The organism is Microbacterium sp. LMC-P-041, assembly GCF_030209555.1.
GTDB lineage: Bacteria > Actinomycetota > Actinomycetes > Actinomycetales > Microbacteriaceae > Microbacterium.
Genome location: NZ_JARVRV010000008.1, coordinates 341,251 through 397,095 on the forward strand (window position 1 = coordinate 341,251; position 55,845 = coordinate 397,095).

55 protein-coding genes and 4 tRNA genes (2 of these 59 cut by a window edge) are annotated in these 55,845 nt (G+C 67.6%); 24 read left to right on the forward strand and 35 right to left on the reverse strand.

Going from position 1 to position 55,845, the window contains the following annotated elements; all coding sequences use genetic code 11:
• Positions 1–248, reverse strand: partial view of a sugar ABC transporter ATP-binding protein gene (locus QRN21_RS16265; RefSeq protein WP_053098749.1) — the beginning only. 1,282 nt of this gene lie to the left of the window's left edge; 248 of the gene's 1,530 nt are visible here — the first part of the coding sequence; the start codon lies at positions 246–248; its stop codon lies beyond the left edge, outside the window.
• Positions 249–398: 150 nt separating this feature from the next.
• On the opposite strand from QRN21_RS16265, the gene QRN21_RS16270 reads away from it, so the two are divergent.
• On the forward strand, positions 399–1,406 hold the full coding sequence (locus QRN21_RS16270) for a LacI family DNA-binding transcriptional regulator (protein ID WP_285365270.1): 1,008 nt from the start codon (positions 399–401) through the stop codon (positions 1,404–1,406).
• A 91-nt stretch (positions 1,407–1,497) separates the two neighbouring features.
• On the opposite strand, the gene QRN21_RS16275 is transcribed toward QRN21_RS16270, so the two are convergent.
• Positions 1,498–2,541, reverse strand: coding sequence for a M24 family metallopeptidase (locus QRN21_RS16275; RefSeq protein WP_230100994.1), 1,044 nt, complete (start codon positions 2,539–2,541; stop codon positions 1,498–1,500).
• Between the two features lie 74 nt (positions 2,542–2,615).
• Here QRN21_RS16275 and QRN21_RS16280 point away from each other — a divergent pair, with 74 nt between their 5' ends.
• The 4 genes from QRN21_RS16280 (at position 2,616) to QRN21_RS16295 (ending at position 7,027) form a co-directional block, all read left to right on the forward strand.
• Entirely contained in the window at positions 2,616–3,620 is a 1,005-nt protein-coding gene (locus QRN21_RS16280; RefSeq protein WP_285365273.1) for a LacI family DNA-binding transcriptional regulator, read from the forward strand.
• Positions 3,621–3,705: 85 nt separating this feature from the next.
• On the forward strand, positions 3,706–5,034 hold the full coding sequence (locus QRN21_RS16285; protein WP_285365275.1) for a Gfo/Idh/MocA family protein: 1,329 nt from the start codon (positions 3,706–3,708) through the stop codon (positions 5,032–5,034).
• Positions 5,031–5,927, forward strand: coding sequence for an NAD-dependent epimerase/dehydratase family protein (locus tag QRN21_RS16290; RefSeq protein ID WP_056276808.1), 897 nt, complete (start codon positions 5,031–5,033; stop codon positions 5,925–5,927). Before QRN21_RS16285 ends, QRN21_RS16290 begins: the two co-directional genes overlap by 4 nt.
• Positions 5,924–7,027, forward strand: a complete 1,104-nt coding sequence (locus tag QRN21_RS16295; protein ID WP_285365277.1) for a mandelate racemase/muconate lactonizing enzyme family protein — start codon at positions 5,924–5,926, stop codon at positions 7,025–7,027. Before QRN21_RS16290 ends, QRN21_RS16295 begins: the two co-directional genes overlap by 4 nt.
• Before the next feature lie 23 nt (positions 7,028–7,050).
• On the opposite strand, the gene QRN21_RS16300 is transcribed toward QRN21_RS16295, so the two are convergent.
• A complete protein-coding gene (locus QRN21_RS16300) occupies positions 7,051–9,339 on the reverse strand; it encodes a glycoside hydrolase family 3 C-terminal domain-containing protein (RefSeq protein ID WP_285365278.1) in 2,289 nt (762 codons plus the stop codon).
• A 93-nt stretch (positions 9,340–9,432) separates the two neighbouring features.
• On the opposite strand from QRN21_RS16300, the gene QRN21_RS16305 reads away from it, so the two are divergent.
• The gene (locus tag QRN21_RS16305) at positions 9,433–10,029 is read left to right on the forward strand and encodes a TetR/AcrR family transcriptional regulator (protein WP_056276797.1); all 597 of its coding nucleotides are present in this window, start codon (positions 9,433–9,435) and stop codon (positions 10,027–10,029) included.
• Between the two features lie 69 nt (positions 10,030–10,098).
• Here QRN21_RS16305 and QRN21_RS16310 read toward each other — a convergent pair whose 3' ends face one another.
• The 4 genes from QRN21_RS16310 to serS all read right to left on the reverse strand — a co-directional run bounded on the left by QRN21_RS16310 (position 10,099) and on the right by serS (position 13,631).
• Positions 10,099–11,352, reverse strand: a complete 1,254-nt coding sequence (locus tag QRN21_RS16310) for an LCP family protein (RefSeq protein ID WP_053098742.1) — start codon at positions 11,350–11,352, stop codon at positions 10,099–10,101.
• A gap of 50 nt (positions 11,353–11,402) precedes the next feature.
• Positions 11,403–11,487: transfer RNA gene (locus QRN21_RS16315), tRNA-Ser, on the reverse strand.
• 42 nt (positions 11,488–11,529) lie between these two features.
• Positions 11,530–12,351, reverse strand: coding sequence for an HAD family hydrolase (locus QRN21_RS16320; RefSeq protein ID WP_053098741.1), 822 nt, complete (start codon positions 12,349–12,351; stop codon positions 11,530–11,532).
• Positions 12,348–13,631 (reverse strand): serine--tRNA ligase, encoded by a 1,284-nt coding sequence (gene serS, locus QRN21_RS16325; protein ID WP_285365280.1) that lies wholly within the window; start codon positions 13,629–13,631, stop codon positions 12,348–12,350. Before serS ends, QRN21_RS16320 begins: the two co-directional genes overlap by 4 nt.
• Positions 13,632–13,705: 74 nt before the next feature.
• Here serS and QRN21_RS16330 point away from each other — a divergent pair, with 74 nt between their 5' ends.
• Complete coding sequence (locus tag QRN21_RS16330) at positions 13,706–14,704, forward strand: diacylglycerol/lipid kinase family protein (RefSeq protein ID WP_053098739.1); 999 nt, start codon at positions 13,706–13,708, stop codon at positions 14,702–14,704.
• A 28-nt stretch (positions 14,705–14,732) separates the two neighbouring features.
• Here QRN21_RS16330 and QRN21_RS16335 read toward each other — a convergent pair whose 3' ends face one another.
• The 3 genes from QRN21_RS16335 to QRN21_RS16345 all read right to left on the reverse strand — a co-directional run bounded on the left by QRN21_RS16335 (position 14,733) and on the right by QRN21_RS16345 (position 17,260).
• The gene (locus tag QRN21_RS16335; RefSeq protein WP_285365283.1) at positions 14,733–15,473 is read right to left on the reverse strand and encodes a hypothetical protein; all 741 of its coding nucleotides are present in this window, start codon (positions 15,471–15,473) and stop codon (positions 14,733–14,735) included.
• 52 nt (positions 15,474–15,525) lie between these two features.
• Positions 15,526–16,986: a cardiolipin synthase gene (cls, locus tag QRN21_RS16340; RefSeq protein ID WP_053098737.1), complete on the reverse strand. Its 1,461-nt coding sequence runs from the start codon at positions 16,984–16,986 to the stop codon at positions 15,526–15,528.
• A gap of 100 nt (positions 16,987–17,086) precedes the next feature.
• Positions 17,087–17,260 carry a hypothetical protein gene (locus QRN21_RS16345; RefSeq protein ID WP_171821981.1) on the reverse strand — a complete coding sequence of 58 codons (174 nt, stop codon included), beginning with the start codon at positions 17,258–17,260 and terminating at the stop codon, positions 17,087–17,089.
• Positions 17,261–17,380: 120 nt separating this feature from the next.
• Here QRN21_RS16345 and QRN21_RS16350 point away from each other — a divergent pair, with 120 nt between their 5' ends.
• Entirely contained in the window at positions 17,381–18,499 is a 1,119-nt protein-coding gene (locus QRN21_RS16350; protein ID WP_285365286.1) for a DUF4192 family protein, read from the forward strand.
• Here the strand turns inward: QRN21_RS16350 and lysS are convergent.
• Positions 18,492–20,018, reverse strand: coding sequence for a lysine--tRNA ligase (lysS, locus tag QRN21_RS16355; protein ID WP_053098735.1), 1,527 nt, complete (start codon positions 20,016–20,018; stop codon positions 18,492–18,494). The two genes, QRN21_RS16350 and lysS, sit on opposite strands and share 8 nt — an antisense overlap.
• Before the next feature lie 80 nt (positions 20,019–20,098).
• Here lysS and QRN21_RS16360 point away from each other — a divergent pair, with 80 nt between their 5' ends.
• Entirely contained in the window at positions 20,099–21,937 is a 1,839-nt protein-coding gene (locus QRN21_RS16360; RefSeq protein ID WP_285365288.1) for a DUF2207 domain-containing protein, read from the forward strand.
• A gap of 2 nt (positions 21,938–21,939) precedes the next feature.
• On the opposite strand, the gene QRN21_RS16365 is transcribed toward QRN21_RS16360, so the two are convergent.
• From QRN21_RS16365 to hpt, 10 genes are all read right to left on the reverse strand, one after another.
• A complete protein-coding gene (locus QRN21_RS16365; RefSeq protein ID WP_053098733.1) occupies positions 21,940–22,644 on the reverse strand; it encodes a DUF2520 domain-containing protein in 705 nt (234 codons plus the stop codon).
• Positions 22,637–24,520, reverse strand: coding sequence for a PH domain-containing protein (locus QRN21_RS16370; RefSeq protein ID WP_285365290.1), 1,884 nt, complete (start codon positions 24,518–24,520; stop codon positions 22,637–22,639). The genes QRN21_RS16365 and QRN21_RS16370 overlap by 8 nt, the downstream gene beginning before the upstream one ends.
• Positions 24,517–25,113, reverse strand: a complete 597-nt coding sequence (locus QRN21_RS16375; protein ID WP_053098732.1) for a PH domain-containing protein — start codon at positions 25,111–25,113, stop codon at positions 24,517–24,519. Before QRN21_RS16375 ends, QRN21_RS16370 begins: the two co-directional genes overlap by 4 nt.
• A complete protein-coding gene (locus QRN21_RS16380) occupies positions 25,049–25,546 on the reverse strand; it encodes a DUF3180 domain-containing protein (protein WP_056276778.1) in 498 nt (165 codons plus the stop codon). Before QRN21_RS16380 ends, QRN21_RS16375 begins: the two co-directional genes overlap by 65 nt.
• The gene (gene folK, locus QRN21_RS16385; RefSeq protein WP_230100981.1) at positions 25,543–26,082 is read right to left on the reverse strand and encodes a 2-amino-4-hydroxy-6-hydroxymethyldihydropteridine diphosphokinase; all 540 of its coding nucleotides are present in this window, start codon (positions 26,080–26,082) and stop codon (positions 25,543–25,545) included. The genes QRN21_RS16380 and folK overlap by 4 nt, the downstream gene beginning before the upstream one ends.
• Positions 26,079–26,471 carry a dihydroneopterin aldolase gene (folB, locus tag QRN21_RS16390; protein WP_056276771.1) on the reverse strand — a complete coding sequence of 131 codons (393 nt, stop codon included), beginning with the start codon at positions 26,469–26,471 and terminating at the stop codon, positions 26,079–26,081. Before folB ends, folK begins: the two co-directional genes overlap by 4 nt.
• A gap of 3 nt (positions 26,472–26,474) precedes the next feature.
• Positions 26,475–27,275, reverse strand: a complete 801-nt coding sequence (folP, locus tag QRN21_RS16395) for a dihydropteroate synthase (RefSeq protein ID WP_285365292.1) — start codon at positions 27,273–27,275, stop codon at positions 26,475–26,477.
• Positions 27,272–27,871 carry a GTP cyclohydrolase I gene (gene folE, locus QRN21_RS16400; protein ID WP_285365293.1) on the reverse strand — a complete coding sequence of 200 codons (600 nt, stop codon included), beginning with the start codon at positions 27,869–27,871 and terminating at the stop codon, positions 27,272–27,274. Before folE ends, folP begins: the two co-directional genes overlap by 4 nt.
• Positions 27,872–27,874: 3 nt before the next feature.
• Positions 27,875–29,875 (reverse strand): ATP-dependent zinc metalloprotease FtsH, encoded by a 2,001-nt coding sequence (gene ftsH, locus QRN21_RS16405; protein ID WP_056276765.1) that lies wholly within the window; start codon positions 29,873–29,875, stop codon positions 27,875–27,877.
• An 81-nt stretch (positions 29,876–29,956) separates the two neighbouring features.
• Complete coding sequence (gene hpt, locus QRN21_RS16410; protein ID WP_053098725.1) at positions 29,957–30,508, reverse strand: hypoxanthine phosphoribosyltransferase; 552 nt, start codon at positions 30,506–30,508, stop codon at positions 29,957–29,959.
• A gap of 137 nt (positions 30,509–30,645) precedes the next feature.
• Here hpt and QRN21_RS16415 point away from each other — a divergent pair, with 137 nt between their 5' ends.
• Positions 30,646–31,233 carry a DUF937 domain-containing protein gene (locus QRN21_RS16415; protein ID WP_056276759.1) on the forward strand — a complete coding sequence of 196 codons (588 nt, stop codon included), beginning with the start codon at positions 30,646–30,648 and terminating at the stop codon, positions 31,231–31,233.
• Between the two features lie 95 nt (positions 31,234–31,328).
• Here QRN21_RS16415 and tilS read toward each other — a convergent pair whose 3' ends face one another.
• A complete protein-coding gene (gene tilS, locus QRN21_RS16420; protein WP_053099371.1) occupies positions 31,329–32,315 on the reverse strand; it encodes a tRNA lysidine(34) synthetase TilS in 987 nt (328 codons plus the stop codon).
• A 129-nt stretch (positions 32,316–32,444) separates the two neighbouring features.
• On the opposite strand from tilS, the gene QRN21_RS16425 reads away from it, so the two are divergent.
• Positions 32,445–32,816: a hypothetical protein gene (locus tag QRN21_RS16425; RefSeq protein ID WP_285365296.1), complete on the forward strand. Its 372-nt coding sequence runs from the start codon at positions 32,445–32,447 to the stop codon at positions 32,814–32,816.
• Here QRN21_RS16425 and QRN21_RS16430 read toward each other — a convergent pair.
• The gene (locus QRN21_RS16430) at positions 32,783–33,580 is read right to left on the reverse strand and encodes a 3-hydroxybutyrate dehydrogenase (protein ID WP_285365298.1); all 798 of its coding nucleotides are present in this window, start codon (positions 33,578–33,580) and stop codon (positions 32,783–32,785) included. The two genes, QRN21_RS16425 and QRN21_RS16430, sit on opposite strands and share 34 nt — an antisense overlap.
• Positions 33,577–34,956 carry an MFS transporter gene (locus QRN21_RS16435; RefSeq protein WP_056276751.1) on the reverse strand — a complete coding sequence of 460 codons (1,380 nt, stop codon included), beginning with the start codon at positions 34,954–34,956 and terminating at the stop codon, positions 33,577–33,579. The genes QRN21_RS16430 and QRN21_RS16435 overlap by 4 nt, the downstream gene beginning before the upstream one ends.
• A gap of 111 nt (positions 34,957–35,067) precedes the next feature.
• Here QRN21_RS16435 and QRN21_RS16440 point away from each other — a divergent pair, with 111 nt between their 5' ends.
• Both QRN21_RS16440 and QRN21_RS16445 read left to right on the forward strand, forming a co-directional pair.
• Positions 35,068–36,039 (forward strand): LysR family transcriptional regulator, encoded by a 972-nt coding sequence (locus QRN21_RS16440; protein WP_285365301.1) that lies wholly within the window; start codon positions 35,068–35,070, stop codon positions 36,037–36,039.
• A 68-nt stretch (positions 36,040–36,107) separates the two neighbouring features.
• Positions 36,108–36,599, forward strand: coding sequence for an inorganic diphosphatase (locus tag QRN21_RS16445; protein WP_053098719.1), 492 nt, complete (start codon positions 36,108–36,110; stop codon positions 36,597–36,599).
• Positions 36,600–36,667: 68 nt separating this feature from the next.
• On the opposite strand, the gene QRN21_RS16450 is transcribed toward QRN21_RS16445, so the two are convergent.
• Positions 36,668–38,035 (reverse strand): peptidoglycan DD-metalloendopeptidase family protein, encoded by a 1,368-nt coding sequence (locus tag QRN21_RS16450; RefSeq protein WP_285365304.1) that lies wholly within the window; start codon positions 38,033–38,035, stop codon positions 36,668–36,670.
• Positions 38,036–38,246: 211 nt separating this feature from the next.
• Here QRN21_RS16450 and QRN21_RS16455 point away from each other — a divergent pair.
• The 4 genes from QRN21_RS16455 (at position 38,247) to QRN21_RS16470 (ending at position 39,349) form a co-directional block, all read left to right on the forward strand.
• Positions 38,247–38,319, forward strand: a tRNA-Glu gene (locus QRN21_RS16455).
• A gap of 29 nt (positions 38,320–38,348) precedes the next feature.
• Positions 38,349–38,422: transfer RNA gene (locus QRN21_RS16460), tRNA-Asp, on the forward strand.
• 70 nt (positions 38,423–38,492) lie between these two features.
• Positions 38,493–38,565: transfer RNA gene (locus QRN21_RS16465), tRNA-Phe, on the forward strand.
• A 394-nt stretch (positions 38,566–38,959) separates the two neighbouring features.
• Positions 38,960–39,349, forward strand: a complete 390-nt coding sequence (locus QRN21_RS16470; protein WP_285365305.1) for a hypothetical protein — start codon at positions 38,960–38,962, stop codon at positions 39,347–39,349.
• A 1-nt stretch (position 39,350) separates the two neighbouring features.
• Here QRN21_RS16470 and QRN21_RS16475 read toward each other — a convergent pair whose 3' ends face one another.
• Together QRN21_RS16475 and QRN21_RS16480 are read right to left on the reverse strand one after the other, a co-directional pair.
• Positions 39,351–40,595: an AlbA family DNA-binding domain-containing protein gene (locus QRN21_RS16475; protein ID WP_285365307.1), complete on the reverse strand. Its 1,245-nt coding sequence runs from the start codon at positions 40,593–40,595 to the stop codon at positions 39,351–39,353.
• Between the two features lie 203 nt (positions 40,596–40,798).
• Entirely contained in the window at positions 40,799–42,817 is a 2,019-nt protein-coding gene (locus tag QRN21_RS16480; protein ID WP_285365309.1) for an AAA family ATPase, read from the reverse strand.
• A gap of 488 nt (positions 42,818–43,305) precedes the next feature.
• On the opposite strand from QRN21_RS16480, the gene QRN21_RS16485 reads away from it, so the two are divergent.
• Positions 43,306–43,929, forward strand: coding sequence for a GntR family transcriptional regulator (locus tag QRN21_RS16485; protein WP_082586498.1), 624 nt, complete (start codon positions 43,306–43,308; stop codon positions 43,927–43,929).
• Between the two features lie 317 nt (positions 43,930–44,246).
• Entirely contained in the window at positions 44,247–45,167 is a 921-nt protein-coding gene (locus tag QRN21_RS16490; protein WP_285365312.1) for an AEC family transporter, read from the forward strand.
• On the opposite strand, the gene QRN21_RS16495 is transcribed toward QRN21_RS16490, so the two are convergent.
• The gene (locus QRN21_RS16495; RefSeq protein ID WP_285365313.1) at positions 45,148–45,882 is read right to left on the reverse strand and encodes a DUF2071 domain-containing protein; all 735 of its coding nucleotides are present in this window, start codon (positions 45,880–45,882) and stop codon (positions 45,148–45,150) included. The genes QRN21_RS16490 and QRN21_RS16495 overlap by 20 nt on opposite strands.
• Positions 45,883–45,951: 69 nt before the next feature.
• Here QRN21_RS16495 and QRN21_RS16500 point away from each other — a divergent pair, with 69 nt between their 5' ends.
• From QRN21_RS16500 to QRN21_RS16515, 4 genes are all read left to right on the forward strand, one after another.
• A complete protein-coding gene (locus QRN21_RS16500) occupies positions 45,952–46,455 on the forward strand; it encodes a hypothetical protein (protein ID WP_285365315.1) in 504 nt (167 codons plus the stop codon).
• A 163-nt stretch (positions 46,456–46,618) separates the two neighbouring features.
• Positions 46,619–48,049, forward strand: a complete 1,431-nt coding sequence (locus tag QRN21_RS16505; protein ID WP_056276732.1) for a coiled-coil domain-containing protein — start codon at positions 46,619–46,621, stop codon at positions 48,047–48,049.
• A 111-nt stretch (positions 48,050–48,160) separates the two neighbouring features.
• Positions 48,161–49,066: an ABC transporter ATP-binding protein gene (locus QRN21_RS16510; RefSeq protein ID WP_056276729.1), complete on the forward strand. Its 906-nt coding sequence runs from the start codon at positions 48,161–48,163 to the stop codon at positions 49,064–49,066.
• Positions 49,063–49,893: an ABC transporter permease gene (locus QRN21_RS16515; protein WP_053098711.1), complete on the forward strand. Its 831-nt coding sequence runs from the start codon at positions 49,063–49,065 to the stop codon at positions 49,891–49,893. Before QRN21_RS16510 ends, QRN21_RS16515 begins: the two co-directional genes overlap by 4 nt.
• Positions 49,894–49,972: 79 nt before the next feature.
• Here QRN21_RS16515 and QRN21_RS16520 read toward each other — a convergent pair whose 3' ends face one another.
• The 7 genes from QRN21_RS16520 to QRN21_RS16550 form a co-directional block, all read right to left on the reverse strand.
• The gene (locus QRN21_RS16520; RefSeq protein ID WP_053098710.1) at positions 49,973–51,091 is read right to left on the reverse strand and encodes a fatty acid desaturase family protein; all 1,119 of its coding nucleotides are present in this window, start codon (positions 51,089–51,091) and stop codon (positions 49,973–49,975) included.
• Positions 51,092–51,239: 148 nt separating this feature from the next.
• The gene (locus tag QRN21_RS16525) at positions 51,240–51,524 is read right to left on the reverse strand and encodes a hypothetical protein (protein WP_150115151.1); all 285 of its coding nucleotides are present in this window, start codon (positions 51,522–51,524) and stop codon (positions 51,240–51,242) included.
• 158 nt (positions 51,525–51,682) lie between these two features.
• A complete protein-coding gene (locus tag QRN21_RS16530) occupies positions 51,683–52,090 on the reverse strand; it encodes a Sec-independent protein translocase subunit TatA/TatB (RefSeq protein WP_285365318.1) in 408 nt (135 codons plus the stop codon).
• Entirely contained in the window at positions 52,087–52,881 is a 795-nt protein-coding gene (gene tatC / locus QRN21_RS16535) for a twin-arginine translocase subunit TatC (protein WP_350223957.1), read from the reverse strand. Before tatC ends, QRN21_RS16530 begins: the two co-directional genes overlap by 4 nt.
• A 3-nt stretch (positions 52,882–52,884) precedes the next feature.
• Positions 52,885–53,127, reverse strand: coding sequence for a twin-arginine translocase TatA/TatE family subunit (locus QRN21_RS16540; protein ID WP_285365319.1), 243 nt, complete (start codon positions 53,125–53,127; stop codon positions 52,885–52,887).
• Between the two features lie 42 nt (positions 53,128–53,169).
• Positions 53,170–54,144: an intradiol ring-cleavage dioxygenase gene (locus tag QRN21_RS16545; RefSeq protein ID WP_285365320.1), complete on the reverse strand. Its 975-nt coding sequence runs from the start codon at positions 54,142–54,144 to the stop codon at positions 53,170–53,172.
• 89 nt (positions 54,145–54,233) lie between these two features.
• The gene (locus QRN21_RS16550; protein WP_285365338.1) at positions 54,234–55,364 is read right to left on the reverse strand and encodes a low temperature requirement protein A; all 1,131 of its coding nucleotides are present in this window, start codon (positions 55,362–55,364) and stop codon (positions 54,234–54,236) included.
• Positions 55,365–55,717: 353 nt separating this feature from the next.
• On the opposite strand from QRN21_RS16550, the gene QRN21_RS16555 reads away from it, so the two are divergent.
• Positions 55,718–55,845: the 5' end (the start) of a sugar transferase gene (locus tag QRN21_RS16555; RefSeq protein WP_056276714.1), read on the forward strand. Its footprint extends 1,405 nt past the window's final position; the window shows 128 of its 1,533 coding nt (coding positions 1–128); it begins with the start codon at positions 55,718–55,720; its stop codon lies beyond the right edge, outside the window.

The following is a 55,845-nucleotide window of genomic DNA, read 5'->3' on the forward strand; positions in this document are numbered from 1 at the left end:
GTGCTGGTGAAATCGACATCGTCGCCGTGCAGACGGAAGTCGCCCGAGTCGCGGCGGTACAGACCGGCCATGATCTTCACGAGCGTGGACTTGCCCGCGCCGTTCTCGCCGATGAGGGCGTGGATCGAGCCGGGGCGGAGCGTCAGGCTGCCGGAGCGGAGTGCGACGACGGGGCCGAAGGACTTCACCACCCGATGCAGCTCGAGCGCGGTGGGGGGAGCGCTGCGGGCGGAGGCTGCGTCTACCACTGGCTTTCCTCTCCGTTGAGGGGGATGATGATCGGAATGAACTTCACCTGAATCGATTCAAGCTCGTTTCAGGCTAGTGTATGTGATGCCGGTCTCAGGTCAACCCCCGATGCCGAAGCGTGATCCGCCCGACGACGAGAGGACTGCCGAATGCCGGTCAGCATCCGCGATGTCGCCGTTCGCGCTGGCGTCTCCGTCGGCACCGTCTCGAACGTCCTGAACCGACCGGAGGAGGTCTCCAGCGAGTCGGTCGAGCGAGTGACGCAGGCGATAGAAGAGCTCGGCTACGTGCGAAACGACGCCGCCCGCAAGCTCAGAGCCGGCGTGAGCACGACCGTCGGATTCGTCGTGCTCGACGGCCAGAACCCCTTCTACAACGATGTGGTGCGCGGTGCCGAAGACGAGGCGTCCAGCCACGGCATCGCGATCCTGTACGGCAACACCGACGACGACCCGTCCCGCGAGAAGGTCTATCTCGACCTGTTTCGCGAGCAGCAGGTGCGCGGCCTGCTGATCGCCCCCTACGGCGACGTCATGACGCAGCTGCGCAAGTTCCGAGCGAGCGGGATCGCGACGGTTCTCGTCGACCGATTCAGCGCCGACAGCGGGTTCTCGTCGGTGTCGGTCGACAGCGTCGCGGGTGGGCGGCTGGCGGTCGAGCACCTCATCGAGGGCGGTCGGCGGCGGATCGCCTTCGTCGGCGGCCCCTTCGACATGCGTCAGGTCACCGACCGTCTCGCGGGCGCTCGCGCGGCGGCCGAGAACGCGGCGGTGCACGTCGAGCTCGAGGTCGTGCCGACGGCGGCGATGACGGTCGAAGAGGGCGTCGCCGCCGGAGCGCGCCTGCTCACCCGCCCTCGGCGCGAGTGGCCCGACGCGCTCTTCGCCGCCAACGATCTGCTCGCCCTCGGCCTGCTGCAGTCGCTCGTGTCGGGCGGACGCCTGCTCGTCCCCGACGAGATCGCGCTGATCGGCTTCGACGACAATCCGTTCGCGGCCGCCGCCGCGGTGCCGTTGTCATCCATCCGTCAGCCCAGCCGCATGATCGGTCGCACGGCGCTGCGGATCGTGCTCGAAGAGGCGGCCGACCCCGAGAGCATCCCCCGCCAGACCGTGTTCCCGCCCGAGCTGATCGTGCGCAGCTCGACCGGCGGCTGACCCGGGGCGGCCTTCCCCGGACATCGGCGGCTCACGTGCATCCGCAACCTGAGCCGGCATTCGGCGCCGAGCCCCGCCATCGACCCCCCGATCAGGCCCCGTACGCCCTCGAGACCGGCCGATGCAGCCCCTCGTACTCGACCGACGGCCAGCGCTCATCGACCGTGAGCACCTCCCAGTCGTCATCTGTGCGCAGCAGGGTGTCTTCGACTTTGCGGCCCGGTGCGGTCGGGTTCCAGGCGAACGCCTGATCCTCGACGATCAGATCCGCCGTGGATGCCGTGGCGCGGGGATCGCGACCGGCATACCCGGTCGGTCCGCCCTGGTGGTGGCGCTGCCATTCGTCGGCGTCGAACCCATAGCGGGCGTACGCCGCGATGCCCGCCGTGAACGCGTCGTTCAGACGGGCTCCCGGCACTGACGCATCGAGGAGAGCCCGCTCCACGCCCCAGATCGGCTCGTCATCGACGGATGCGCCGACCCAGCGTGTCGCGTTGGCGATGAGCCCGTTCCGACGCCCGCACACGACGATCATCGCCCGCTCTCCGAGCAGCCCGGCGGTCGGAAGCGGATGCCGGAACGCAGTCCGATCGGAACCGGCGACCAGCACGACGAGCGGATCGATCCCTCGGGCGAGGAGCTCGGCGGAGACGATCGCGGCGACCATCCGCTCGCTCTGCTCCGGACCGACGCGGGCGAGCGCATCCGTCAGCGCCTCGGCCGTCTCCCGTCCGAGAAGTCGATATCTGGCACGCTCGGCCGGCAGCAGGCGCGCGCGAGCCGCGCGCAGTTCAGCCGCCACGTGCGATTCGGCGACGCCGGCCTCCTCAGCCGCGGCGGCAGCGGGTGGGATCCACCACGGCACGCGCACCACGCGCGCGGCATCCTCCGGCAGCAGCTCCTCGGCGATCAGCCGATCGGCCTCGTTCTCGGCGATGAAGAGCACATCGCCCTGCGCCTCCGCCCGCACCGCGAGCACCGGAGGACCCGCGAGCGACACATGCGTGCGCACGCCCTCGAGGTACCACGACAGCGATTCGTGAGAGACGAGCACCACGGGCGCCCCGTCGACCTCTCGGCGCACGCGCGCCAGCCGATCCTGCTTCTCGGCGCGGTCCTCGGATGCTCCAGCCATGAGACCCTCCCTGAAGAACGTTTTCTCGTAGTATGACGACAGCCGCGACCTCTCGCGGACACGAAGGGATGCCGATGGCACGCGAATCGACACGCCCCGGCATCACCGACGTCGCGAAACTCGCCGGCGTCTCGCTGTCGACGGTGTCGCGCGCGATGAACGGCAACCCGACGGTCGATCCGGCGCTCGCCGAGCGCGTGCAGGCAGCCGCTGCGCAGCTCGGCTACACGGCGAACCCCGTGGCACGGAGCCTGGTGCTCGGCCGCACCCAGACCATCGCCGTCGTGATCCCCGACCTCGAGAACCCGACGTTCCAGGCGATCCTGCGTGGCCTCAGCCGCGCGGCCACGGCCGACGGATATCACGTGCTGGTCGCCGACTCGCGTGAGGACCTGGATGAAGAGCAGGCGCTCGCCCGAGCGACCAGGCTGCGCACCGACGGCGTGATCCTCTGCGCCCCTCGAATGCCCGAGGAGGACCTCGGCCGACTGCTGCCGATGCTCTCCCCCGCCGTCGTGATCAACCGCGGCCCGCAGACGAGCACTCCCGTGGTCGGCGCCGACTACAGATCCGGCATGCGCGAGATCGTCGGCCACCTCACCTCGCTCGGCCACCGCCGGCTCGTCTATCTCGCCGGCGCCACCCGCAGCGTGACGCACAGGGCGCGGCAGGATGCGATCGCGGCGGAGCTCTCCCGGACCGACGGGCTCGAAGTCGAGGAGATCACCGCAGGCGTCGACTTCGACAGCGGCACCGCGGTCGCCGACCAGGTTCTCGCGAGCGGAGCCACCGCAGTGATCGCCTACAACGACCTCGTCGCCATGGGGCTGCTCTCGGCCCTGACCGTGCGCGGCGTCGACGTGCCGGAGCAGCTGTCGATCACGGGTTTCGACGACATCCCCTTCGCCGCCTACACCTCACCCCCGCTCACGACCGTGGCCGTTCCCGCGGTCGAGATCGGCGCAGCCGCATGGGCTGCGATGCACGACCAGCTCACCGGCGGCGATCCCACGGCAGCGCTCACCTTCACGCCGACCCTGATCGTGCGCGGCAGCACCGCCACCGTGCACACGCCCTGAACCGCCGGCGGTCCCGGGGCCTGACACCTCTCCTGTGCTATCGTCGAGAAAACGTTTCCTGACCGGAGATCGAAGAGAGATCACGATGACGAAGACCCGCTACGCCCTCGCCGGTGCCGGAGCCCGCGCGCAGATGTACGTCGAGGGGATCATCGGCACGCACCGTGACCGCGCCGAGCTCGTGGCGATCATCGAGCCGAACCCGGTGCGGGCCGGGCACTACGCCGACCGCATCGCGGAGGTCGGCGCGCCGGCGCCCCGCCTCGCCACCCCCGGCGAGCTCGAGCAGGTGATCAGCGACGAGCGGGTCGACCGGGTCATCATCTGCTCCCGCGACGACCTCCACGCCGAGCTGATCGTCCGGTCGCTCGAAGCGGGCGCCGACGTCGTCGTCGAGAAGCCGCTCACGATCGACGCGGCGAGCGCCGTCCGGATCGAAGACGCCGTCGAGCGCACCGGTCGCCAGGTCGTGCTGACGTTCAACTACCGCTACTCGCCCCGCAACAGCGCACTGCGCCAGGTGATCCAGGACGGCACGATCGGCGACGTCACGTCCGTGGACTTCTCGTGGATGCTCGACACGAACCACGGCGCCGACTACTTCCGCCGCTGGCACCGCGAGAAGAAGAACTCGGGCGGTCTGCTCGTGCACAAGTCGAGCCACCACTTCGACCTCGTCAACTGGTGGATCCGTTCGCAGCCGACCCGCGTCTTCGCGTCCGGCGGCCTGCGTTTCTACGGCGCCGACAACGCTCAGAGCCGCGGCCTGGGCGTGCGCCCCGCCCGCGGCACGCACGACGACGGCGACCTGTTCGAACTCGATCTGCGCACCGATGAGCGTCTCACCGCGCTCTACCTCGACGCCGAGGAGCACGACGGGTACCGGCGCGATCTCGACGTGTTCAGCGAGGGCATCACGATCGAGGACAACCTCGCACTCGTCGTCGACTATGCGTCCGGCGCGACGATGTCGTACTCGTTGAACGCGCACTCCCCCTGGGAGGGCTACCGCGTCGCCGTCAACGGCACCCTCGGCCGGGTCGAGCTCGAGGTGGTCGAGCGCGGCGCCGTGCTCGCGGGCGAGGGACTGCACCCGCACATCGACCCCAGCCTCTCCGGCGGCCACGGCACGACCGCACTGCGCCCTGAGAGCGAGCGTCTGATCGTGCAGCGCCACTGGGAAGAGGCCTACGAGGTCCCGATCGACGGCGGCGACGGAGGCCACGGCGGTGGAGACGAGCTGCTGCTGTCCGATGTCTTCGAGGGCCCCGGGGACGACCCCCTCGCGCGTCCGGCCGACTGGACCGACGGCATCCGCTCGATCGCGGTGGGCATCGCGGGCAACCGCTCACTCGAGACGGGCCTTCCGGTGAAGGTCGACGAGCTCGGGATCGCTCTGCTGGCGCGGCCATGAGGATCATCGTCACCGGCGGTTCGGGCAGACTCGGACGCACCCTGGTGACGGGCCTCGCAGATGCCGGGCACGAGATCGTCTCGATCGACCGGGAGCCGAGCGCGGCCCTCGACCGGGACGGGATCACGCAGGCGTCCCTCGACCTGACGGACGCGGATGCCACGGCATCCGCTCTCGCCGCGACGTCGGCGGATGCACTGATCCATCTCGCGGCGATCGCGGTGCCCTTCAGCGCACCCGAGGACGTGATCATCCGCACGAACGCGGCTCTCGCCCAGTCGGTGCTGGGCGGAGCCGTACGGGCCGGCATCCACCGCGTCGTCGCGGCGTCGAGTCCCACCGTGGTCGGCTATGGCGCACCTCGCGGCTGGACCCCTGAGCGCCTCCCCCTCGACGAGACGTCGCCGACCGAGCCCTGGAACGCCTACGCCCTGTCGAAGCTGCTCATCGAGCAGACCGTCGACATGCTGCGGCGTCAGGCCGGCGACGACGTGCGCTTCGCCTCCTTCCGCCCCTGCTACGTGATCGCCCCAGAGGAGTGGGCCGGCGCTCTCACCCAGCAGGGCCACACCGTTCTCGATCGTCTCGACGATCCGGCGCTCTCCGCGCCGGCGCTCTTCAACTATGTCGACGCCCGCGACGTCGCAGCCTTCACCGACACCCTCCTCGCCGCGCTCGACCACATCCCGAACGGCGAGAGATTCTTCGTGGGAGCCGACGATGCCCTCGCCCGCCGCCCGCTGAGCGAGCTGCTGCCCGAGTTCCACCCCGGCACCGAGCACGCGGCCGCGGCGCTGACCGGCACTTCCCCCGCCTTCTCGTCCGACAAGGCCGCCCGACTCCTCGGCTGGCGCCCGTCCCGCACCTGGCGTGCAGAGCTGGCACTGCTGTGACCACGATCCGGAGCCTGTCGACTCGTCTGCAGACGGTGCCGCTGACTCGTCCGTGGGCTGCCGACGTCACCTCCGTCGGCGTGATCGCGACTCATGTCGTGCGCTCCGACGGTGGCGAGGGATGGGGCTTCTCGTGGAGTCCGCAGATCGGTGCGCCCGCCGTGCAGGCGCTGCTCGAGCATGACATCGCTCCCGCCGCGGTCGGCCGCTCCGCCACGCCCGCCGAGAGCTGGCAGGGGATGTGGGAGCACCTGCACGAAGCCGGAGGCGGGGGGATCACGACGATCGCACTCGCCGGTCTGGACCTGGCGCTGTGGGATGCGGAGGCGCGGTCGACCGGCGTCTCGGTGTCGGAGTCGATCGGCCGCCGCCGCGAACGGGTGCGCGCCTACGGCTCAGGCGTGAACCTGCACTACTCGCTCGACGAACTGCTCGCCCAGGTGCAGCGCTGGATCGATGCGGGGTTCGAGGCGGTCAAGATCAAGGTCGGAAAGCCCGACATGGCCGAGGACGCCGATCGGGTCGCCGCCGTCCGCGAGCTGCTCGGCCCTGATCGGGGGCTGATGATCGACGCGAACCAGCGGTGGGATCTGGCGCGGGCGACCGCATCCGTCGAGGTCCTGTCGCGCTTCGACCTCGCCTGGATCGAAGAGCCCCTGCGCGCCGACGACCTCGACGGACACACGGAACTCGCACGGCGCATCGACGTGCCTATCGCGCTCGGCGAGAATCTGCACACCGCGCACCGTTTCGGCGACTTCCTGCGCGCGGGTGCGGCGCAGATCCTGCAGCCCAACATCGTGCGGGTCGGCGGGATCACGCCGTTCCTCCGCATCGCCGAGCTGGTCGCCGCGCACGGTGCGACCCTGCACCCGCACCTTCTGCCCGAGCTCTCGGGTCAGCTCGCGCTGACTCTGCCAGACACCCGCCACGAGGTCCTGGTCGAAGACGTCGAAGACGCCGGCTTCGGTGCGCTGGGAGCTCTCGCCGACCCCTCGCCGGTGACGATCGCCGACGGCCACCTCACCGAGAACCCGCACCACGGCCTCGGGCTCCGCTTCGCTCCCCTGCTCGACGACGGGGCCCGCCTCGGCGCCTGAGTTCTCGGCGCCGAGGCGTGCGGTCAGGCCTGCGGCAGCGCGCCGGCGTTCGCTCCGGCGAGCAGCTCCTCGACCTGCTCGTGCGTCACGTCCACCCCCGGGAATCCGATGAGGCGGCCGATCGGGAACGACGCCATCATCTTCTCCATGGCCTCGTCGTTGGGCATCATCGATGCCGCCGACGAATCGGCGCCGCTCAGTTCGCCCAGGAAGCCGCCGAGCGCGCCCATCATGATCGGCCCCGCGACGGGGTGCGCCATCACATCGCCGATCGAGGAGTTCATGGTGAGGGGCAGCGAGACCACATCACCCGCCACCTCGACGGTCGCGGTGGAGCGGATGTCGCGGCTCGATGCCGCGACATCGATGCGGTACTCGCCGGGCTCGACCATCCAGCGGTCGACGCGGACGTCCCAGTAGGCGAGGTCCTCGCGACGGATGACCAGCTCGACCGTCCGGGTCTCGCCCGCGTCGATCGCCACCGAGGCGAAGGCCTTGAGCTCGCGAGGCGCGCGCTGGACGACCGAGGACACCGGAGCGGCGTACACCTGCACGATCTCGCGGCCGTCGCGGGTTCCGGTGTTGGTCACGTCGACGCGCACGGCGATGTCACCGTTCTCGGCCGCTTCGACCGTTGCCTCGCCGTACGAGAAGGCCGTGTACGAGAGCCCGTGGCCGAACGGGAACCTGACATCGAGTCCCTTCGCGTCGTACCAGCGGTAGCCGACCAGCACTCCCTCGCCGTAGCGGACATGACCGAACTCGCCGGGGAAGCTGCCGAACGACGGGTTGTCCTCCACACGCACCGGCACCGTCTCGGTGAGCTTGCCCGACGGGTTCACGGCGCCGTAGAGCACGTCGGCGACCGCTCCGCCGCCCGCCTGTCCGAGCAGCCAGGTCTCGACGATCGCGGGCACCCGGTCGGCGAAGGGCAGCGCGACGACGCCGCCGTTCGAGAGCACGACGACCGTCGCGGGATTCGCCTCGATCACGGCGTCGAGCACCGCCAGCTGAGCCGCCGGAAGGTCGATGTGCTCGCGGTCGAAGCCCTCCGACTCCTCTGCGGCGGGGAGGCCGAGGAACACGACCGCGACATCCGCTGCGGACGCGGCGGCGACCGCCTCCGCGCGCAGGTCGTCAGCGGAGCGACCGGATGCGGCGGTGTCGCCGCCTTCCACGGCGAAGCCCGGCGCATATGCGACGTGGTCCCCACCGATCGCGCGCAGCTCGTCCAGCGCCTTGTCGACCCTGGTCGGGTTGATGAGCGACGATCCTGCTCCCTGGAATCGCGGCTCGGTGGCGAAGGCGCCGATGACCGCGATGCGCTGCTCGGGGGCGAGCGGCAGCAGGTCTCCGTCGTTCTTGAGCAGCACGATCGAGCGACCGGCCGCCTCCCTGGCGAGCGCATGGTGCGCGTCGACGTCGAGCGGGCCGGAGACGGCCGGACGCCGCTGCGCCTTGCGGACCAGATCGATCGCGCGGTCGGCCGCTGTGTCCAGCACGCTCTCAGCGAGCTCGCCGGCGCGCACGGCAGCGACGAGCTGCGCATCCGTCCGACCTCCCGACGACGGCATCTCGAGATCGAGGCCGGCGGCGACGCCCGCCACACGATCGTTCACGGCACCCCAGTCCGACACGACGAGACCGTCGAAGCCCCAGTCGTCGCGGAGCACCTGGGTGAGCAGCCAGGGGTCCTCCGATGCGTAGACGCCGTTGATGCGGTTGTACGAGCACATGACCGTCCATGGCTGAGCGTCCTTGACCACGCGCTCGAAGCCACGCAGGTAGATCTCGTGCAGCGGTCGCGGGTCGACGTCGGAGCTCGCCCGCATCCGGTCGAACTCCTGGTTGTTCGCGGCGAAGTGCTTCAGCGACGTGCCGACGCCCTGCGACTGCACACCGCGCACCGAGGCGGCACCCAGGGTTCCCGAGACGATCGGGTCTTCGGAGAAGTACTCGAAGTTGCGGCCGCACAGCGGCGACCGCTTGATGTTGATGCCGGGGCCCAGCACGATCGCGACGTCTTCGATGGCCGCCTCGACTCCGATGGCGGCGCCGACCCGCTCGATGAGCTCGGGGTCGAACGACGATCCGATGCCGACGGCCGGTGGGAAGCACGTCGCCGGCACGCTGCTCGAGAGGCCGAGGTGGTCGGTTCCCCCCGACTGCTTGCGCAGGCCGTGCGGCCCGTCGGTCATCATGATCGACGGCAGACCGACGCGATCGATGGCCTTCGTGGTCCAGAAGTCCGCGCCGCTCGTGAGCGACGCCTTCTCCTCGAGGGTGAGATCGGATGCCGAGGTGTCGGTCATGGTCTTCCTTTCGCGCGCGACAACGGTGTCTTGCGAAAACTATATGCCAGTAAGTATTGGATCTCAAACGTTGTTCAGGATTACTCTCGAGGAATGGCACGACGAGGTTCATACGCGAAGGGCGTCGCCAGGCGCGAGGAGATCCTCGAGAGCGCTCTCGATGTGATCGGCCGCAAGGGGTATCAGAACGCCTCACTCAAGCAGATAGCCGAACTCGTCGGCGTCACCCCGGCCGCCCTGCTGCACTACTTCGGCAGCAAGGAGGAGCTGTTCACCGAGGTGCTGCGCACGCGCGACGAACACGACGGGATGGCGCCGCAGACCTCGAACCCCGCAGACGCGAAGTCCGCGTTCGTCGACGTCATCCGCCACAACACCGAGGTCCCGGGCGTCGTGGAGCTGTTCTCCCGACTCTCCGTCGATGCCGTCGACCCCGCGCATCCCGCGCATCAGTACTTCCTCGAGCGCAGCGAGCGGCTCCGTGAGAGCATCACCGACGCCTTCGCCCACGATGCCGGCCGTCGAGCCACTCTCGATCCGGACACCATGGCGCGCGTGATCCAGGCGGTCGCCGACGGACTCCAACTGCAGTGGATGATCGATCGCTCGGTCGACATGCCCGGCATCATCAGCGCTCTGATGGATGTGCTCTACCCGCCGACCGATCAGCCCGACGCGCAAGAGGGCTGAATGCGGAGAACCGCCCCTCGCGCTGTAGGCGAGGGGCGGTTCTTCGTGACGGAGAGTGCAGTCGGCGCGTCAGCGCACGTTCCCGTTCGAGCAGGTCTGCTGTGCGGCCGAGTTGCCCTTGATCGTGTCGGGCAGCGCCACCACGTTCTCGGGTGCGGCCGAGGGGTCCGGCGTCGCCGCCTCCGCTCCCGGCTCCGCCGGTGCCTGCGTTCCCGGGTCCGTGACGACGACGCCGTCGTTCTCGGTGTTCTGATGCGTGACCTGCAGTTGAGCGTTCTGGTTGATCGCGTCCCACATGGCCTCTGCTGACGTCTTGTCCGGCACGACGCGGTTGGGGTCGTCCGGGTCCGTGAAGGTCGGGTACTGCAGGAAGACGATGTCCTCGAAGGGCACGGACTTCACCGCGAGCGCGATCTGCACGATCTTCATCGGGTCGGCCAGCGACGTGCTCGCCTCGACGTTGTCGAGACCGGTCGTCGCGAGCTTCAGCATCATCGGCACGTTGCCGAGCGTCTCGCCGCTGATGAGCGTGCGCGCGAGGCTCGACATGTACTGCTGCTGGTTGCCGATGCGGCCGAGGTCGCTTCCGTCGCCGACTCCGTGTCGGGTCCGCAGGAACTGCAGCGCGGTGATGCCCTCGATCACATGGTTTCCGGCTGCGAGGTCGAGGCCCGTGTACCGGTCCTTGATCGGGGAGGCGAGGCACACCTCGACGCCGCCGATCGCGTTGGTGATCTCGATCACGCCGCCGAAGGTGACCGAGGCCGCGAACTGGATGTCCTGACCGGAGAGGTCGGAGACCGTCTTCGCGACGCAGTTGAGTCCTCCGTCGGTGTAGGCGACGTTGATCTGCTGCTTGTTCATCGCGGAGTGCACCTCGCCCTCTGCGTCCTCGCACTCGGGGATCGGGACCATCATGTCGCGCGGAAGGCTGACGACGGTGATCCGGCGCGGCTCCTCCGACACATGCATGAGGAGGTTCACGTCGTTGAGGGTGCCTTCGGAGTCCGCGCCCGTGCAGCGGTCGCCGAAGTACTGCGCGTACGCCTCTTCGCACGTGTCGACACCGGTGAGCAGCAGATTGAATCCGCCCTTGTACTCACTGATGTCGGGCGGCAGCTCCTCGGTGCTGTCGAGTTCGACAGCGTTGGCCGAGACGGTGCTCGAGAGGTCGTAGACGATGTAGGAGACGACGCCGAAGCCGCTCACCAGGACGACGGCGAGACCGATCGCGATGAACTTGAGCAGTTGGCTGAGGGGGCCCGGCGTGTGGAGCTGACCGTGGCGCGCGATGGTGCGGCGGCGTCGCGTGGTGGGACTCACTCGGGGCCTTTCGGTTCAGCGTACGGCGCGGAGGCACCGTCCCTGGAATGCGGAGGGTGTGGGATTCGAACCCACGAGACATCTCTGCCCACTGGTTTTCAAGACCAGCTCCATCGGCCACTCGGACAACCCTCCCGACAGACGAATCTGCCGACAAGCCGTGAGTCTAGCCGAGTTCTATTCTCCCGCGCTGACCTGGGCGGCCGCTGGAAGCGTGTTCAGCGCCATCGCGAGACCGCCGTCCTCGACATCGCCGGTCACCTCGCCCGCGGCATCCTTCACCTCTGTCGGCGCCTGCCCCATGGCGACCGCCCGGCCGTCGAGACCCAGCGCCCAGCCGAACATGCCGATGTCGTTGCGCCCGTCGCCGGCCACGAAGACGTGCCCGCGCTCGAAGCCGAGCTCGGTGCGCACGCGCTCCAGCGCCGTGCCCTTGTCCACTCCCTGCGGTGCGATGTCGAGCCAGGCCGTCCAGCCGATCGCGTAGGAGACCTCATTCAGCCCGGCGTCCGCCACGAGGCGGTGGAAGTCCTCCTCGTCGTGCCCGGGAGAGACGACGACGACACGGGACACCGGTTCGGCGACGAGCTCTTCGAAGCCGACCTGCCGTCCGCCGTCGAGCGTCCAGTCGTCCAGGTGCTCGGTGTAGAGCCGCAGCCCTGACCCGAGCTCGACCATGTAGCGGGCTTCCGGGAGCCGCTCGCGCAGCAGAGCGAGCACGGGAGACGGATCGAACGTCTCGATGTGCCACCGCTCCCAGTCGTCTCCCACACGGCGCATGGTCACCGCACCGTTCGAGCACACCACGAAATCGGCGGTCAGCTCGAGCTGCTCGACATAGCGACGCGTCGCCATCCAGCTGCGTCCGGTGGCGATCGTGACCACATGGCCGGCGTCTCGCAGGCGCGCGACCGCCTCGGGAACACCGGGACTCATCGTCTCGTCCTGCAGGATGATCGTGCCGTCGACGTCGAGCCCGACGAGCCAGGGAGCTGTCACGCGGTCGGCTCCAGAACCTCGAGCCCGCCGAGGTACGGGCGCAGCACCTCCGGCACGCGGACCGATCCGTCGGCCTGCTGGTGCGTCTCGAGCAGCGCGACGATCCATCGGGTCGTCGCGAGGGTGCCGTTGAGGGTGGCGACCGGCTGCGTCTTCGCGGTCTGCCCCTCCTGAGCCTCGGGTCGGTGGCGGATGTCGAGACGGCGCGCCTGATACGTCGTGCAGTTCGAGGTGGAGGTGAGCTCGCGGAACGCGCCCTGCGTCGGGACCCACGCCTCGATGTCGTACTTGCGTGCGGCGCTGGAGCCCAGGTCGCCGGCGGCCACGTCGATCACGCGGTAGGCGAGACCGAGCGAGGTCAGCATCTCCTCCTGCAGCGCGACGAGGCGCAGGTGCTCGGCCTCCGCGTCCTCCGGGTTCGTGTAGACGAACATCTCGAGCTTGTTGAACTGGTGCACCCGGATGATGCCGCGGGTGTCCTTGCCATGGGAGCCCGCCTCACGGCGGTAGCAGGTCGACCATCCGGCGTACCGCAGCGCGCCCTTGCCGAGGTCGAGGATCTCGTCCTTGTGGTATCCGGCGAGTGCGACCTCGCTGGTGCCGACGAGGTAGAGGTCGTCGTCCTTGTCCAGGTGGTACACCTCGTCGGCGTGCTCGCCGAGGAATCCGGTGCCCTGCATGACCTCGGGCCGCACCAGGGTGGGCGTGATCAGCGGGATGAAGTCGTTCTGCAGCGCCTTGTCGAGGGCGAGGTTCATGAGCGCGATCTCGAGCCGCGCTCCGATCCCGCGCAGGAAGTAGAAGCGGGCGCCCGACACCTTCGCGCCGCGCTCCATGTCGATCGCGCCGAGGATCTCGCCGAGCTCGAGGTGGTCTCGCGGCTCGAAGTCGAATGCGGGGACCTCGCCCACGCGTCGCAGCTCGACGAAGTCCGCCTCGCCGCCCGCGGGGACGCCGTCGACGACGACGTTCTCGATGCGTGCGAGAGCCACCGCCAGGGCGTCTGCCGCCTCGTTCGCGGCCTGCTGCGCCTGCTTGACGCGCTCGGCGAGGTCTTTGACCTGAGCGACGAGCGCCGCCTTCTCCTCCTTGGGAGCCTTCGCCACCAGCTTGCCGAAGGCGTTCTGCTCGGCGCGCAGCTCTTCGAACGCGGCGAGCGCCGCTCGGCGCGATCTGTCAGCCTCGAGCGCGGTGTCGACGGTGCCCTGGTCATTGCCACGGGCGGCCTGAGAGCGGCGGACGATCTCCGGATTTTCGCGGAGGAGTGCGAGGTCGATCATCCATCAAGTCTATGGTGCGGCCCGGGCGCGTCCGCCGCGTCCGGGCGGGCCGACGCCCGGGCTAGAGTAGCGCCATGACCACGAGCGCCACCGGCCGACGCCAGGCAGCGCTCGTCTACAACCCGATCAAGGTCGACGGGAAGCAGCTGCGGGCGCGAGTCCGCGCTCTCTCGCACGAGGCCGGGTGGGAGCATCCGGCCTTCTATCCGACCACGATCGAGGATCCCGGTCAGGGTGCGACGGCCGAGGCCCTCGCACGCGGCGTGGATGTCGTGCTGGTGGCCGGCGGAGACGGCACGGTACGCGCTGTCTCCGAGGCCATCGCCAACACCGGGGTGCCGCTCGCGATCCTGCCGAGTGGCACGGGCAACCTGCTGGCGCGCAATCTCGGACTCCCGCTGGCCGACCCCGACGAGATGATCCGCGCGGCGCTGGGCGAATTCCGCCACGCGATCGACATCGGCTGGGCGCGTCTGACGAGAGAGAGCGGGGAAGACGAGGAGCACGCCTACGTCGTTCTCGCCGGCGTCGGGCTGGATGCCGACATGATCGCCAACACGCGCCCCGACCTCAAGAAGTCGGTCGGCTGGATCGCGTACGTCGACGGCGCGGCGAGGTCGCTCGTGAGCGCCGAGCCGTTCCGATCCGTGTTCCAGATCGACGACGGCCGCCTGCACTCGACGAAGGTGCACAGCATCCTGTTCGCCAATTGCGGGACCCTGCCTGCGGGAATCGCGCTGATCCCCGACGCCTCCATCACCGACGGCGTCCTCGACGTCGCCGTGATCCAGCCGACCGGCGTCTGGGGCTGGCTCGGCGTGTGGCGCAAGATCTGGTGGGACAACTCGGTGTTGCGACGCTCGCGCGCCGGCCGTCGCGTGCTCGAGCGACGGGGCCGGGACGCATCGGTGCACTACTTCCGCGGAGCCGTCGCCGAAGCCGCGGTGACGTCTCCCACCCCGATCGAGCTCGACGGCGACGAGTTCGGGACAGCGGTGCGCATCACGTGCCGGGTCGATCCCGGGGCTCTTCTGCTGGCCCTCCCCGCCGATCACCCGGTCGCATCGCTCTGATCCACCGGGGCGCGCACTTCTTACAGCGTCAGCTGCGCACCTCGACCGTGCCGTCGAGGTTCCCGCCGACGAGCGTGAGGGTGAAGGCGTCATCATCGACGGCGTCCTCGCCGAATTCCAGGATCGTCGCGCGCGGTGCCATGTCCATGGTGCACACCTGATCGTCGTCGGTCGTGAAGGTCGCGGTGCCCGATGCACCAGATCCCTCGAGGCTCTCGACCACCGGGGGGCAGCCTGAGGAGCCCCACGTGAGCAGCACCAGCGAGCCGTCATCGAACCAGCCGGCACTCGGCGCGTACTCCGTCGATGAGCCGGGGGTGCCGGTGAACGACGGGTCGCCGTCGAGTTCGACGTCGTCGACCATGTCGCCGTGCGTCACCTGCAGAGTGATCTCCTTCGTCGGGTCGACTCCCTCGGGCAGTGCGCCGATGCTCGCGCGGGAGGCCAGGTCAGCGGTGCACGCCTTCTCGCCGTCCGTCTCTGACTCCGGCTCGACCAGCGTCACCGATACCGTCTGCCCCTCGGCCGTCACCGCGTCGACCTGGGGAATGCACGTCGAGGAGCCCCACGTCACCACGGCGAACATGCGGCCGTCGTCGAGCAGCGTGCCTTCGACGTCGTCCGAATCGTCGGTGCTCTGCCCGGGCCCGCTCGACGGGTTCGAGGTCGCCTGCGATCCTGTGGCCCCGGGGCCGATCGTGCACCCCGCGATCAGCAGCAGAGCGGCCAGGGACGAGAGAGCGGCGACGACACGCGACGGGGAAGCCATGCACACAGGGTACCGGCCGCGGTCTGCCGAAAGCACCCCCCCTATCGGCGCCCTATTGCAGCGCCGAGGTGAGACGGGCGAGGTTGTCGAGGACTGTCGACCGGAGCGGCTGCTGCATCCACTCCTCGAGAGTGAGCTCCCGGCTGAGCGAGCGGTAGACGTCTTCGACCGCGCGCATCTCGAGGACGAACTCCTCGCCGCGGACGAGCATCGACACCTCGAGGTTCAGACCGAACGAGCGCATGTCCATATTGCTCGAGCCGATCACGGCGACCTGGTCGTCGATGGTCAGGCTCTTCGTGTGCAGGATGTACGGCTTGCGATACATCCAGATCCGCACCCCGGCCTTCAGCAGCGCCTCGTAGTAGCTGCGCTGGGCGTGGTAGACCATCGCCTGGTCGCCCTCTTCGGAGACGAACAGCTCGACCGCGACCCCTCGGTCGACCGCTGCGGTGACCGCGAGCAGCAGCGCTTCATCCGGCACGAAGTACGGGCTGACGATCATGATCTTCTCTTTTGCCGCGTAGAGCAGCCCGAGGAACAGACGCAGGTTGTTCTCGACCTCGAACCCCGGTCCCGACGGCACGACCTGGCAGTCCAGGTCGCCCGAGCCCGCCTCGGCGTGCGAGATGTCGATCTCCTGCAGCACCTCGTCGGTCTCGCTGTACCAGTCGCTGAGGAAGATGGCGTTCACGCTCAGCACGACGGGCCCGTCGATGCGGACCATGAGGTCGACCCAGTGCAGACCCCGCTTGATGTTCTTGGGAAGGTTGTAGGTCGAGTCGGTGACGTTCTGGGAGCCGAGGAACGCGACCTTGCCGTCGACCACGAGGAGCTTGCGGTGGTTGCGCAGGTCGGGCCGCTGCATGCGTCCCTTCAGCGGCTGCACCGGCAGCATCAGGTGCCAGTTCGCGCCCATCCGATTGAGCCGGGCGACGGTCTTCCGGTACTTCGGCTTCCACCTGTTCGCCCAGTGGTCCAGCAGCACGCGGACATGCACGCCGCGTTCTGCCACCTCTTCCATCGCGCGGAAGAAGTTGTCCGTCGACGCATCGGACTGGAGGATGTAGAACTCGATGTGGACGTAGTCCTGGGCCTTGCGGATCTCGTCGGCCATCGCGTCGAGCGAGTCCTGATAGTCCGCGATCAGATGCGCGCCGTTGTCGCCGGAGATCGGCAGCGCTCCGAGACGGTGGTTCATCTCGACGAGCGGGGGAAACCAGCTCGGCGCATTCGGGCGCAGGGTGCCGAAGTGCAGGTGCTCGCTCGTCTCGGCGATGTACTCGTTGATCTGATCCTGCTTGCGACGCCGCGCTCGCGGCAGCCGTGGATTTCCGATGAGCAGGAAGAGGAACACGCCGACGAACGGGATGAAGAAGACCGCGAGCAGCCAGGCCATCGCCGCCGTGGGACGCCGGTTGCGCGGGATGATGATGATCGCCGTGATGCGGATGGTCAGGTCGAGGGCGATCAGGAACGCCGCGGTCCACCAAGCCCAGATCTCGGGCGTCATCCCTCGTCCTCTCGGCCGCTCGGCACTTCGACGCCGGGCGCTTCAGTGGGCACCGATGACGGTGCGCTGGCTACACAGTAGCCGATGGTTCCGACGCCGCTCAGGAGCGCGGCGGCAGACCGCGTGCGGCCCGCTCCTCGGCTTCGATCCGTGCGTGCACCTTGCGTTCGGTGCGATCGAACCGCAGGATTCCGCGGAGCACGAAGAAGAACACGACGCTCACCCCGATGGTCGGGATGAGCGACCATGCGGCTGCGAGCCAGAAGTTCTCCATGGCTCCATGGTACGCGACTCACTACCCCACTGCTCCTCCACACTCGGGCGCAGAAGGGGGATAGGCCATCGGCGCTGTGGAGACCGACCGCGAGCGTGCTCGTGCGATGAGACTCGCCGGATGACAACACTGCTCCGCGCTTCCGGCTCCGCTGAGTTCCTCAGCATCGTCCCCTCTCTCGCAGGCTTCACCCCGACTGAGAGCCTCGTCCTGCTGCCGTTCCGTGGCACACGCACGTACGGCGCGATGCGACTCGACCTCCCCCGCAGCCACGACGACCTCGCCGACTACGCGGATGCCGCGGTCGGCCTCGTCTCGCGAGTCGAGCGGACGGAAGCGGTCGCCCTCGTGGTCTATACGGATGACACCGTGCAGCGCACACGCGACGGGCTGGTGCTCCCCTTCGCCGTCGAGGTCGATGAAGTGCTGGGTCGGGCGGAGGAGGCCGGACTGCGTATCGTCGACGCGCTCTGCGTGACCCCCGACGGGTGGTCGAGCTACCTCGACGGCGATCCACAGGTCCGCAGTCTCGACCGCCTCGCACCCGAGGTGCCGGGCGTCGGCGACGTCTCCGGGGACCAGCTGTCCGGTGCTGCTCTTCCTGCGGCCGGCTTCGCCGACAAGGAGCGGGTGGGGCGCGCACTGCGTGACGTCAGCGGTCTCCTCGAACGAGGCGGCACACCTGGGGCGACGGGCACGGAGAACCCTCAGGCGATCGCGGCGCTCGTGCTCCTCGAGGACATCCCGGCCTTCTTCGAGTCCGTTCTGGCGTCCCCGGACGATCTGCCGCCGTTCGCCACCGCGGCCCTCCTCTGGTGCCTCGATCGCCCGCTCTTCCGAGACGTGGCGCTGACGCAATGGGCGACCGATGCGCGCGGCGGCGAGCGCACGCTCCAGGCGCAGCTCGACTTCGCGGGCGCGATGACCAGGGTGCCCGACGACCTGAGCGATGTCTTCCTCGGCCGCGGACCCACTCCTGATCCGCAGCGACTCGCAGTCGCCCTCTCACTCGTCCGCACGGCTGCCGCTCTCGCCCCGCCTGCGGCGAGACCTGCTCCGCTCACCGCTGCGGCATGGCTCTCTTGGGCACTCGGCCGCTCGAGCCATGCCGCGCAGTACCTCGATCTCGTGCGGGCGATCGATCCCGAGTACGGTCTCGCCGCGCTGCTCGCGTCGATGATCGACGCGGCGATGCTGCCGGAGTGGGCGTTCAGACGCGGCGCGACGCCCGTTATTTGACGAGGGGGAAGAGGATGGTCTCGCGGATGCCGAGCCCGGTGATCGCCATCAGCAGGCGATCGATGCCCATGCCCATGCCGCCGGACGGCGGCATGCCGTGCTCGAGCGCCCGCAGGAACTCCTCATCGACCGGCATCGCCTCGACGTCACCGCGGGCGGCGAGCTTCGCCTGCTCGACGAAGCGCTCGCGCTGGATGACGGGGTCGACGAGCTCGGAGTATCCGGTCGCCAGCTCGAACCCGCGGATGTACAGATCCCACTTCTCCACGACGCCCTCGATCGAGCGGTGCTCGCGGACGAGGGGCGAGGTGTCGACGGGGAAGTCCATGACGAAGGTCGGGCGCACGAGGTCGCCCTTCACGAAGTGCTCCCACAGCTCTTCGACGAGCTTGCCGTGCGTGGCCTGAGCGGGCAGGTCCACGCCGTTCGCCTCGGCGAAGGCGATCAGGTCCTCGACCGGATCGCTCGGAGTGATCGTGCGACCGGATGCCGCCGACAGCGACTCGTACATCGAGATGCGATCCCATTCGCCACCGAGGTCGTATTCGGTGCCGTCCGCCCAGGTGACCGTGGTCGAACCGGCGACCGCGATCGCCGCCTGCTGCACCAGCTCCTGCGTCAGCGCGGCCATCTGGTTGTAGTCGCCATAGGCCTGATAGGCCTCGAGCATCGCGAACTCGGGGCTGTGGGTCGAGTCTGCGCCCTCGTTGCGGAAGTTGCGGTTGATCTCGTACACCCGCTCGATGCCACCGACCACGGCACGCTTCAGGTACAGCTCGGGCGCGATCCGCAAGTAGAGCTCCGTGTCGAACGCGTTCGAATGGGTGACGAACGGGCGAGCGGACGCTCCACCGTGCTGCACCTGCAGCATCGGGGTCTCGACCTCGAGGTAGTCGTGGCTGCCGAACGTCGCTCGGAGGCTCGCGTTCACCGCCGCACGGGCGCGGACCGTCGTGCGCGCCTGTTCGCGGACGATCAGGTCGAGGTATCGGCTGCGGACCCGGCCCTCTTCGCTGAGCTCCGAGTACGCATTCGGGAGCGGCAGGATCGCCTTCGAGGCGATCGCCCACCCGTCGGCCATGATCGACAGCTCGCCGCGGCGGCTGGAGATCACCTCGCCGTGCACGAAGACGTGATCCCCGAGGTCGACGTACTCCTTCCAATCGGCGAGCGACTGCTCCCCGACGTTCGCGAGCGAGATCATCGCCTGGATCCGCGAGCCGTCGCCGGCCTGCAGCGTCGCGAAGCACAGCTTGCCGGTGTTGCGACTGAACACCACACGACCCGCGACGCCGACGACGACGCCCGTCTCGGCACCCGCCTCGAGCTCGCCGTACTCGGCGCGCAGCGCCGGGATCTGGTGAGTCACCGGCACGCTGACAGGGAACGCTCCCCCGCCGGCATCCGCGCGGTTCGCGACCAGACGCTCGCGCTTCGCCAGGCGCACGGCCTTCTGCTCGTGGACGTCTTCTTCGGTGGCGGCGGTGGTCGTCTCGGGCGCGGCAGACGCGTCAGTCATTCGGGGCTCCTTGAAAGTCGTGTCCAGTTTACCGAGGTCCGACCCCTCACCCTGCGGTCGAGTCTGGGTAGCCTCGAAGCATGGCAGCCACCAGACTCGCCCGCACGCTCGTCACGATCGGTCTCACCGCCGCTGCACTGCTCGTGCCCACGACACCGGCAGCTGCAGCAGCGGGACCCGCACCCGCCGCCGGCGCCTCGACCGCGATCCGCGCCGACGTGGACGACTTCTCCTACGCATCGTGGGATGCACGGTACGAGGTGGGTCTCGACGACGACGGCCGCTCGCACATGCACGTCACCGAGTCCCTCACGGCTCGATTCCCCGAGGTCGATCAGAACAAGGGGATCGTCCGCGGCCTTCCGACGAGTTACGAGAACGCGTGGCTCGATGTGCGAGTGCTGTCGGTGACCGACGAGACCGGGGCCGACGTGCCCTACGAGACCGAGCAGGAGGACGGGCTGCTGCTGGTGCTCACCGGCGACGACGACTACGTGCGCGGACTCACGACCTACGTGATCGAATACGAGATGCGCGACGTGATCCTGGCGGCAGACTCCGGAGTCGACGAGTTCTACTGGGACCTCCTTCCTCTCGACAGCACGCAGCCCGTCGAGGACTTCCGTGCGGAGATCGTGTTCGACGAGACGATGACGGATCGGTTGACCGGAAACGCCCGCTGCTACACCGGCTACCAGGGATCGACGAACGAGTGCGACCTCGTCGCGTCGCCCGACGGCGCGCAGTTCGCTGTCGAGGCGAAAGAGCTCTCCCCCGGCGAGGGGATCACGGTCGCCGTCGGATTCGACCCTGGCACCGCTGTGCAGCCGTCGGCTCGGCAGCCCGATCCCGTGACCGACACCGTTCCCGCGATCGCGGCACTGGGCGGGCTCGGGCTCTCGGTCGGAAGCTGGATCGCCGTGTCGGCGTTCAAGAAGAAGCGACGCACATCCAGCGGCATCATCGTCGCGCAGTACGACGTGCCGGATTCGCTGCCGCCACTGCTGGCCGCCGGGATCGTGCCCGGCGCCAAAGACCCGATCCCCGCAGAGATCATCCACCTCGCGGTACGCGGCCTGCTGCGCATCGAGGAGGGCACCGACGTCGAGCAGCCACGGCTGCGACGCCTTCCGGGTGGGAGGATTCCTGACGAGCTCGACGCCCAGGCACTGGATGCGCTCTTCGTCGGCGCCGACGCCGCAGGAGTCGCCGAGGTTCCGAGTTCGAGCGAGGACTTCGCGGCCCGCATGAAGACGCTGTCGCAGAGCGGCATCGAGGCAGCGGTGTCACGCGGCCTCACCACCAAGGCGCGCAGCAGGGGCGCGATGATCCTGCAGTGGTGTGCGATCGGCGTCGTGCTCGCAGGCTTCGCCCTCGGCCTCTGGGGGATCATCGGCGGACGTGTCACAGCGATTCCTGCGTTCGTCGCGATCGCGTTCGGTGTCTTCCTCGTTCTCCTGTCCTCCTTCTACGGCTTCTCGAAGCACACCGTCCTCACCGCCGAAGGCGCCCGACTGTACGAATACCTCATGGGCGTCAGGGAGTTCATCCGCGTCGCCGAAGCCGACCGACTCCGGATGCTCCAGTCGTACACGGGCGCCGAGAGGCGACAGGACGGCAGCGCGAACGTGATCGTCGTCTACGAGCGCCTGCTCCCCTACGCGATGCTGTTCGGCATGGAGAACGAATGGGGCGCCATTCTCGAGCAGGTGTACGCCTACGAGCAACGAGGCGCGTCGTGGATCGGGGATCCCAGCGCGCCCTTCGTCCGCGGTCAGCTCGTGGCGTTCGCTGCGACGTCGCACGCGTCCGCGACGTACGCGGCACCGAGTGCGAGCTCGTCGTCGAGCGCAGGCGGATCGTTCGGCGGCGGCTTCTCCGGCGGAGGCGGTGGAGGCGGCTTCTCGGGCGGTCGCTGACGTCAGAGCAGAGGGGGCGGCCCTGACGCATCGCGGAGCGCCCGTTCGACCGTCGACTGCACCAGGGCGGAGAGGTATCCCCCCGGGTTCTCGACGCCGAGTTCACCGAGGCGCGAGGTGGACTGCGCGATGATCGAGCGTGAGAACTCGGTGACGGTCTGGATCGCGTCGGCGTAGGCCTCCCGATCCGCCTCCGAGATCACGACCGGCTCGCATCCCATCTCGACTGCCAGAGCCTGTGCGATGGGAAGCACCGCCGCCGGAGCGGTGACCGCCGCATAGCTCGCCTGCAGCTGACGCAGATCGATCGACGTGCCCGTGAAGGTGATCGCCGGATGCACGGCGAGCGGGATCGCACCGCTCGAGGCCGCCGGTCGCAGCACCTCGATGCCGTGACCGGGGTCCGTGTGCAGCACGAGCTGGCCGAGCTGCCAGCCTCCGACCTCGGCGATGCCCGCGATCAGGCCCGCCAGCTGATCGTGAGGAACGGCCACCACGACCAGCTCGCTGCGACGCACGACCTCCAGCGCATCGAGGATCGGGACGTCCGGCAGCACCGCTGACGCACGGTCGTCGTCAGAGCCGCTCGTGATGCCGATGATCGCGTGTCCTGCTCCGGCGAGAGCCGCGCCGATGACCGGCCCCACTCGTCCCGCGCCGATGATGCCGACTCCGAGGCGCCCATCGCGGCGCGTCGGATCACTCACCGTTCGGAGCCGGCGCTGCGGGCGGGGCCGGAGGTACGGGCGGAGCGACAGGCGGAGCCGGAGGCACGACAGGCGGAGCCGGTGGCGCGACAGGCGGAGCCGGAGGAGGCAGCGGGGTCCCGGAGACGCCTGCAGCGGCATCCGCCCCGGCGACCGGGTACCCGGGAACCTGCGCTCCCTCGGCATCCGTCACGTATTCGCCCCACCGGTGGGTGTGATCGCGCGCGGCCGCGGCGACCGCTGCCGAGCTCACCCTGTCGAGCAGGTACAGCGCGTCATCGCGTTCGAGACCCGACAGATAGCCCGTGATGAGCCCCTGCACGGAGTGCACCTGCGCACCGGACACACGCTGCGCACGGTCGATCGGCCCCTGCGAGAGCGACACTCCCTGCAGCCGGGCGAGCGGGAAGATCGCCAGCTTGCGCCAGACGATGCCACGCCGGAGCAGGAGTCCGAACTCGGTCAACGCGAAGCCGTGACGCTTCCACGACACGGGCCTGCGCCACCATGCGCGCCGAGGCATCGTCCGGTACGGGTCGCCCTCGACCGGCCCGAGAATGCCGTGCTCCCACACGAGCGGGATGTCGGCGACCGGAGCATCGGGAAGGATCAGCGCGAGCACGCGTTCGACATCGGCGCGCTTGCCGACCGGCAGCACGACGCTGAACTGCTGCGCCGAACCTGACGACTGCTGAGCGGCGCTCTTGCCGCTCATGCGGTTGATCCTGATGGTCCACCAGCCGAACGGCCGCCACAGCAGCGACTGCGTGACCTCCACGGCGAAGATGCGTCCAGGCGGCAGCGTCTCGGTCACGGTCGTCAGCAGACCGTAGGTGATCCGCACGCCGTCGGGCGTCGGGGCGATCGAGTAGCGCAGCGACTTCGAGATCTGCGCCCAGGTGATTCCGACGATCGCGATGATCATGGGGATCGCGATCCCCAGCGTGATCCCGAGACCGAGGAACCCGCCGATGGGGTCTCCGTCGATCAGCGAGCCGATCGCGACGCCGCCGACCGCGACGCCGAAGATGATCCCGAAGAAGATGAGCCAGAGGACGCTCGAGATGAGCTGGGAGCCGACGAGACGCCCCGTCGGGATCTTCACCACACTCTCGGGCTCGACGTCGGCGAGGTCGACGCCGCTGATCAGATCGTTGACGCCGGCGTTCATCGATCCGACGAGCTGTGCCCGTGCCGAACCGGGCGCGACCGTCCCCGAGCCTGCGGCGTCAGAGGAGCGCACGCCGGCCGCGGCGTCCGCAGCTGTGAGCCTGGCTGCGCGCGCACCCGAGGCGAGGCGCAGGATGTCGGTGCGCACCGCCTCTGCGCGCGGAGTCGCGAGGTACTCGAGCTCGACGTTGGAATCGGTGCCGGCACCGACGACCTCGAGCTTCGCGAGTCCGATGATGCGCGCGGGGAACGGACGGGTGAGGTTGACGCCCTGCACCCGGTCGAGCGGAGCGCGACGGTGCGAGCGGAAGACGATGCCCTTGCGGACCTCGACGTGATCCCCCGTGATCCGGAACTGCTGGAAGCGCCAGATGAACCAGAAGATGAGGACGAGGACGACGACCAGTCCGAGCACGCTGAGCAGCACGATGACGATGAGGTTGTTCTGCAGCACCCAGTCGACGGGATCCCCGCCGCTGTAGTCGTACTGCGCCTCTTCGGGGGTGAAGAGGTCGACGAACCAGGCGATCAGACGGTCGCGAAGGTTGGCGATCGCGATGCCCGCGATGATGATCAGGGCCAGCCCGCCCTTGAAGAGCGGGGTGAGCGGATGCATCCGATGCCACTCGCCGTCGGCGAGGGTCTCGCGCCCGGTGGCCGCGCTGGGCCGCTCTCCCGTCGGTGCCGGCGGCTGGTGCTCGCTCACAGGCCCGTCCGGCGAGTCTCGGCGACCTCGATCAGGGTGTCCCGCAGCGCTTCTGCCGCCGTCTGGGTGAGACCGGGGATCTGCACTCCGGTCGTCGCGGCGGCGGTGACCATCTTCAGCTGGGAGATGCCGAACGCGCGATCCAGCGGCCCCTGGGTGATGTCGACGAGCTGCATACGTCCGTAGGGCACGGCGATCATGCGCTGCCAGAGGATGCCCTTGCGGAAGACGATGTCGTCTTCGCGGAGCATGTATCCGATGGCCCTCGCCTGCCTCGGCAGGATGACCATGGTGATCAGCGTGATGAGCACGACGACACCCGCCGGGATCCACGCCCAGGTCTGATGCAGCACGAGCGCGAGAACCGCCGCGACCGCGAGGACGACGGCGATGAAGATCAGGTTCTGCACGTTCTGCGAGACCACGTAGCGAGGGGAGATCTGATGCCAGGTCCCGTCGAGCTCGAGTCTCGCCTCGCTGCGCGCGGTGCGCAGCTGCGGGTACGTGCCCTGGTCGAGGGCCGCGCGGTCAGTGACCTCCGCCGAGTTCAGCGGGGCCGGGATCCCCGGCTCGATCTCTGGGTTCTGAGTCATCAGGATCCTTCGGAAGTATGCAGAACTGTTCGGCGATGAGCGCGGCGACGGCCAGCACGACCGCGCTTCCGATCAGTGCCAGCATCGCCACAGTCGACCCTACCGGGGGATCGATCGGCCGGGAGAGGAGGAACGCCAAGAGGCCCGCTCCGAACCCCGCCATGATCGCCCCGACGAGACTGGACGCGCGGGCCAGCGTCACCGCGCGCGTCGCACGGAACGGATCGATGCGGACGCCGTTGCGAACACTCGCGCGCACGGGCCAGGCGACGCCCAGCGAGGCTGCGCCGATGAGCAGGAGCAGCACGGGCAGCAGCAACGACGGCGTGAAGGTCGTGCGGCCCATCGCCGTCAGCATGTGGTCGAGGACGAAACCCGCGCCGGCGGCGAGCACGGCGAGGAGCACGAGGAGTCCGATCGAGGTGCGCTTCATCGCTGCTCCCGGCGTCGCAGATCCGCGACGAGGTCGGCGACGCGGCCCGCACCGGGAAGCACTGCGTCGCGATCGAGTTCGAGCCACGGCTCGAGGACGAACAACCTCTCGAACGCACGGGGATGCGGCAGCTGCAGTCCGTCACCCTCCGCCGACTCGTCACCGTAGGCGATCAGGTCGAGGTCGAGTGTCCGATCGCCCCATCTCTCCAGGCGCTCGCGGCCGTACTCGTCTTCGATCGCGTGCAGCATGCCGAGCAGGATCGAGGGAGCGAGGCGGGAGGTGACCAGGGCGACCGCGTTCACATACCCCGGGGCGTCGGGATCCGGCCCGTCGAGCCGCAGCGCGACGGTTTCGATCAACGAGGACAACCGCACGTCTCTGACCAGCGGCAGTCGCGAGATGCGCTCGGCGGCGGCGCGGATCGTGCCTTCGCGATCACCGAGATTCGCGCCGAAGGCGACGACCGCGACGGCATCCTCGCGCCCGGGTCGCGAGCCGGGGAGACTCGGCGGGTTCGCCAGATTGCGACTCATCGCGACTCCTCCTCGGCGAACTGCTGTCGCGCCCGGTGCACGGTGACGGCGACGTCCGAGAAGGTCAGGGCGATCGGAGCATGCGGCTTGTGCACCGTGACGGTGACGGAGTGCACCCGGGCGTCGGCGAGCGCGACAGCCGCGATGCGATCGGCGAGCGTCTCGATGAGGTTCACCGGCTCGCCCGCGACGACCTCTGCGACTCTCTCGGCGAGCTCTCCGTAGTGCACCGTGTCGGCCACGTCGTCCGATGACGCCGCATCGTCCAGCGGCATCCGAAGGCGCAGATCGATCGTGAACTCCTGACCGTTCTCCCGCTCGTGGTCGTACACGCCGTGCCGACCGAACACGGTCAGTCCGGTGAGGACGATCTCGTCGAGGACATCCATGGTTCATCCCTCCCAGGCATGCACGATGGCCAGAGCATCGCGGGTGGCACCGACATCGTGGACTCTGACGGCCCAGACTCCGGCGCGGGCGGCAAGGGCGCTCGTGACCGCTGTCGCGAGGTCGCGACGCGCCTCGGACACCGCCGCAGGGTCGGCGCCGATGGTCTCCGCGAGGAACCTCTTCCGGGAGGTGCCCACGAGCACGCGTGGCCCCAGCGCGACGATCTCGTCGAGGCCGCGGAGGACGCCCCAGTTCTGGCCGCCCTTCTTCGAGAATCCGATCCCCGGGTCGACGATCAGGCGCGACGGCGCGATTCCCGCAGCCGCGGCCTCGCCCATGCGCTCGCGCAGCTCTCCCGCGACCTCGCGGGCGGCACGACGATACTCGGCGTGCTCGTACATGTCAGCGGAGAAACCACGCCAGTGGCCGATCGCATAATCCGCGCCGGACTCGGCGACGGCAGCCAGCATGTCGGGGTCGGCGAGTCCGCCGGAGACGTCGTTGACGATCCGAGCGCCCGCTCGGACGGCCGCCGCCGCAGTCGACGCGTTGATGGTGTCGATGCTCACAGGCGCGCCCTCAGCGACGAGTCGCTCGATCACGGGGAGCACGCGCTCCTGCTCGATCTCCGCCCCCACGCGCTCGGCTCCCGGCCTCGTCGACTCGCCGCCGACGTCGAGCACGGTTGCTCCCTCGGTCCGCAGCCGCAGGCCGTGTTCGACGGCCCGATCCACGTCGAGATACCGACCGCCGTCGCTGAACGAGTCGGGCGTGACGTTGACGATCCCCCAGATCCCCGTCATGCGTGCCCCGCGCTCGGGGCGCCGATCAGCGCGATGAGCTCCGCCCTCGCGATCGGGTCCGTGTACTCGCCGCGGGCGGCGATGGTCAGCGTGGACGCCTCCGGCTGCCGTCCTCCGCGCATCGTCACACAGCCGTGGCTGGCATCCAGCACGACGAGCACTCCGCGGGTGTCGAGGTGCTCCGCGATGGTGTCGGCGATCTGCTCGCCGAGTCGTTCCTGCACCTGGGGGCGGGTGGCGAGGATCTCGACGACGCGCACGAGCGCGCCCAGCCCGACCACCTGCTCGCCCGGAAGGTAGGCGATGTGCGCGCGCCCCGCGAACGGCAGCAGGTGGTGCTCGCACACCGACCGGAATCGGATGTCCCGCAGCAGCACGGCCCCCGAGGGGAGCGTGTGGGGTGCGGGACCCCGGGCGACGCTGATCGTGTGCGCGAGAGGCGCTGCGGGGTCTTCGCCGACCCCGGCGAAGAACTCCGCATACAGATCGCCCATCCGCGTCGGCGTCTGCTTCAGCCCGGGGCGGTCAGGGTCTTCGCCGATCGCCTCGAGCAGTTCCCTGGTGAGTCGCTCGACACGCGCGCGGTCGACAGACACGGGTCAGGCCGTCGCTGGTCGAGCCTGACCGGCTCCCGCCGATCCTGGCTGTGTGCGCGGAGCCGACGCCGGCGCCTGGATCGAAGCAGCCAGCGAGACGTCCTTCTTCGGGACCTCGATCGGGGGACGCTCCGAGACGGGGCGGTCTTCGCTCGAGAGCCACAGCGGACGTTCGGGGAGCTTCTTCACCTCGGTGAAGATCTCGGCGATCTGATTGTGGTCCAGCGTCTCCTCCTCGAGGAGGGCCAGAGCGAGCCTGTCGAGGATGTCGCGGTTGGCGCTGATGACCTCGTACGCCTCGTTGTGCGCCTGCTCGATGAGTGCGCGCACCTCGGCATCCACCCGCTCCGCGACCTTCTCGGAGTACTCGCGGCCACGGCCCATGTCGCGCGCGACGAACATGTCGCCACCCTCGGAACCGAGCTTGACCGGACCCACCTGGGTGGTCATGCCGTACTCGATGACCATCTTGCGGGCGATCGAGGTCGCCTTCTCGATGTCGTTCGAGGCACCGGTGGTCGGGTCGTGGAAGATGATCTCCTCGGCGACGCGGCCACCCATCGCGTACGTGAGCTGATCCTGCAGCTCGTTGCGCGTGACGGAGTACTTGTCGTCGAGCGGCAGCACCATCGTGTAGCCGAGGGCCTTGCCGCGAGGCAGGATCGTGATCTTCGTCACAGGGTCGGTGTAGTTCATCGCCGCAGCTGCGAGAGCGTGACCGCCCTCGTGATACGCGGTGATGAGCTTCTCCTTGTCCTTCATCACGCGGGTGCGACGCTGAGGGCCGGCGATCACACGGTCGATGGCCTCGTCGAGCGCACGGTTGTCGACCAGCTGCGCATTCGAGCGGGCGGTCAGCAGCGCGGCCTCATTGAGGACATTCGCGAGATCGGCACCCGTGAATCCGGGAGTCTTGCGGGCGACGACCTCGAGGTCGACGCTCTTCGACAGCGGCTTGCCCTTGCTGTGCACCTCGAGGATCTTCTGGCGGCCGCGGAGGTCAGGGGCGTCGACGCCTATCTGGCGGTCGAAGCGGCCCGGACGCAGCAGCGCGGGGTCGAGGATGTCGGGACGGTTCGTCGCGGCGATCACGATGACGTTCGCGTTCGGGTCGAAGCCGTCCATCTCGACGAGCATCTGGTTGAGCGTCTGCTCGCGCTCGTCGTTTCCGCCGCCCATGCCGGCACCGCGGTGACGACCGACGGCGTCGATCTCATCGATGAAGATGATGGCGGGAGAGTTCTCCTTCGCCACGTTGAACAGGTCGCGCACTCGCGATGCGCCGACACCGACGAACATCTCGACGAAGTCGGAACCCGAGATCGAGTAGAACGGGGCTCCCGCCTCGCCGGCGACCGCGCGGGCGAGCAGCGTCTTTCCGGTTCCGGGAGGGCCGTACAGCAGCACGCCCTTCGGGATGCGGGCGCCGATGGCCTGGAACTTGGCCGGGTCCTGGAGGAACTCCTTGATCTCGTGGAGCTCCTCGATCGCCTCGTCCGCACCGGCGACGTCGGCGAAGGTGACGGTCGGGGTCTCCTTGTTGACGAGCTTGGCCTTGGACTTGCCGAACTGCATGACCTTGCCGCCGCCGCCCTGCATCGACGACAGGAGCCACCAGAACAGCAGGCCGAGCAGCACGAGAGGAAGAAGAAGGGAGAGGATGCCGTCGAACCAGGTCGCACGCGGAACGGCATCGTTGAAGCCGTCCTTCGGGTCGGCGTCGTTGATCGCCGTGACCACTTCTTCGGCCCGGGCGTCGACGTAGTAGAACTGCACCTTGTCCGCGCCCTCGAAGGCCTTGGACAGGGTCATGTCGACCCGCTGGTCGCCGTCGGTGTTGACGACCTCGGTCACCGTCTTGCCGCCGAGCAGCTCGAGACCCTCCTGGGTCGTGATCTGCTTGGGGGCGCCGAGGTTCGAGATCAGCAGGAAGCCGCCGAACAGCAGCAGTCCGATCAGAGCGACGTAGATCAGCGGGTTCCGCGTGAGCTTCTTGACATCCATGGTCGGATCAGCGTATCGCGCGCGCCCTAGGTGGCCGCTGTGCGTTCACCCACGGCGTAGCGGGTGCGCCGGAGCGTCCGCTCAGCTGTAGACGTGCGGGGCCAGCACGGCCACATCGCGCAGGTTGCGGTAGCGCTCGTCGTAGTCGAGGCCGTAGCCGACCACGAAGTCGGTCGGGATGTCGAAGCCGACGTACTTGCAGTCGATGACCACCTTCGCGGCCTCGGGCTTGCGGAGGAGGGCGAGCACCTCGATGGACTCCGCGCCGCGCGACTCGAAGTTCTCGAGCAACCAGCTGAGGGTCAGACCCGAGTCGATGATGTCCTCGACGATCAGCACGTGCTTGCCGTTCAGGTCGGTGTCGAGGTCCTTGCGGATCTGCACGACACCACTCGACTTGGTGCTCGCACCGTAGCTCGAGACGGCCATCCAGTCCATCGGAGCGTGGAACGGAAGTGCGCGGGCGAAGTCGGCCATGACCATGACCGCGCCCTTGAGCACGCCGACGAGGATGATCTCCTTGCCCTCGTAATCGATCGCCACCTGGGCCGCGAGCTCATCGAGCTTCGCGATGATCTCCTCCTCTGTGACGAGGATCTGAGCAAGGTCGTCCTGGATCTCCGCGGCGCGCATGGATCGATTTTAGGCGACGCATCACCATGGTCCTGCACAGCATCCGCAGATCGTCGACCAGAATTCCGGATGCGCGCCGGCATCCCCACTACTCTGACGGTGTGACGGGCGGACGCCCCGGACGGAAGGATTCACCCATGGCTCTCGACGACATCCTGAAGCAGGTCCCGATCGACGACATCGCCGCGAAGCTCGGAGTCTCCCCCGACGTCGCCAAGGAGGCGGTCGAACAGGGCGGAGCGGTGCTGCTCGGTGGCCTCGCCAAGAACGCCTCGACCGCTGAGGGCTCCTCCGCGATCGAGAACGCGCTCAAGCGCCACGAGGGACGGACCGGTGCGGCGAAGGTCGACGACATCGATCAGACCGACGGCGGCAAGATCGTCTCGCACATCCTCGGCGACGACGAGCAGAAGGTCACACAGAAGCTCACCGAGTCGAAGGAGACCGCCGGCATCGACTTCGGCAAGCTCCTTCCGATCCTCGCTCCGATCGTGATGGGCCTGATCGCCAACGCCACCAAGGACAAGTCCGCGAAGTCCGCGCCTGCAGAGTCGCAGTCGGGCGGCGGCGGAATCGGTGACGTCATCGGCGGCATCCTCGGCGGCGGCTCCACGGGCGGCGGCGGAATCGGAGACATCCTCGGCGGCATCCTCGGCGGCGGAAGCTCGTCGGGCGGCGGCGGAATCGGAGACATCCTCGGCGGCCTGCTGGGCGGAAAGAAGTAGCCCCCGCCAGCCTGCCGGACGACACCCCTGCGGCCCCCTCCTGAGGAGGCGACCGCGGGAGTTCTCCGTCTCCGCGAGGAGTGGGATGCCGCGGCTCAGCGCGCGGTGAACACGATGCGACCGCCCGCTCGAGCCGCCGAGCACCCCGGCAGATCGATGGGCCCCTGACCCGACCAGTCGATCGCCAGACGAGCGACCTCGAGGGTCTGCGATCGGGTCAGGCTCACGCCGAACTCGCTGTCGACCACGAGTCGGATGATGCGGTTGCGGAGAGCGGCGGGGTTCGCGGCGAGTGCGGCGACGCTCACGGAGATCCCCGCCTCGGCGTGCTCGACGATGTCCTCGATCGTCTCGTGGATCATCTCGTCGAACGCCTCGGCGTCTTCGCGCAGCTGCTCGGCGGTGCGCGCGAGCGCCTCGGCGATGCCGGGGCCGAGCTCGGTCTCGAGCACCGGAAGGACCCGGTCGCGCACCCGCACCCGGGCGAACCGATCCTCTGTGTTGTGCGGGTCGTCCCAGACCTCGAGATCGGATTCCGCGCAGAACGCTCGTGTGGTCTCGCGCCGCACCCCGAGCATCGGGCGCACCCAGCGCAGTCCGTCATCGTCCTCTCGCACGGGAGCCATCCCCTGCAGGCTCGCGGCGCCGGATCCGCGTGCGAGACCGAGCAGCACCGTCTCGGCCTGGTCGTCGAGCGTATGCCCGAGGATCACGGCCGCCGCACCGGCATCCGTCGCGGCGTCCTTCAGCACCCGGTACCGCGCGTCTCGCGCCGCTGCCTCAGGGCCTCCGTCAGCGCCGACCTCCACGCGCACGACCAGCGCGTCGAGCCCCAGCGCGGCCGCCGCTCTCGCAGCGCGCGCGGCGACGGCATCCGACCCGTTCTGCAGCCCATGGTCGACGGTGAGCGTGCCCACCCGAAGCCCGAGCTTGGGCGCCTCGAAAGCGGTCGCCGCGGCGAGCGCGAGGGAGTCCGCTCCCCCGGAGAGAGCGACGACGACTGTCGACCCCTCGGGCAGATCGGCGAGCGCGGTGCGCACGGCGAGGCGGATCTCGGCGATGACGGGAGAGAGCGACGGCACAGACCAACGGTAGATCACGGGGACGGATCACCGCACAGCGCTCGCGCTCGACGGGCATCGCGCTCTAGCCTGGCGCCGTGACGGATCACGTGCTGCGGTTCAGGACCGAACGAGCTCAACGTGGCCTGGATGGCGACGATCGTCTGGCTGCCGGTGCCTACGGCGATGCTCGGCCAGATGGACACCGACCCACTGCAGGTGGTCCTCTACATCGGCACGCTCATCGCCACGCAGATCACCACGCTCGGCGCGCGCATCTATCTGCTGCGGCACCCTGACCTGACGAAGACGCCGCCCTCCCGCATCCGTCACGGTGCCGCCGCCGACATCGCCTCGATCCTGCTCTCGGCGGTGGCGATGCTGCTGGCGATCAGCCTCGGAGGGGTGGGGTACCTCGCCCTGCTGCTGCTCTGGCTCACCGGACCTCTGTCATCGCTCCTGGATCGGCTCTGGACGCGGATCGTTCCTCATCGCGCCGACCAGCCGCCGTCCATCGCGTAGCTCGCCCCGGTGACCATCGACGCCTCGTCGCTCGCCAGCCAGGCCACCAGCGATGCCACCTCGTCGGGCTCGATCAGGCGCTTGATCGCGCTTTCGGTCAGCATGATCTTCGCCAGCACCTCGGCTTCAGGGATGCCGTGCACACGCGCCTGGTCGGACAGCTGCTTCTCGACCAGCGCCGTGCGCACGTAGCCGGGGTTGACGCAGTTGCTGGTGACGCCGTGCTCCCCTCCTTCGAGCGCGGTGGCCTTCGACAGTCCCTCCAGCCCGTGCTTGGCCGCGACGTAGGCGGACTTGTAGGGCGATGCGCGCAGTCCGTGCACCGATGAGACGTTCACGATCCGGCCGAACCCGTTCGCGTACATCTCCGGCAGAGCCGCGCGGATCAGCAGGAACGGAACCTCCAACATGAGGGTCACGATCCGTCGGAAGTCCTCGGGATCGAAATCCTGGATCGGGCTGATGTGCTGGATCCCGGCGTTGTTCACCAGGATGTCGACACCGGCCAGCACGTCGGCCAGCCGGTCGTCGGTGACGGCGGCCGGCTCCAGCAGATCGACCACCCAGCTCGAGCCTCCGACGTCGGCCGCGGCGGCCTCGCACTGCGCGCGATCCTTGTCTGCGACCACGACATGAGCGCCACGCGCGGCCAATGCTCGCACGACCGCCAGGCCGATCCCGCTGGCGCCTCCCGTCACCAGGGCTCGGCGGCCGCTCAGCGACAGACCGGCCGCATCCGGCCGCTCGATGCTTCGCTCGGTCATGCCGCGCTCACCCGGGGAGTGTTCAGCCCGTGCTTGCGTGCATCCGCGTCATCGATGTCGTGCAGGGACACCCCGCGGGTCTCCTTGAGGGTGACCACCGCAACCGCGGTGACGGCGCAAGCTGCCGCGACGTAGATCGCCACCGGCAGCCACGAGCCGAAGTCCTGCAGCAGGGCCGTGGCGATGATCGGCGCGAGCGAGCCCGCGACGATCGAGGTGACCTGGTACCCCAGGGAGACGCCGGAATAGCGCATGCGGGTCGGGAACATCTCGGCCATGATCGCCGGCTGCCCCGCATACATGAGCGCGTGGAAGCACAGACCGATCGTGACCGCCGCGATGATCACGAACGGGTTCTGGGTGTCGAACATCGGGAATGCGAAGAACGCCCAGCTGGCTCCGAGCACCGCGCCGGCGAGGTAGACGGGCTTGCGTCCCCAGGCGTCCGAGAGCCGGCCGACCTGCGGGATCACGACGAAGTGGATGGCGTGCGCGACCAGAAGCGCCAGCAGCAGCTGACTCGTGTCGTAGGCGTGCACCGTCTTCAGGTACACGATCGTGAACGAGACGATGATGTAGTACAGGATGTTCTCCGCGAAGCGCAGGCCCATGGCTCCGAAGATGCCCCGCGGGTACTTGCGCACGACCTCGAGCACTCCGTAGCTCACGGCCTTGTCGGCCTCGACCTGTGCGCGGGCCTCGAGGAAGATGGGTGCCTCGCTGACGTGCCGGCGGATGTAATAGCCGATGACGACGACGATCGCCGAGACCCAGAACGCCACGCGCCATCCCCAGCTCAGGAACTGGTCGGCGGGAAGCGCCCAGGACATGCCGAGCAGCACCAGGGTCGCCAGCAGGTTGCCCACCGGGACGGCGGCCTGGGGCCAGCTCGACCAGAACGCGCGAGACCTGTCGGGGCTCTGCTCGGCGACCAGCAGCACGGCACCGCCCCATTCACCGCCGACGGCGAACCCCTGGATGAATCGCAGGAGCACGAGCAGCGCCGGCGCCCAGTAGCCGATCGAATCGAAGCCGGGCAGGCACCCCATCAGGAAGGTCGCGACCCCGACGAGGATGATGGTGATCTGCAGGGTGTGCTTGCGGCCGAGCTTGTCGCCGATCTGGCCGAACACGATGCCGCCGAGCGGACGGGCGATGAATCCGACCGCGTAGGTCAGGAATGCGGCGATGATGCCGTCGAGCTCGGTGCCGGCGTTGGGGAAGAAGAAGGTGCCGAAGACGAGCGATGCGGCGGTGGCGTAGAGGAAGAACTCGTACCACTCCACCACCGTGCCCACCATCGAGGCGGCCACGATCTTCTTCAGCCCGGATGTTCGGGTCTCGACCTGCGAGTCGACCGGTTGCTCGACGCCCATGAATGCACTCCTTCGTGTTCTGCAGCGTCCTCGTCGACGGCTGCCTGGCGGGCCGGTATCCCGTCTGCGGGCGGCCTCCGCCAGTATGTGCACGCCCGGCTCTGTGCGCCAATGACCAGTCGAGCAGAGACGGAGTGCACAATTGCAGATGTGACATCTTCCCCGAGTTCCTCCGAGCCGCACGCCGACGATCTCCTCATCCTTCTCGCCGTGTCGCGCACCGGTCGCTTCACGACTGCCGGCCAGAGCCTGGGGCTGAATCACACGACAGTCTCGCGACGCATCGCCGCATTGGAGAGAGTCCTGGGCGGGCGGGTCCTCGCCCGCAGCTCGGGAGGGTGGGAGTTGACAGACCTCGGGCGTCGGGCGGTGCGCGCTGCCGAGGACGTGGAGACGGCGGTGGCGACGATCCATGAAGGAGAAGCCGAGTCCGATCAGATAGCCGGGGTCGTGCGGATCTCCGCCACCGACGGGTTCAGTGCGTTCGTCATCGCGCCCGCGGTCGCGCAGCTGCGGCGAAAGTATCCGAGACTCAGCGTCGAGATCGTCAACGTCACCCGGCGGGCTCTGCAGTACCGTTCCGGGCTGGACTTGGAAGTGGTGGTCGGAGAACCGCAGGTGCACCGCGCCGAGGCCATCCGACTCGGCTTCTACACCTTGGGCATGTACGCGTCGCACGGGTACCTGGACGAGCACGGGACGCCCGCCGATTCCCATGAGCTGAGCAGGCATCCGCTGGTCTACTTCGTCGATTCGATGCTCCAGGTCGACGATCTGGATGCTCCTCGACGACTCGTGCCGGGGATGCCGGATTCGCTCAGCTCGACCAATGTCTTCGTCCATGTCGAGGCCACACGCGCCGGCGCGGGGATCGGCTTCCTTCCGTGCTTCCTGGCCGACGGCCACGCCGATCTGGTGCGGCTCCTCCCCGACGACTTCGCCGAGCGCCTGCCCTACTGGATGGTGCTGCGTCCGGACTCGCTGCGCCAGCCCGCGGTCGCCGCGGTGGCTGCCGCCATCCGCGACCGCACGGCGGCCGTCCAGGATGCACTGCTCGGCATCGCCCCGGCCGCCGAACGCTGACAGCACCCGTCGACGGCCCGGCTAGGCTAGTGCGCGGCATCCAACCGTCATTTCTGAGGAGCACACGCATGGGCGCACACGACGCCGTCATCGAGATCCCGCGCGGCAGCCGCGTGAAGTACGAGGTCGACCACGAGACCGGACGAGTGCACCTCGACCGCGTGCTCTACACGACCTTCGGGTACCCCGCCGACTACGGCTACTTCGACAACACCCTCGGCGAGGACGGCGACCCGCTCGACGTTCTCGTGCTCCTCGACCACGCCATCTACCCCGGCGTCGTCGTCGAGGTGCGCCCGGTCGCCGTGCTCAAGATGAGCGACGAGGCCGGCGGAGACGACAAGCTCGTCGCCGTGCTGTCGAAGGACCCCCGTTGGGCCCACATCCAGGACATCGGCGACGTCGCCGAGTACACCAAGAAGGAGATCGAGCACTTCTTCGAGCACTACAAGGACCTCGAGCCCAACAAGTGGGTCAAGGTCGACGCATGGGGCGACGCCGCAGAGGCGCAGCGCATCCTCGACGAGGCGATCGTCCGCTTCGGCGAGCAGGGTCACTGACCCCAGGCTCCGACGAGAAGACCCCCGGTTCCGCTCAGCGGCCGGGGGTCTTCTCGTCGTGGTCGTTCTCAGACCGAGACGCCGCGATCTGCGAGGAACGTGATCGGGTTGGTGTACGCGCCGTTGATGTACACCTCGAAGTGCAGGTGGCAGCCGACGGATGCTCCGGTGTTGCCCGCATAGGCGATGACCTGACCGGAGTTGACCCACGACCCGCTGCGGACGGCGAAGCCGCCGTCCCTGATGTGGGCATAGCCGGAGGAGACTCCCCCACCGTGCTGGATGCGGATGTAGTTGCCGTAGTTGCCGCGCGGACCGGCGTAGTCGACGGTGCCGGACTGCGCCGCATAGATCGCCGCGCCGCACCCGTTCGCGAGGTCGACGCCGTAGTGGTAGCCGGAGCAGGCTGCGCAGGGCTTGGGCCGGGGGCCGAATCCGGCGCTCCGGTGTCCTCCGTGCGGTCGAACCCAGCCGCCGGAACCCGGCGAACCGCCGACGCCTCCGCCGCCACCTCCGCCACCGCCGTTGCCTGCGGCGGCTGCCGCGGCCTCGGCCGCTTCGCGACGCTTGCGCTCCTCCTCCGCGACGCGCACGCCCTCCTTGTACCCGGCCACGGTCGTCGCCGTGGCGTCTTTCAGGGCTGAGAGCTGTGCCTGCATCGTCGCGAGGTTCGCCGACTGCTCGTCGAGCGCAGCCTGAGCGGCGTCCGCAGCGGCCTGAGCCTCGATCATCTTCTGCTCGGCGATCTGCTGCAGGCGATCGCGCTCCGTGCGGGCGACGACAGCCTGATCGGTGAGCTGCTGGGCCGAGTTGCGGGCAGCGACCGCGTTGTCGTGCACCGTCTGGTTGTACTGATAGACCTTGTCCATCGTGCCGAGACGCGAGAGCAGCTGGTCGGCGTTGTCGGCCGAGCCGGCGAAGAACAGCTCGAGGGCGGTGTCGTCGCCGCCGTTGCGATACAGCTGCGCCGCGAGCTGGGCCGCCTTCTTCGTGGCGTCATCGGCGGCGACGGCCTGCTCATCGGCCTTCGACTGGAGCTCTTCCGCGACGGCGATGGCGTCGAAGTAGGCGAGCTGCGCGGCGTTGTACTCCTCGCCCGCGAGCACGGCCTTGGCCTGCGCATCCGCCACCCGCTGCTTGAGCGACTGGATGAGTCCCTCGATGCGCGTGACCTCCGCTGCCTTCGCGGACTCGTTGTTCATGGCGTTCTGCACGTCGTCCCAGCTGGGGTACGAGGCTGCGTACGCGGCGGTCACTCCTGAGGAGACGCCGAAGGCGCTGAGGGCGACGACGCTGAGCGCGCCGAATGTGAGGGCGCTGCGACGGGTGACCGAACGGTCCTTCCAGAACGCGCGGCTCTCCGCAGGGGTCGGCGCGCAGCCGCAGTCGTCGGACGCCGCCGCAGCAGCATCCGACGTGGAGTAATGGTCGTTCACACGGCCCCTTTCGCCGGTTTCACAGATGCCACACTAACAACTTCTTTCACATCCGCACCAGTGGACGGACAGCGGGAGAGGGCACAGCGATGTGAGTCCATCGTCCTCCTGAACACGCCCGGGAGACAGCAGGCTCGCCCTCGATTCGCGTTTTGCTCAGATCTTCCCTTATGCTTGAGCGTCGGCAAGGAAGTCCTCCGGGACAGACTTCGGCCCCATCGTTTAGCGGCCTAGGACGCCGCCCTTTCACGGCGGTAGCACGGGTTCGAATCCCGTTGGGGTCACTCCTTCCGGTACAATTGAAAACAAGTATGGCCCTGTAGCGCAGTTGGTTAGCGTGCCGCCCTGTCACGGCGGAGGTCGCGGGTTCAAGTCCCGTCAGGGTCGCTCTAAGCGACGGGCCCTTTTCTTCGAGAAGGGCCTTTCGTCTAGATGCGACAGGTCTAGCCGGTCGCATGGCTCTGTAGCTCAGTTGGTAGAGCGCACGACTGAAAATCGTGAGGTCACGGGATCGACGCCCGTCGGAGCCACAGGGTGATCATTACAGTCACCTTAGGAACCCTCGCCTAGCTTCTACATGGCGGGGGTTTCCGCTTTTTCCCTGATGAGGGCTTGATTACGAGCCTGAATCGGATGCTTCCGATCCGCCGACGTTTGAGCGCTCCGACCTCCCTGGTCGTTGAGCGAGCGAAGCGCGACAAGTGGCCCCGACGATCGTTGTGCCGGGGATGTGCCGGGAGCGGCCAGTTCGTCGCACCCAGAACACTGACCTTCTGCGGTCGCGACGACGGTTCGGGTCCACTTCGACATCGAAACCTCGCAACCGAAAGACCCAACCTCGGGGCACTGGCTGCGCTTCAGCACATCTCTCCGAGTGCGCTCCGCCACCGATACGTGGACGCTCACGTCGAAGCAGTTCGCGAAATGGACCGACCCGATCCGCTCATCGACCTAATCGTCGAGCCCTTCGCTGGACTCCGCGAACACCACTTCGAAGGTCTGTCGGAGTCGCTTGACGCGCAACTCAAGATCCGTCAGCGGATGCGTGAGGCCGCGACCCAGGAAGCGTGGTCGCTCAACCCCGACGCTACGAGCGACAGTTTTGATCCAGATCGAGTCGTCATGCTTCTCCCGAACGGTGAGCCGCTCACTGCCAGCGAACCTCGTCTAATCTCTGAAACTGGTCCGTTCCTCCGCCGTGCGCTCGTTGACCGCGAGCCCGAGCTGGTGACGACATACGACGACTGGGTGAGGCGCTTTTCCGAACGTCCACATCGCCTCAACCCAACTCGCAAGTCTCGCGCGCGAAACTGAACTATCCCCCAGTCTCGGCGCGCTTGATCATCCTGACGTTCTTAATCCCACCCTGATTGACGCAGTCCTCAGCGACTTCGTAGACCCGCGACAGGTATTCTTCATCCGCCGCACCTGCGTCGATCGTCGCGCTGACGGGTACGTAGCGTTTCAAGGGGACCGACGTGCCGTCATACGGGTATCCACTCTGGTCCACCGTCTGAATGAGCAGCGGTTTCACGTGAGGCCATTCGATACCTACCCTGACGTCCTGATCCCGGACGCCGCGCAACTCACTCCAGGTTCGCACGAGCGCCAGAAAATCAGACACAGCACATTCAATGGCTGCGGAATCCACCTGGCTGTCTCTCATTTCGCCGCCAGAAGGCTTTCGGTGGCCGCCAACCGTCGCGACCATACTTACCGCGCCATCCTCGTGGACCGATGCTCTGGCTGCCCGCCAAAGAGTTTTCTCAGCCGTATGCGCGTTCACCGCTACCCATCGACGTAGACCAGGTCGCGGGTTATCGACAACGTTGACGAGGGGGTGCACACCCACCGGGTCCGCAAAGACCTGCCCGAGCGTCTCAGCTCGCCTGAATACCGAACGCGCCACCTCGCGATCAACACGGCCTGATCCCAGCGGGGAGAGGCGTGGTCGCGCAACAGCGATCAGGACGGCTCGCTGACTGTCGCTCCAATCCGCAGCCGCCTCCTCGTAGAGCTGCACTAAGGCAGCGGCCGAGTGGCGTCGATCATCGAGACGGGCCCGATACGCCGCCTCGATCTCCCGCTCCTTCATCCACTCGGTGTCTGCGTCGTTACGCAGCGGAGCGCCGAAGAACTTCTCCTTGAAGATTAGGTGCGGTCCATCCACAGATGCGGGCACAACGACCGCAACCCCCCGCTTGCCAGCGTCGTCGAACGTATGGATGGCGACGAAAACGGGCGGGGTGATCGCGCCATAGGCCGCAGCACGGAGCGTTCGTTCATGGTTCTCTGAGAGCTCGCCCACATCGCGACGAGCGATCGCACGCTTCTGTTCCTCTTCTACTCCGTAGACAATGACACCGCCGCCGCTGTTGGCCATCGCTGCCACATCCTTCGGGAAGTCGGTCGCCGACAGACCCTTCGTCGGCGGCAACTCCCGCTTCCAGTCAAGGTCATCAGCTTCCGCGATGTGGTTCTCGACGGCCGCATCGATCAGTTCCGCCGTGATCGGACCTGCGGCGCGGCCGAGCAGCCTGTGGAGCGCGGTGAAGAGCATAGGCAATCATCGCACCCTGCCTCGGCGACTCCAGCTGTGAGAACTTTCTCTACTCATTCAAGGCCGACCTCCGGCCGGCGAAGGCAAAGGAGTACGGCGCGCTGCGGTGCGTCCGGTCCTCGCTTCGCTGCGGTCCGGGCGCTCCTCGGCGCCGCACTCCTTCACCCCGAGAGGTGACGGTCCGAGAGAGGCACGCTCTACCTCTAGAGCGCCTTATTTACAGCAGTCGCCAGCTTCGTCCAGGCCACCTTCTCAGCGGGCTTGAGAGCGCTGTAGCCGTTCGATCCGAGCCAGGTCATGAATTCCTTGGCGAGCTTCCACTTCGACACGCCCTTGCCATGCTCCGCGGACAGAATGCTCATGATTGGCCGGGTCGGTTGGCTGGCAATCGTCTTCAAGCTGTCCCACCCAAGACTTTTCGCTACCTCCGCGATCGTCTCCCTGAACATGTCCTCGATCTCAGCATTCGCGATCGCCGGGTCCAGGAATTGGCCCACCTGCAGGATCGCTTTTCGAGGCAACAACGCTACCAAGGCATCCTGCTTTGCGGCCTGATCGCCCGCAGAATCCGAATCGAAGAGCGTCACGACATCAAGGTTCTGCCCGGCGTAGATGGTCGCGAAGTATGTCACCTTACTCGCCGCACCTGCGGGGATAATGGCTGGCGAGTTCTTAAAGTTGGGCTCGGACTCGGCTCCTGCTGCTGCGTTTGCCGCGTTGAGGTAGAACATATCTGTCACGCCTTCGCAGACCAGATTCTTCTTCTGCGAGAACATGCTCTGCGCCAGTTCGTAGCCGAGCGCAGCTTGCAGGGGGAAGATAGACCTCGGGTCGTCGACCTGCAAGCGAGTATGAACCATGGTCCCCGACGCTCGGTCTTTCATCTCAACGATGCGAACGAGATCCAACTCATCCGAACCGACCATGAACGGCGAATGCGTCGAGTAGATGATCTGGTTGTCCGCGCCAAGGAGCGAGATCGTCTTGCGGAACTCTTGTTGCTTCAGTGCGTGCAGACTCAGCCCAGGCTCGTCAAGCAAGAGGATCGCGCCCTCGAGGTCGTCCTGTGCCTGGGCACGGAAGACCACGAAGAACGAGACTAGCCAGCGGAATCCCTCACTGCGTTGATCAAGTTCGACCTCAACGCCCAGATCATCGACCACCATGACCTTCAGATACTGACCGTCCGCAACTAGGCGCAGCTGAAGGGAGTCGTCTCCCCATACTCGACGTAGATCGGTCGTGAGCTGCACGCTGGCCGCGTTCAGCTGATACTGGCGACTATCCAGCTGTCGGTTGTAGGCGACCACGGCCGCTTCGTGCTGTTCGCGGACTGCGGGATCGCCGTCATAATTGTGCGGACGTTCTGGAGCGCCCTTCGCGAGTTGCGACAGTTCGCTCGCGGTGAAGCCAAGGAGCTTGAGCAGGCACAAGTTACCGAAGTCATACTCGCCGTCGATGTCTCCGCGGGTCTGACGCTCGGCAAGCGACTCTAGATTGATGCGCGGCCTCACCGTAAAGTACGTCGAGTAGTAGACCAGGAGAGGCAGCCTCCCATGCAGGATGTCTTTGGCCTTTACGACCCGTGGCCCGACCTTGGCCAGCTCGTCCAGCTTCGTCCAGCGATTCATCCCCGTATCGTCTTCTTCGTCGATCAGCGGCAATGCCTCCGTGAGTGCTGAGCGAAGCTGCCTCACTTCGGCGCCATCCAGACTCTCGTCGTCGTCCAGAGCGATGAAGGCATCCAGTTCGGTCAGAGCGTCCTCGGAGTCATCTACCTTCGCGATTGCCGCACGCATTCGTATCGCATGCGGTTTCGCAGCACCGACGTTGGGGACCGAGGGAAAGCCCGTCAGGCTGTACCTGAGCGAGTTGTCCATATAGCGATGCCACGTGATGGTCGCATCCGCGCCCACGGAGACGTGGGAAGCGATCGCGGCGATATCCTCGGGGTCGAGGCTGAAAGTTGCCATGGCGACCTTGATATCGGCAGGCTTGACACGACCGCGCTGGATATCGTTCAGCTTTGACCTCGGATAGTCGAACAGGTAGTCAAGAAGGGGCGCATCGTCGGGAGCGTGGATCGTTTGCAACGCTCGCAGCAGAGCGGTCTTACCGGCTTCGTTCACCCCGACAAGGATCGTCTTGTCGTTCTCGACATCAAACTTTCCTGAGTCGACCACGGACCGGTAGTTGGTAACTCGAGCGCTCTTGATTCTCATCGTTCCTCCGCTGCCGAGTCTAGGGGCCGCGACCTAAATCGCCGCCAGACCATTCCGTCGTGCCGGTCCTGTGCCGGTAGCTCCGCTGAAACCACCTTCAACCAGCCGCGACCAACCATGACAACTTCCGCGGAATCACGCGAGGAACGAGCACTACATGACACCCACAACCCCGCCGCATCCAACTGAAAATCGTGAGGTCACGGGATCGACGCCCGTCGGAGCCACAGGGTGATCATTACAGTCACCTTAGGAACCCTCGCCTAGCTTCTACATGGCGGGGGTTTCCGCTTTTTCCGGTGAGAGTCGGTGTCTGCTCCGCTCCCCTGGGCTGCTGGTTCTGCGCCTGTCGTCACGCGCTCCAGCCACGAGACGACACGTCTCAGGACGACCGTCTCGATGCGTCGAGCAGGTGCACGGGCCGCAGGTCAAACACGCATCTGCTCGGCGGAGAGCCGCGCCATACCTATGCGCCGTAATATACCGATATGGGACCTGAACTGCCCGTTGTGCCTGGGGCGCAGCGGAACCTCGGAGCTGAAGAGCTCTTTCGTCGACTCGCGACGTCGATCGCCGACGGCACCTACGCGCCTGGCGCGAAACTGAGCGACAAGGCGATCGCAGACGATCTGGGAGTCACCCGCACCCCCGTCCGAGAGGCCGTGCAGCGACTGGCGCGCGCCGGGCTGATGGAGGTCCACGCGAACCGCTACTCGATGGTCACCGACATCACCGACGAGCGGTCCCGCATCACCCGCGAGTTCGCCGCCTCTCAGGGCGGGGAGATCATCCGTGAGGCCGCGCTTGCGCTGTCCGAGGCGGATCTCGCCATCGCGTGCGAACTGATCGCCGACGCCATCCAGTCCGTCGAGACAGGCGAGGGATGGATCGAAGCCCATGTGGAGCTCTTCGAGTTCCTCACCGACCGCGCGCTCAACGACCTCTATCGACTCATGCTGAGCGACTTCTGGTATCTCGTGTTCCGCGACCTCTACCTCGGCGAGCCCCGGGTGGACACGAAGGAATCGCTCGAGGAGCTCGAGTCCGCGATGCGCGCCCGCAGCGCGAACGCCGGCGTGAAGGCCGTGCAGAGGATGCTCCGCCTGAAGTAGCGGCCACTCCCGAGGGAGTTGGTTCCGGTCCCCCGCGCCCGAACGGGGGGACCGGAGCAGTCGATGAGAAGGTCCGCAAGCGCACCCACCCCCATGTGGGCGCTCAAGACCGAGAGAACTCGAGGGCACCGTCTGGTTCGACCGACGGAGAGCGGCAGATGCTGCTCGTCGTGTTCTCAGCGTATGGCCGCACCCCGTCTTGACGCTGATCGGAGCTCATCCATTGACGCGGGCCCACTCCGACTGCTACGGCGGACTCCCGCGCGCCGACCGTGCCGGTGGCGACGACGTGCTTCCGGGCTGGATACGCTCGAACCATGCTCGAGACGCTCACCGGATTCGCCGTCGTGGGAGTCGCGATCGCACTCGGCTATGTGCTCGGTCGGATCGACCTGCTCGGACCGCACGCCCGGCACGTGCTCGGGCGTCTGATCTTCTTCGTGCTGTCGCCGTTCCTGCTCTTCACCGTGCTCGCCCACGCCGATGCGAAGATGCTCTTCTCCTCGCTGCTCCCCGTGTCGGCGATCGCGGCCGTCGCGATCATCGGGATCTACACACTCATCGCGCGGCTCTGGTGGAAGCGTCCGGTCGGAGAGACCCTGATCGGAGCGCTGTCGGCGGGGCAGGTCAACTCGAACAACATCGGCATCCCGTTGTCGCTCTACCTTCTCGGCAGCGCCGCGTACCCCGCACCGGTGGTGTTGATGCAGCTGCTGGTGTTCACCCCGATCTCGCTGACGATCCTCGACGCCGTCACGAGCGATCGCGTATCGCTGCGAAAGACGCTCGTGCGCACGGCGACGAATCCCATCATCATCGCGTCACTCCTCGGCACCCTCATCTCGGTGCTGGGCCTCACAGTACCGCCCATCATCATGGAGCCGGCTCAGCTGATCGCCGATGCCGCCGTGCCGGTTCTGCTGATCAGCTACGGCATCTCCCTGCACGGCCAGCGCGTGCTCGGGGCTCCCGGCCACCGGCGGGACATCATCCTCGCCACCTCGCTCAAGCTCATCGCGATGCCGCTGATCGCGTGGGTGGTGGCCGAGTTCGTCTTCGGGCTCTCGCCGGCCGAGGTGCTGATCGTCGTGATCCTCGCCGCGCTCCCCACCGCACAGAACGTCTTCAATTACTCGCAGCGCTACGACATCGGCGAGACGATCTCGCGCGACACCGTATTCCTGACCACTCTCGGCTGCCTGCCCGTGCTGATCCTCATCATGTTCCTGCTGGGCTGAGCACCGCGTCGATCCGGGACTCGCGCACGTCCGACAGCGTCAGCGGAAGATCGCGCATCACGACGACACTGTCGAACACCGCTGAGCCGGCGGGAAGAGCGTCGAAGAACGACGAGCTCACGCTGTGCAGGTGTGCGTTCTCGACCCTCCACGCGTCGGTGGTGAGCGCGACCGATTCGACGCTGCGCCCTCCCCGCGCCGCCGACCAGCCGAGCCGACCGGCGCGATAGAAGTCCGAGGCCTCGTCGATCGAGGCGAAGAGAGAGCTCGACCATGCGCCTCCCACCTCGACATCCGCGCAGAGACTGTGCTCGCCGGCATCCATCGTGACCGCGTAGCGATCATCCCCCTCCTCGATCTCGAACCTCGCTCGGCGATGCACCCCCGGGAACAACCGTCCGCCGAAGATGACCGGATGCCACGCCGAGCTGTGCCGACCGACGATGAAGACGCCTTTCTGCACGCCATCCGCGGTGTCCCACTCGACGGCGACCCGGTGGGCGGCGTTCTCGGAGCGCAGACCCCACCGGCCCCACGCCCAGCTCGGTCGGATCGACTCCAGCCCCAGCACGCACACGCCGGCCACCGCAGACCCGTCGACGATCTGCGGGCGGAATCCCGTGGGCAGCAGGGAGGCGGCGACCTCCGGCTCGACCCGATAGGTGATCAGGAGTCGCCGACGGAGCTGAGCACGGACACCGCGGATGATCGTCATGCTCCGAATGTAGCACTGGAGCTAAATTCCTCCAAGGCCTGGGGGACGAGGTGCACGTAGGTTGTATCCGTGGACAATCCGCTCATCTACATCGCCGCGATCGGCGCGATCATCGTGCTCGCGATCCTCCTTCCCCGCTGGGTCCGTCGCTCCGCCGGCGCCGCCGGCGGCAGAGCAGAGCAGCGTCACGCGGCCGACCGCCTCAGCGGGATACTCGAGGAACTGGGCGCGACGCTGGTGCTGCAGACGTCTGAGGCCACGGCGAGGGAGATCGTCGACGGGGTCGTGCGTCAGCAGCCACGCAAGTTCACCCCGCTCGCGAGCGGAGGCTACGGCATCCGATTCGTCGAACCGGATGACGCGATCGTGCGGGTGGTCGACGATGAGAACGGGACCCGTCTGCAGGTGGAGAGGATCCGCGAACATCTGGGCGTTCCCAACACTTCCGAGTTCTGGTCAGACCTGCGCTCCGCCGTCTCCGCCGCAGCACGCGCTGAGGGCGTCCAGGTCTCGCCCGGGCCGCCCTTGCGGCACCGGCGCGACGATGCGACCGAGTCGTGGATCGCGGAGTAGAGAAGCCCAGTGCGTACCGGAACATCGGGTGCATCTCACAGCCGTCGCAACTAGGCTGTGTTACTGCTGATCACGCACCGGCCAGCCCACAGTCGGCCTCGCGACGGCACCATTTCTCATCACAGCTCTCAGTCCCTGTGACCTGCGCCGGAAAGGCCGACCCATGAGTGAATCCCCCGACAACGACCGGACCCCCGACTTCTTCGACAAGCTGATCGAAGAGACGCCGCGCGAGCAGTCCGGCTTCACGGCCTCGTTCCGCGGCTACGACAAGGCGGAGGTCGACTCGGCCCTCAGCACTCTGCGCAATCAGCTGAAGCAGGCGAAGGCCGACCTCGCCGCCACCGAGGCACGTCACGAGGACGCAGTCGAGGCGCTTCGCGAAGAAGAGCGCATCGCCCGCGAAGAGCTCGAGGCGGAGCTCCTCGCCACCAAGGCGAAGGCTGCCGAGACCGAGCAGCAGGTCGCCACCCTCACCAACGAGCTCGTCGACACCCCGCGCGCGGATGGCCAGGAGGCACCGTCGCGGGAGCAGTTCGAGGCGATCCTCCGGGTGGCCGAGGAGCAGGCCAACGTCCTCATCCAGAACGCCGCCGTGCAGGCCGACCGTCTGATGGCGGCCGCGCGCGAAGAGGTCACCGCACAGCGGGCCGAGGCGGATGCCGACGTCACCCGCATCATCGCGCACGCTCAGCACGACGCCGACCAGGTGCGCCTGAAGATCGACACCGAGTACACCGCCCACCAGGCGACGCTCGAGCGCGAGGCCGCGCACGCCGCAGAGCGGGTGCATCAGGCGACGCAGGAGGCCACGGCCATCCGCACCGAAGCGGAGAAGGGCGCTGCGGCGCTCCGCTCGCTCGTCACCCGCGAGACCACCCAGCTGCGCGCCGAGGCCGAGCGCGAGGTGCGCGAGATGAACGCCCGCGTCCTCGAGTTCGAGGAGACGCTCACCCGTCGGCAGGACGACGCTCAGCAGGAGTTCCTGGTGCTGCACAACCAGGCCGTCGCCCACGCCGAGCGCATCACCACCGATGCCAACGAGCAGGTGGCCGCTTCGCTCGATCACGCGCAGCGCATCTCGGCGAAGGCTGACGACTACGAGCGCCTGATGCGGTCGCAGGCGCAGACCATCGAAGCGGATGCTCAGGTGCGCGCCCGCGACACCCTGGACCGTGCCCGCGTGAAGTCGCAGAAGATCGTCGACTCGGTGACGGGTCACACGTCCGCCGTGCTGCGGGATGCCGAGGACCACGCGCGCCAGCTGCGCTGGCAGCAGCAGCAGCTCGCCAGCTTCATGGCCGAGGTGCGCGAGCTGATCCGCCCGGAGGGCATCTTCAGCGACGAGGCATCATCCGTCGGCTCTGCAGCGGCCGCGTCGCAGGTCGATGACGACACCGACGCCGAGACCGTCGAGGTCGAGGAAGCCGAGCTGATCGACGACTCCGACGACGCGGTAGACGAGGTCACCGGCGACGAGGAGTTCCGCGGTGACGAGGCACTGGAGGACGAGCTCCTCGACGAGAACGCCGAGACGATCGACGGCAAGATCACCATCGAGGTCGTCGAGTCCGATCAGAAGGCCTCCCGCTGAGCGACTTCTCCTGACTGACCGAGCGGGGGCGTGGGCGGATATCCGCCCACGCCCCCGCTTCGTTCACCCGTCCTGCTATCGCTCGGAGCCGTCAGCGTGCACGCTGTACCTATGACAGACAGCGTGATCGAGGTGCGGGATCTCCGCAAGGAGTACGGGGGTGCCGTCGCAGTCGACGGCATCAGCTTCGACATCCGCCGGGGAGAGACCTTCGCTCTTCTGGGCCCGAACGGCGCTGGCAAGTCGACGACCATCGAGATCCTCGAGGGCTATCGTCACCGCACGTCCGGCGACGTGCGCGTGCTCGGTGTCGACCCCCAGCGCGGCGGTCTGGCGTGGAAGGCGCGACTGGGGATCGTGCTGCAGTCCACCGGAGAGGCCGGCAACTTCACCGTGCGGGAGCTGCTCACCGAGTTCGCCGGTTACTACCCCCACCCTCGTTCGGTCGACGAGGTGATCGCCGCCGTGGGGCTCGAGCACAAGCAGCGATCCAGAGCGGGCAAGCTGTCCGGTGGTCAGCAGCGCCGTCTCGATGTCGCCCTCGGGATCATCGGACGCCCCGAACTCCTGTTCCTCGATGAGCCGACGACCGGCTTCGATCCCGAGGCCCGACAGCAGTTCTGGCAGCTCATCCGCACCCTGAAGTCCGAGGGCACCAGCATCCTGCTGACCACTCACTATCTCGATGAGGCCGCCCGGCTGGGCGATCGCGCGGCGGTGATCACAGACGGGCGCATCGTGGCGATCGGGAAGATCGACGAGATCGGCGGGCCCGAGGCGAGGACGCCGATGGTGCGCTGGAGGGATGCCGCCGGCGTGCGCCGCGAGCAGCGCACGACCACTCCCGGTGCGGTCGTCTCCGAGCTGCAGCGCGCGGGCGGCGAGCCGGACGGCCTCGAGGTCGTGCGTCCCACTCTCGAGGACATCTACCTCGGCCTCATCCGTGAGCACGGAGCCGCATCCGATTCCGATCCGACCGCAGAGGCCCTGCGGGCAGATGTGGCGGAGTCCGCATGAGCACCACGACTGCCACGCCGAACTTCGGGCTCGCTCGCACGGTTCGCCTCGGGGTACGCCGCATCCCGTTCGAACTGCGTCAGTACTTCCGTGCCAGCGACCAGGTCTTCTTCACCTTCCTGTTCCCCACCCTCATGTACCTCATCTTCGCGACGATCTTCACGGGCGACATCGGCGAAGGGCCCGACAAGATCAGCATGGCGACGTACTATCTTCCCGGTCTCGTCGCAGGAGGCATCTTCCTCTCCGGGATGCAGGGCCTGTCGATCGAGATCGCAGTGGAGAAGAGCGACGGAACCCTCAAGCGGCTGGGCAGCACGCCGATCTCACCGGCGACGTACTTCATCGGCAAGATCGGTGAGGTCTTCGTCACCGCGATCCTGCAGATCACTCTGCTGCTGGTCGTCGCGGTCGTCCTCTATCAGGTCGAGCTGCCCTCGGATGCTGAGGCCTGGGGTCGCTTCGCCTGGGTCTTCGTGCTCGGCCTGCTCTCGTGCACGCTTCTCGGCATCGCACTGTCTGCCGTGCCGCGGTCGGGCAAGACGGCGTCCGCCGTGGTGATCCCGGTCGTGCTGCTGCTGCAGTTCATCTCCGGCGTCTACATCGCCTTCACCGCGCTGCCGGAATGGCTGCAGAACGTCGCTTCCGTCTTTCCCCTCAAGTGGATGGCTCAGGGTATGCGCGCGGCGATCCTGCCCGAGTCGTTCTCGTCGGCGGAGCCGAGCGGATCATGGGATCTCGGGCTCGTGGCGGTCGCCCTCGCCGCATGGCTCGTGGTCGGCTTCATCCTCAGCCGCGCGACGTTCCGCTGGATCCGGCGGAACTGACCGTCTGGCATGCGAACGGCCCCATCCCGAAGGATGGGGCCGTTCGATGTGCGGGTCGGCTGCGATGCCGCGAGAGTGTTTACGCCCGGACGAACTGGGCCGCTGCGGGGCAGTCGAACGGATCAGCACCGGCGGCGAGACCGACGCGGTTGAGGTACTCGATCACGATCGCGTACGACCGGCCGAGGCTGGTCTCGGTGTAGGGCACGTTGTTGGCGGCGCAGTAGTCGCGCACGACCTCGCGAGCCTTCGAGAGGTGCGGGCGCGGCATGTTCGGGAACAGGTGGTGCTCGACCTGGTAGTTGAGTCCGCCCATGAGCCAGGTGGCCCACCATCCGCCGCGGATGTTGCGAGAGGTGCGCACCTGCTTCGAGAAGAAGTCGAGACGGGCGTTGGGATCGATGATCGGCATGCCCTTGTGGTTCGGCGCGAAGGACGCGCCCATGTAGACGCCGAAGACGGCGAGCTGCACACCCATGAAGGCGAATGCCATGCCGAGCGGCAGCATCAGGAACACAGGCACGAGGACGATCGCGAACCGGAGGGCGATGAGGCCCAGCTCGATCCAGCGACCCTTGGCCTTCTTGCTGGTCACCAGGTGCTTCACGCCCAGGTAGTGGAGGTTCAGGCCCTCGAGCGTCAGCAGCGGGAAGAACAGCCACCCCTGCTTGCGCGTGATCAGACGGACGATACCGCGGGACTGCGCGGCGTCGGTCTCGAGGAACGAGATCGTGTCGACCTCGATGTCGGGGTCCTTGCCGACCTGGTTCGGGTTGCCGTGGTGCTTGGTGTGCTTGGAGTCCCACCAGGAATAACTGATTCCCACCACGCCGGCGGCGAGGATGCGGGCGAGGCGGAAGTTCGCCGGGCCCGTGGAGAGGATCTGACGATGCGCGGCCTCATGGGCGAGGAACGCCACCTGCGTGAGGATGATGCCGAGTGCCCCGGCCATCAGGAGCTGGAGCCAGCTGTCGCCGAGAAGGATGAAGCCGGTGATGACTCCGCCCAGAGCCACGGCGATGCCGGCGGCCACGAAGATGTAGAACCATCCGGCGCGCTGGAGGAGGCCGGTTTCGCGGATGACCTGCGAGACCTGCTTGTAGGCGTGGGTCATCGGAGGAATGTCCGCATTGCCCGAATACGTCTGACGTACCGGTCCGAGAACTGCGTCGGTCTTTTCGACCTGTGAAATGGAGATGTTGCTCTCCCGTCGATCGGAGCCCTTGAGCTGATGTGAAGCCCAAGGCAGATCGCCGAACGCTTAACTCAGGCTAACCCTGCCCTCATGCGATTTGGGGAATACATCAGCATCCCTTGACGATTCACAGTTCCCCCGCATGGAACGGTCAGGCGCGTGCGCGACGCGGTCGGCTGCGGAGGGCGCGGCGAAAGGGAGAGGTGAGGCTGCGCGGGCGAGATCTCGGCGCATTCGCGCTCTCGAGGGCGTCACGGGCGGCATCCAGCGACTCGAACGAGCCGAGGTCGTCACCGCGCTGGTCGCGGGCGACATGCGCGGTGCCGTCGAATTCGACGAACCCGGCGAACTCTCCGCCGCGGGTCGCGACGTGCACATCTGTGTCGGCCTGTTTCCAGGTCAACGGATCGGAAGGAGGAAAAGTGGTCGTGCTCATGGTGATACTCATTGCTGTGTGACGGGCACGCGTTGTCGCGACCCGCAAGATGTGAGATCGAAGGCGGATGCCGCGCGCATCGATGCGCTTGGTCCGTAATGGCCCTGATCAGTGGCTCCGTGGTGGCCTAGAGGGCGGCCAGAACTCACGTTGCTCAATCAGTCTAGCAGGTCGGCGCCGCGCACGCGGGCCTCCGCCTCAACGGGCTCCCACACGCGCCGTGGATGACCGGACGATCCAGCCACGATCCAGCGCCCCTCGGGCTCCGGCTGCGGGGCTTCAGCGGCTTTCGAGCCGTCCGGCTCCTCCCCCGCACCCCACGCCTCGCGGATGATCTGCCTCGGGTCGTACTGCCGAGGATCCACGGCGGTCCATTCCTGGCGGATGCTCGCCACTCCGGCCTCCTGCTCGGCTCGCCGCGCCGCCTCGCCGACGGTGAGCGTCACCCGGCGGACGAGGGCGCCGAGACGGCCCGCATACTCCGGCAGTCGCCGAGGACCGATGATCACGGCTGCGATCAGCGCGACGAGGAACAGCTTCTCGATCGTGAGTCCGAACATCGTCATGCCTCCGTTGTGCCGACGGCCGACTCCCCGACCCTGCGATCATGCAGCCATGCGAGCAGCAGGGCGATCAGGAACAGCAGGGTCATGGGAATCGCGATCAGGAACATCGACAGCACGTCGGCCGCGGGGGTCACGACCGCACTGAAGAGGACGATCGCGACGACGACGAGACGCCAGCTCCGCGCGATCGCCGCCGCCGACACGACACCGAGCAGGTTGAGCATCACGACGAACACCGGGAGCACGAAGGCGACCCCGGTCGCGAGCACGATCTTGAGGATGAAGTCGACGTAGTACGACGCCTGCAGCAGCGTGCTGTCCTCGGCCGAGGCGAAGCTCGCGAGCAGCTCGACCATGTGGGGGAAAAGAAGGAAGCCCATCAGGCATCCGCCGATGAACAGGGGAACGGATGCCGCCAGGAAGCCGAACGTGTACCTCTTCTCTCTGGTGGTCAGACCCGGAGCGAGGAACGCGAGCAGCTCGTGCATCCAGACGGGACTCGACAGCGCGACACCGGCGAAGAGCGCGATCTTGAGCCGAAGGTCGAAAGCCCCGGTGATGCTGTCGTAGTTGAGGCTCGCATCGCGCGATTCGGCGAGCGCACTGATCGGTGCTCGCACGACCTCGAGGATGTGGTCCGAGAGGAGATACCCGGCGACCACCCCGGTCAGGAGCGCCGCCGTCGCACGGAACGAGCGCGTGCGCGCCTCCCGCAGGTGCGAGGACAGCGGCATCCGGGCCAGGGCGGGCGCGGTGCTCGCCTCGACGGCATCAGCGGCGAGCGAGGACACGGTTTACTCCGCGGGCCGCAGGACGGGCTGCGGGAGGTCTGCGGACTCCCGAGCGTCGACACGGTCCCGGCCGCTCGGCGTCGGCTCGACCCGTGCCTCGTTCGAAGGCTCGGCGACCTCCGATCTGAGGATGCGCATCGACTGGCCGACGCTCTTGGCGAGGGCGGGGAGCTTCGCGGCGCCGAAGACGAGGACGACGATCGCGAGGATGATCAGGGCGTGCCACCCTGTGAGGTTCTGGAGCATGGTCTCTGTTCTTTCGCGTGGAGGGGTTGTCGGGGTTCGGGTTCAGTCGGACGGCGGCTCGCCGCCACCACCGGGGCCGCCCGCGCCGCCCGACGGCGCGGAGCCTGCGCTGGGCGTCGTGGCCGTGTCGACGCCGACCACGAGCGTCGCGGTGTATCCGCTGCCGCCGCCGGTGACAGTGGCCAGCTGAAGGGCCCCGGAGTCGTCGCCGAAGACGTTGTCGCCGGAGAGGCTCGTCTGCGACAGGTTCTGCGTCGAGCCCGGGTAGCGGGAATCGGCGTAGACGGTGGCGCAGACATCTTCGGGCAGTGCCAGCTGGGACGTGGCGATGGCGTTGGCCGAGTCGGTGATCGAGGCGAGGTCGGGGTAGACCTCGAAGTGGATGTGCGGCCAGCGGCCCGAGTAGCAGCCGGGGAAGATCGACGTGAACGAGACCTTCCCCTCGGCATCCGCCACCTGCACTCCACGGAGGTAGGTGACATCCTCGAGCCCCGACGAGTACATCGAGTACTCCCCCTCAGCCGTGCAGTGCCATGCGTACACCGCGACGCCCTCGAAGGGGACGCTGCCGTTCGCGAGGTCGACCACCTGGAACTCGAAGGTCAGCGGGATGCCGTCTGCTGTCGCCGACCCGTCGATCGACGTCGTGATGTCCTGTCGCACGATGCCCGAATCCTCGAGGACGTCCGGTCCGTTCGATCCGTCTCCGGGGTAGGGACCTGCGGTCTCGTCGGGTATCTCGCCGGCCGCTGTCGCGGTCGACGATCCGGACGTCGTCCCCGTATCGCTCGTCGATGTCGACTCGCTCGTGCTGCCGCTGCCCGACGGGGCGCACGCGGCGAGCACCATCGCGCCCACCCCGAGTCCGGCGAGTCCGAGAATGCCGCGGCGCGTCACCAGGGTGCGGATGTCGAAGGCGGCGCCCTGATCCACGACCTCCTCATCGGCACGGTCGAGCAGCCGCCCCTCGTAGGTCGGGCCCTCAGGGGTCTGTACGGGTTCGGGAATGCGGCTCATGATCGTGCTCCTCTCGATGTGGATGGGTGTCGATGTACCCATGGTCACGGAGGAGCCGATCAGCGAGCTATGCCGCGTCTATGCAGAATCTATGGCTCTCGACGCACCGGCGGATGGAGGACGAGGACGACCACGATCACCACGAGCACGAGGGCGCTGACCGCCACAGGGATGGGCAGCAGGGCGTCGAGGAGGACGACAGCCGCACCGACCGGCACGACGGTGTTCACCACCCTGTCGGCGTTCTCGCGGATCGCGATCCACCAGACGCCGAGCAGGAAGATCGCGATCGGGATGGTCACGGTGAACGACGCCTGGATGGTGGAGAGATGGCTCTCCCCTATCAGGACGTCGAGTTCGACCTCGATGCCCGCCGAGAAGGCGGCGGCCGCGGCGAAGACGAGATAGTGCGTGTACCCGTAGCGGAGCGAGCGGCCGAACGTCGTGATCGCCCTGTGGTGCGGCGCCCAGAAGTAGATCCACCAGAGAGATGCGGTCACGACCAGGGTGAGCACGGAGATCGAGATGAGAGGGACGAAGGAGTCGAGTTCGTTCTTCGCGTCGATGATCGCATTGGCGGAGGCGAGGAGGCTCTCGCCGAGCACGATCAGGGTGAACAGCCCGTAGCGCTCGGTGATGTGATGCGGATGCCACGGCGTCTGTCTGCGGTGCTCGGCGAACACGGGCACGCTGACCTCGACTAGAGCGAAGACCACGAAGGCCACGAGCTGGAGGGGGCCCGACGGGATGAGCAGGAACAGCACCCAGAGCACCTGCACGCCGGCGATCCCGATGGCGTAGCGACGCGCGGCGCCCTTGAGATCTCCCGCACCGCGGGACGCCCGCAGCCACTGCGCGATCATGGCCACACGCATGACGATGTAGCCGATCACCGGGACGGTGAAGTCCCCCTCCTCGAACGCCGCAGGGATGCCGGCAGCGAGCACGAGCACCCCGCCCATCTGGATGATGGTGGTGACGCGATACAACCAGTCGTCTGTGTCGAAGGAGGTGGCGAACCAGGTGAAGTTCATCCACGCCCACCAGACCGCGAAGAACACCATCGCGTAGGAGGTGATTCCGTGCACGAAGTCGCCGTGGCTCAGCGCGTGGTGCAGCTGGGCCGAGGCGATGCTCACCGCGACGACGAAGACGAGATCGAAGAACAGCTCGAGCGTGCTGGCCGTGCGATGAGGCTGAGCCGGATCCCTCGGCAGCATGCGGCTGAGACGGAATCGAGGCGCTGAAGTGGTGGTCACGCGGTCAGAATATCGGGGCCATTCTCCGACTAAGCAGATGTACCGGAATACAGGTTGATCCACTCCCGTGAATTATCTTCCCCTGAACGTTTGGTTCCGCTAGAGTGAACGAAGTCTGCAGTGCCTGCTGCCAGCACCACCGTGTGGGACGGTGACCGCAACCCGTGATGTGGGATCACGGATGCAGCAGGACCCGAGGGGTCGGGAACGCAGACGATGCCATGGACGTGGGGTCCGTGGTCTGGGGAATATCTGGGGATAACTATGGCGCACTGGGGAATTCTGCGTACATTCACGGCTCAAGGGGCCTCGGCATGACTTCCGTCGAGGATGCTCTGAGCATCACTCGCGCGGGTTCGGTCTTCACGCCGGTCTCTGCTCCGCGAGCCGCGAAGTCGGTCACGCGTACGGTGGTCACACCGCGCGTGTCCGCAACGCTGGA

Bases quoted from the DNA above. Each gene is read 5' to 3' on its own strand.
- QRN21_RS16270 (WP_285365270.1), top strand. From the start codon at position 399: ATGCCGGTCAGCATCCGCGATGTCGCCGTTCGCGCTGGCGTCTCCGTC.
- QRN21_RS16275 (WP_230100994.1), bottom strand. From the start codon at position 2,541: ATGGCTGGAGCATCCGAGGACCGCGCCGAGAAGCAGGATCGGCTGGCG.
- QRN21_RS16280 (WP_285365273.1), top strand. From the start codon at position 2,616: ATGGCACGCGAATCGACACGCCCCGGCATCACCGACGTCGCGAAACTC.
- QRN21_RS16285 (WP_285365275.1), top strand. From the start codon at position 3,706: ATGACGAAGACCCGCTACGCCCTCGCCGGTGCCGGAGCCCGCGCGCAG.
- QRN21_RS16290 (WP_056276808.1), top strand. From the start codon at position 5,031: ATGAGGATCATCGTCACCGGCGGTTCGGGCAGACTCGGACGCACCCTG.
- QRN21_RS16300 (WP_285365278.1), bottom strand. From the start codon at position 9,339: ATGACCGACACCTCGGCATCCGATCTCACCCTCGAGGAGAAGGCGTCG.
- QRN21_RS16305 (WP_056276797.1), top strand. From the start codon at position 9,433: ATGGCACGACGAGGTTCATACGCGAAGGGCGTCGCCAGGCGCGAGGAG.
- serS (WP_285365280.1), bottom strand. From the start codon at position 13,631: ATGATCGACCTCGCACTCCTCCGCGAAAATCCGGAGATCGTCCGCCGC.
- QRN21_RS16330 (WP_053098739.1), top strand. From the start codon at position 13,706: ATGACCACGAGCGCCACCGGCCGACGCCAGGCAGCGCTCGTCTACAAC.
- QRN21_RS16335 (WP_285365283.1), bottom strand. From the start codon at position 15,473: ATGGCTTCCCCGTCGCGTGTCGTCGCCGCTCTCTCGTCCCTGGCCGCT.
- cls (WP_053098737.1), bottom strand. From the start codon at position 16,986: ATGACGCCCGAGATCTGGGCTTGGTGGACCGCGGCGTTCCTGATCGCC.
- QRN21_RS16345 (WP_171821981.1), bottom strand. From the start codon at position 17,260: ATGGAGAACTTCTGGCTCGCAGCCGCATGGTCGCTCATCCCGACCATC.
- QRN21_RS16350 (WP_285365286.1), top strand. From the start codon at position 17,381: ATGACAACACTGCTCCGCGCTTCCGGCTCCGCTGAGTTCCTCAGCATC.
- lysS (WP_053098735.1), bottom strand. From the start codon at position 20,018: ATGACTGACGCGTCTGCCGCGCCCGAGACGACCACCGCCGCCACCGAA.
- QRN21_RS16360 (WP_285365288.1), top strand. From the start codon at position 20,099: ATGGCAGCCACCAGACTCGCCCGCACGCTCGTCACGATCGGTCTCACC.
- QRN21_RS16375 (WP_053098732.1), bottom strand. From the start codon at position 25,113: ATGACTCAGAACCCAGAGATCGAGCCGGGGATCCCGGCCCCGCTGAAC.
- QRN21_RS16380 (WP_056276778.1), bottom strand. From the start codon at position 25,546: ATGAAGCGCACCTCGATCGGACTCCTCGTGCTCCTCGCCGTGCTCGCC.
- folK (WP_230100981.1), bottom strand. From the start codon at position 26,082: ATGAGTCGCAATCTGGCGAACCCGCCGAGTCTCCCCGGCTCGCGACCC.
- folB (WP_056276771.1), bottom strand. From the start codon at position 26,471: ATGGATGTCCTCGACGAGATCGTCCTCACCGGACTGACCGTGTTCGGT.
- folP (WP_285365292.1), bottom strand. From the start codon at position 27,275: ATGACGGGGATCTGGGGGATCGTCAACGTCACGCCCGACTCGTTCAGC.
- ftsH (WP_056276765.1), bottom strand. From the start codon at position 29,875: ATGGATGTCAAGAAGCTCACGCGGAACCCGCTGATCTACGTCGCTCTG.
- hpt (WP_053098725.1), bottom strand. From the start codon at position 30,508: ATGCGCGCCGCGGAGATCCAGGACGACCTTGCTCAGATCCTCGTCACA.
- QRN21_RS16415 (WP_056276759.1), top strand. From the start codon at position 30,646: ATGGCTCTCGACGACATCCTGAAGCAGGTCCCGATCGACGACATCGCC.
- QRN21_RS16425 (WP_285365296.1), top strand. From the start codon at position 32,445: ATGGCGACGATCGTCTGGCTGCCGGTGCCTACGGCGATGCTCGGCCAG.
- QRN21_RS16430 (WP_285365298.1), bottom strand. From the start codon at position 33,580: ATGACCGAGCGAAGCATCGAGCGGCCGGATGCGGCCGGTCTGTCGCTG.
- QRN21_RS16435 (WP_056276751.1), bottom strand. From the start codon at position 34,956: ATGGGCGTCGAGCAACCGGTCGACTCGCAGGTCGAGACCCGAACATCC.
- QRN21_RS16440 (WP_285365301.1), top strand. From the start codon at position 35,068: ATGACCAGTCGAGCAGAGACGGAGTGCACAATTGCAGATGTGACATCT.
- QRN21_RS16445 (WP_053098719.1), top strand. From the start codon at position 36,108: ATGGGCGCACACGACGCCGTCATCGAGATCCCGCGCGGCAGCCGCGTG.
- QRN21_RS16470 (WP_285365305.1), top strand. From the start codon at position 38,960: ATGGACCGACCCGATCCGCTCATCGACCTAATCGTCGAGCCCTTCGCT.
- QRN21_RS16475 (WP_285365307.1), bottom strand. From the start codon at position 40,595: ATGCTCTTCACCGCGCTCCACAGGCTGCTCGGCCGCGCCGCAGGTCCG.
- QRN21_RS16480 (WP_285365309.1), bottom strand. From the start codon at position 42,817: ATGAGAATCAAGAGCGCTCGAGTTACCAACTACCGGTCCGTGGTCGAC.
- QRN21_RS16485 (WP_082586498.1), top strand. From the start codon at position 43,306: ATGGGACCTGAACTGCCCGTTGTGCCTGGGGCGCAGCGGAACCTCGGA.
- QRN21_RS16490 (WP_285365312.1), top strand. From the start codon at position 44,247: ATGCTCGAGACGCTCACCGGATTCGCCGTCGTGGGAGTCGCGATCGCA.
- QRN21_RS16495 (WP_285365313.1), bottom strand. From the start codon at position 45,882: ATGACGATCATCCGCGGTGTCCGTGCTCAGCTCCGTCGGCGACTCCTG.
- QRN21_RS16505 (WP_056276732.1), top strand. From the start codon at position 46,619: ATGAGTGAATCCCCCGACAACGACCGGACCCCCGACTTCTTCGACAAG.
- QRN21_RS16510 (WP_056276729.1), top strand. From the start codon at position 48,161: ATGACAGACAGCGTGATCGAGGTGCGGGATCTCCGCAAGGAGTACGGG.
- QRN21_RS16515 (WP_053098711.1), top strand. From the start codon at position 49,063: ATGAGCACCACGACTGCCACGCCGAACTTCGGGCTCGCTCGCACGGTT.
- QRN21_RS16525 (WP_150115151.1), bottom strand. From the start codon at position 51,524: ATGAGCACGACCACTTTTCCTCCTTCCGATCCGTTGACCTGGAAACAG.
- QRN21_RS16530 (WP_285365318.1), bottom strand. From the start codon at position 52,090: ATGACGATGTTCGGACTCACGATCGAGAAGCTGTTCCTCGTCGCGCTG.
- QRN21_RS16540 (WP_285365319.1), bottom strand. From the start codon at position 53,127: ATGCTCCAGAACCTCACAGGGTGGCACGCCCTGATCATCCTCGCGATC.
- QRN21_RS16545 (WP_285365320.1), bottom strand. From the start codon at position 54,144: ATGAGCCGCATTCCCGAACCCGTACAGACCCCTGAGGGCCCGACCTAC.
- QRN21_RS16550 (WP_285365338.1), bottom strand. From the start codon at position 55,364: ATGCTGCCGAGGGATCCGGCTCAGCCTCATCGCACGGCCAGCACGCTC.